At 54.4% G+C, this 55,835-nt stretch carries 58 protein-coding genes and 1 tRNA gene (2 of these 59 running past the window's edge); 38 read left to right on the top strand and 21 right to left on the bottom strand.

Annotated features, from left to right (window positions below):
- Window positions 1-1,108 carry the 5' portion of a 2-oxoglutarate dehydrogenase complex dihydrolipoyllysine-residue succinyltransferase gene (gene odhB, locus ACQY5R_RS00860; RefSeq protein ID WP_428603402.1) on the bottom strand. 89 nt of this gene lie to the left of the window's left edge, so 1,108 of the gene's 1,197 nt are visible here — the first part of the coding sequence; its start codon is at window positions 1,106-1,108; the stop codon falls past the left edge of the window.
- Entirely contained in the window at window positions 1,109-3,970 is a 2,862-nt protein-coding gene (locus tag ACQY5R_RS00855) for a 2-oxoglutarate dehydrogenase E1 component (RefSeq protein WP_428603400.1), read from the bottom strand. It lies immediately after the preceding gene.
- 266 nt (window positions 3,971-4,236) lie between these two features.
- On the opposite strand from ACQY5R_RS00855, the gene ACQY5R_RS00850 reads away from it, so the two are divergent.
- Window positions 4,237-4,590, top strand: a complete 354-nt coding sequence (locus ACQY5R_RS00850; protein ID WP_428603398.1) for a hypothetical protein — start codon at window positions 4,237-4,239, stop codon at window positions 4,588-4,590.
- Window positions 4,591-4,679: 89 nt separating this feature from the next.
- On the opposite strand, the gene ACQY5R_RS00845 is transcribed toward ACQY5R_RS00850, so the two are convergent.
- A tRNA-Arg gene (locus ACQY5R_RS00845) sits at window positions 4,680-4,756 on the bottom strand.
- 217 nt (window positions 4,757-4,973) lie between these two features.
- Between ACQY5R_RS00845 and arsS the strand changes: the two genes are divergently transcribed.
- From arsS to ACQY5R_RS00830, 3 genes are read left to right on the top strand one after another with little or no spacing between them, the layout of a single operon-like run.
- A complete protein-coding gene (gene arsS, locus ACQY5R_RS00840; RefSeq protein ID WP_428603396.1) occupies window positions 4,974-5,939 on the top strand; it encodes an arsenosugar biosynthesis radical SAM (seleno)protein ArsS in 966 nt (321 codons plus the stop codon).
- Between the two features lie 7 nt (window positions 5,940-5,946).
- Window positions 5,947-6,618 (top strand): TIGR04283 family arsenosugar biosynthesis glycosyltransferase, encoded by a 672-nt coding sequence (locus tag ACQY5R_RS00835; RefSeq protein WP_428603394.1) that lies wholly within the window; start codon window positions 5,947-5,949, stop codon window positions 6,616-6,618.
- Entirely contained in the window at window positions 6,618-7,241 is a 624-nt protein-coding gene (locus ACQY5R_RS00830; RefSeq protein WP_428603392.1) for a TIGR04282 family arsenosugar biosynthesis glycosyltransferase, read from the top strand. Before ACQY5R_RS00835 ends, ACQY5R_RS00830 begins: the two co-directional genes overlap by 1 nt.
- A 13-nt stretch (window positions 7,242-7,254) precedes the next feature.
- On the opposite strand, the gene ACQY5R_RS00825 is transcribed toward ACQY5R_RS00830, so the two are convergent.
- The 3 genes from ACQY5R_RS00825 to flgA form a co-directional block, all read right to left on the bottom strand.
- Window positions 7,255-7,737 (bottom strand): flagella synthesis protein FlgN, encoded by a 483-nt coding sequence (locus tag ACQY5R_RS00825; protein WP_428603390.1) that lies wholly within the window; start codon window positions 7,735-7,737, stop codon window positions 7,255-7,257.
- A gap of 3 nt (window positions 7,738-7,740) precedes the next feature.
- Window positions 7,741-8,073: a flagellar biosynthesis anti-sigma factor FlgM gene (gene flgM / locus ACQY5R_RS00820; protein WP_428603388.1), complete on the bottom strand. Its 333-nt coding sequence runs from the start codon at window positions 8,071-8,073 to the stop codon at window positions 7,741-7,743.
- A 134-nt stretch (window positions 8,074-8,207) separates the two neighbouring features.
- The gene (gene flgA, locus ACQY5R_RS00815) at window positions 8,208-8,933 is read right to left on the bottom strand and encodes a flagellar basal body P-ring formation chaperone FlgA (protein ID WP_428603386.1); all 726 of its coding nucleotides are present in this window, start codon (window positions 8,931-8,933) and stop codon (window positions 8,208-8,210) included.
- A 197-nt stretch (window positions 8,934-9,130) separates the two neighbouring features.
- On the opposite strand from flgA, the gene ACQY5R_RS00810 reads away from it, so the two are divergent.
- From ACQY5R_RS00810 to ACQY5R_RS00720, 19 genes are all read left to right on the top strand, one after another.
- Entirely contained in the window at window positions 9,131-10,075 is a 945-nt protein-coding gene (locus tag ACQY5R_RS00810; RefSeq protein ID WP_428603384.1) for a chemotaxis protein CheV, read from the top strand.
- A 72-nt stretch (window positions 10,076-10,147) separates the two neighbouring features.
- Window positions 10,148-10,966 (top strand): CheR family methyltransferase, encoded by an 819-nt coding sequence (locus ACQY5R_RS00805; RefSeq protein WP_428603382.1) that lies wholly within the window; start codon window positions 10,148-10,150, stop codon window positions 10,964-10,966.
- A gap of 206 nt (window positions 10,967-11,172) precedes the next feature.
- On the top strand, window positions 11,173-11,562 hold the full coding sequence (gene flgB / locus ACQY5R_RS00800) for a flagellar basal body rod protein FlgB (protein WP_428603380.1): 390 nt from the start codon (window positions 11,173-11,175) through the stop codon (window positions 11,560-11,562).
- Window positions 11,563-11,564: 2 nt separating this feature from the next.
- Window positions 11,565-11,978, top strand: a complete 414-nt coding sequence (flgC, locus tag ACQY5R_RS00795; protein WP_428603378.1) for a flagellar basal body rod protein FlgC — start codon at window positions 11,565-11,567, stop codon at window positions 11,976-11,978.
- 12 nt (window positions 11,979-11,990) lie between these two features.
- Window positions 11,991-12,671, top strand: coding sequence for a flagellar hook assembly protein FlgD (locus ACQY5R_RS00790; RefSeq protein ID WP_428603376.1), 681 nt, complete (start codon window positions 11,991-11,993; stop codon window positions 12,669-12,671).
- 22 nt (window positions 12,672-12,693) lie between these two features.
- Complete coding sequence (flgE, locus tag ACQY5R_RS00785; protein ID WP_428603374.1) at window positions 12,694-13,980, top strand: flagellar hook protein FlgE; 1,287 nt, start codon at window positions 12,694-12,696, stop codon at window positions 13,978-13,980.
- Window positions 13,981-14,041: 61 nt separating this feature from the next.
- Window positions 14,042-14,782, top strand: a complete 741-nt coding sequence (flgF, locus tag ACQY5R_RS00780) for a flagellar basal-body rod protein FlgF (protein WP_428603372.1) — start codon at window positions 14,042-14,044, stop codon at window positions 14,780-14,782.
- A gap of 67 nt (window positions 14,783-14,849) precedes the next feature.
- Window positions 14,850-15,635, top strand: coding sequence for a flagellar basal-body rod protein FlgG (gene flgG, locus ACQY5R_RS00775; protein ID WP_428603370.1), 786 nt, complete (start codon window positions 14,850-14,852; stop codon window positions 15,633-15,635).
- A 15-nt stretch (window positions 15,636-15,650) separates the two neighbouring features.
- A complete protein-coding gene (gene flgH / locus ACQY5R_RS00770; protein WP_428603369.1) occupies window positions 15,651-16,361 on the top strand; it encodes a flagellar basal body L-ring protein FlgH in 711 nt (236 codons plus the stop codon).
- Window positions 16,362-16,370: 9 nt separating this feature from the next.
- Complete coding sequence (locus ACQY5R_RS00765; RefSeq protein ID WP_428603367.1) at window positions 16,371-17,507, top strand: flagellar basal body P-ring protein FlgI; 1,137 nt, start codon at window positions 16,371-16,373, stop codon at window positions 17,505-17,507.
- Complete coding sequence (flgJ, locus tag ACQY5R_RS00760; protein WP_428603365.1) at window positions 17,507-18,535, top strand: flagellar assembly peptidoglycan hydrolase FlgJ; 1,029 nt, start codon at window positions 17,507-17,509, stop codon at window positions 18,533-18,535. Before ACQY5R_RS00765 ends, flgJ begins: the two co-directional genes overlap by 1 nt.
- Window positions 18,536-18,594: 59 nt before the next feature.
- Window positions 18,595-20,580: a flagellar hook-associated protein FlgK gene (gene flgK / locus ACQY5R_RS00755; protein ID WP_428603363.1), complete on the top strand. Its 1,986-nt coding sequence runs from the start codon at window positions 18,595-18,597 to the stop codon at window positions 20,578-20,580.
- A 2-nt stretch (window positions 20,581-20,582) separates the two neighbouring features.
- Window positions 20,583-21,806, top strand: coding sequence for a flagellar hook-associated protein FlgL (gene flgL / locus ACQY5R_RS00750; protein ID WP_428603361.1), 1,224 nt, complete (start codon window positions 20,583-20,585; stop codon window positions 21,804-21,806).
- Window positions 21,807-21,961: 155 nt separating this feature from the next.
- Complete coding sequence (locus ACQY5R_RS00745; protein WP_428603359.1) at window positions 21,962-23,464, top strand: flagellin; 1,503 nt, start codon at window positions 21,962-21,964, stop codon at window positions 23,462-23,464.
- Between the two features lie 376 nt (window positions 23,465-23,840).
- Window positions 23,841-25,340, top strand: a complete 1,500-nt coding sequence (locus ACQY5R_RS00740; RefSeq protein ID WP_428603357.1) for a flagellin — start codon at window positions 23,841-23,843, stop codon at window positions 25,338-25,340.
- A 61-nt stretch (window positions 25,341-25,401) separates the two neighbouring features.
- A complete protein-coding gene (locus ACQY5R_RS00735; protein ID WP_428603355.1) occupies window positions 25,402-25,833 on the top strand; it encodes a flagellar protein FlaG in 432 nt (143 codons plus the stop codon).
- Between the two features lie 61 nt (window positions 25,834-25,894).
- Window positions 25,895-27,271 carry a flagellar filament capping protein FliD gene (gene fliD / locus ACQY5R_RS00730; RefSeq protein ID WP_428603353.1) on the top strand — a complete coding sequence of 459 codons (1,377 nt, stop codon included), beginning with the start codon at window positions 25,895-25,897 and terminating at the stop codon, window positions 27,269-27,271.
- A gap of 33 nt (window positions 27,272-27,304) precedes the next feature.
- The gene (gene fliS / locus ACQY5R_RS00725; RefSeq protein WP_428603351.1) at window positions 27,305-27,727 is read left to right on the top strand and encodes a flagellar export chaperone FliS; all 423 of its coding nucleotides are present in this window, start codon (window positions 27,305-27,307) and stop codon (window positions 27,725-27,727) included.
- A gap of 5 nt (window positions 27,728-27,732) precedes the next feature.
- Window positions 27,733-28,032 (top strand): flagellar protein FliT, encoded by a 300-nt coding sequence (locus tag ACQY5R_RS00720; RefSeq protein ID WP_428603349.1) that lies wholly within the window; start codon window positions 27,733-27,735, stop codon window positions 28,030-28,032.
- An 18-nt stretch (window positions 28,033-28,050) separates the two neighbouring features.
- Here ACQY5R_RS00720 and ACQY5R_RS00715 read toward each other — a convergent pair whose 3' ends face one another.
- On the bottom strand, window positions 28,051-28,860 hold the full coding sequence (locus tag ACQY5R_RS00715; RefSeq protein WP_428603347.1) for a cytochrome C assembly family protein: 810 nt from the start codon (window positions 28,858-28,860) through the stop codon (window positions 28,051-28,053).
- Between the two features lie 175 nt (window positions 28,861-29,035).
- Here ACQY5R_RS00715 and ffh point away from each other — a divergent pair, with 175 nt between their 5' ends.
- The 6 genes from ffh (at window position 29,036) to sbcB (ending at window position 34,392) form a co-directional block, all read left to right on the top strand.
- The gene (ffh, locus tag ACQY5R_RS00710) at window positions 29,036-30,433 is read left to right on the top strand and encodes a signal recognition particle protein (protein WP_428603345.1); all 1,398 of its coding nucleotides are present in this window, start codon (window positions 29,036-29,038) and stop codon (window positions 30,431-30,433) included.
- A 390-nt stretch (window positions 30,434-30,823) separates the two neighbouring features.
- Complete coding sequence (gene rpsP / locus ACQY5R_RS00705) at window positions 30,824-31,075, top strand: 30S ribosomal protein S16 (RefSeq protein WP_428603343.1); 252 nt, start codon at window positions 30,824-30,826, stop codon at window positions 31,073-31,075.
- Window positions 31,076-31,135: 60 nt separating this feature from the next.
- Complete coding sequence (gene rimM / locus ACQY5R_RS00700) at window positions 31,136-31,657, top strand: ribosome maturation factor RimM (protein ID WP_428603341.1); 522 nt, start codon at window positions 31,136-31,138, stop codon at window positions 31,655-31,657.
- A 7-nt stretch (window positions 31,658-31,664) separates the two neighbouring features.
- Entirely contained in the window at window positions 31,665-32,408 is a 744-nt protein-coding gene (gene trmD / locus ACQY5R_RS00695) for a tRNA (guanosine(37)-N1)-methyltransferase TrmD (protein ID WP_428603339.1), read from the top strand.
- Between the two features lie 19 nt (window positions 32,409-32,427).
- Complete coding sequence (rplS, locus tag ACQY5R_RS00690; protein WP_029135084.1) at window positions 32,428-32,772, top strand: 50S ribosomal protein L19; 345 nt, start codon at window positions 32,428-32,430, stop codon at window positions 32,770-32,772.
- A gap of 183 nt (window positions 32,773-32,955) precedes the next feature.
- Window positions 32,956-34,392 carry an exodeoxyribonuclease I gene (gene sbcB / locus ACQY5R_RS00685; protein ID WP_428603337.1) on the top strand — a complete coding sequence of 479 codons (1,437 nt, stop codon included), beginning with the start codon at window positions 32,956-32,958 and terminating at the stop codon, window positions 34,390-34,392.
- Between the two features lie 56 nt (window positions 34,393-34,448).
- On the opposite strand, the gene ACQY5R_RS00680 is transcribed toward sbcB, so the two are convergent.
- Window positions 34,449-34,733, bottom strand: coding sequence for a hypothetical protein (locus ACQY5R_RS00680; RefSeq protein WP_428603335.1), 285 nt, complete (start codon window positions 34,731-34,733; stop codon window positions 34,449-34,451).
- Window positions 34,734-34,854: 121 nt separating this feature from the next.
- The gene (locus ACQY5R_RS00675; protein ID WP_428603333.1) at window positions 34,855-35,490 is read right to left on the bottom strand and encodes an ankyrin repeat domain-containing protein; all 636 of its coding nucleotides are present in this window, start codon (window positions 35,488-35,490) and stop codon (window positions 34,855-34,857) included.
- Between the two features lie 71 nt (window positions 35,491-35,561).
- Here ACQY5R_RS00675 and ACQY5R_RS00670 point away from each other — a divergent pair, with 71 nt between their 5' ends.
- A complete protein-coding gene (locus tag ACQY5R_RS00670) occupies window positions 35,562-35,954 on the top strand; it encodes a hypothetical protein (RefSeq protein ID WP_428603331.1) in 393 nt (130 codons plus the stop codon).
- A 115-nt stretch (window positions 35,955-36,069) separates the two neighbouring features.
- Here the strand turns inward: ACQY5R_RS00670 and ACQY5R_RS00665 are convergent, their stop codons facing one another.
- Window positions 36,070-36,411 carry a hypothetical protein gene (locus ACQY5R_RS00665; protein WP_428603329.1) on the bottom strand — a complete coding sequence of 114 codons (342 nt, stop codon included), beginning with the start codon at window positions 36,409-36,411 and terminating at the stop codon, window positions 36,070-36,072.
- A gap of 278 nt (window positions 36,412-36,689) precedes the next feature.
- On the opposite strand from ACQY5R_RS00665, the gene ACQY5R_RS00660 reads away from it, so the two are divergent.
- Window positions 36,690-38,270 carry an inorganic phosphate transporter gene (locus tag ACQY5R_RS00660; protein ID WP_428603327.1) on the top strand — a complete coding sequence of 527 codons (1,581 nt, stop codon included), beginning with the start codon at window positions 36,690-36,692 and terminating at the stop codon, window positions 38,268-38,270.
- A 78-nt stretch (window positions 38,271-38,348) separates the two neighbouring features.
- Here the strand turns inward: ACQY5R_RS00660 and ACQY5R_RS00655 are convergent, their stop codons facing one another.
- The 4 genes from ACQY5R_RS00655 to ACQY5R_RS00640 form a co-directional block, all read right to left on the bottom strand.
- The gene (locus ACQY5R_RS00655) at window positions 38,349-38,924 is read right to left on the bottom strand and encodes a hypothetical protein (RefSeq protein ID WP_428603325.1); all 576 of its coding nucleotides are present in this window, start codon (window positions 38,922-38,924) and stop codon (window positions 38,349-38,351) included.
- A gap of 283 nt (window positions 38,925-39,207) precedes the next feature.
- Window positions 39,208-39,546 (bottom strand): hypothetical protein, encoded by a 339-nt coding sequence (locus ACQY5R_RS00650; RefSeq protein ID WP_428603323.1) that lies wholly within the window; start codon window positions 39,544-39,546, stop codon window positions 39,208-39,210.
- Window positions 39,547-39,688: 142 nt separating this feature from the next.
- Window positions 39,689-40,186, bottom strand: coding sequence for a thioredoxin family protein (locus ACQY5R_RS00645; protein ID WP_428603321.1), 498 nt, complete (start codon window positions 40,184-40,186; stop codon window positions 39,689-39,691).
- A complete protein-coding gene (locus ACQY5R_RS00640; RefSeq protein WP_428603319.1) occupies window positions 40,183-40,713 on the bottom strand; it encodes a hypothetical protein in 531 nt (176 codons plus the stop codon). Before ACQY5R_RS00640 ends, ACQY5R_RS00645 begins: the two co-directional genes overlap by 4 nt.
- A gap of 200 nt (window positions 40,714-40,913) precedes the next feature.
- Here ACQY5R_RS00640 and ACQY5R_RS00635 point away from each other — a divergent pair, with 200 nt between their 5' ends.
- The 4 genes from ACQY5R_RS00635 (at window position 40,914) to fliW (ending at window position 45,142) form a co-directional block, all read left to right on the top strand.
- Window positions 40,914-41,168, top strand: coding sequence for a hemerythrin family protein (locus tag ACQY5R_RS00635; protein WP_428603317.1), 255 nt, complete (start codon window positions 40,914-40,916; stop codon window positions 41,166-41,168).
- Between the two features lie 342 nt (window positions 41,169-41,510).
- Complete coding sequence (locus ACQY5R_RS00630) at window positions 41,511-42,275, top strand: DUF2189 domain-containing protein (protein WP_428603315.1); 765 nt, start codon at window positions 41,511-41,513, stop codon at window positions 42,273-42,275.
- A gap of 169 nt (window positions 42,276-42,444) precedes the next feature.
- Window positions 42,445-44,595: a type IV pilus assembly protein FimV gene (locus tag ACQY5R_RS00625; protein WP_428603313.1), complete on the top strand. Its 2,151-nt coding sequence runs from the start codon at window positions 42,445-42,447 to the stop codon at window positions 44,593-44,595.
- Between the two features lie 103 nt (window positions 44,596-44,698).
- Window positions 44,699-45,142 carry a flagellar assembly protein FliW gene (fliW, locus tag ACQY5R_RS00620; RefSeq protein ID WP_428603312.1) on the top strand — a complete coding sequence of 148 codons (444 nt, stop codon included), beginning with the start codon at window positions 44,699-44,701 and terminating at the stop codon, window positions 45,140-45,142.
- A 5-nt stretch (window positions 45,143-45,147) separates the two neighbouring features.
- Here fliW and ACQY5R_RS00615 read toward each other — a convergent pair whose 3' ends face one another.
- The 3 genes from ACQY5R_RS00615 to ACQY5R_RS00605 are packed head-to-tail and all read right to left on the bottom strand — an operon-like array spanning window position 45,148 to window position 46,966.
- Entirely contained in the window at window positions 45,148-45,873 is a 726-nt protein-coding gene (locus tag ACQY5R_RS00615; RefSeq protein WP_428603311.1) for a UDP-2,3-diacylglucosamine diphosphatase, read from the bottom strand.
- Window positions 45,874-45,887: 14 nt separating this feature from the next.
- Window positions 45,888-46,376 carry a peptidylprolyl isomerase gene (locus ACQY5R_RS00610; RefSeq protein ID WP_428603309.1) on the bottom strand — a complete coding sequence of 163 codons (489 nt, stop codon included), beginning with the start codon at window positions 46,374-46,376 and terminating at the stop codon, window positions 45,888-45,890.
- A gap of 17 nt (window positions 46,377-46,393) precedes the next feature.
- Complete coding sequence (locus ACQY5R_RS00605; protein WP_428603307.1) at window positions 46,394-46,966, bottom strand: peptidylprolyl isomerase; 573 nt, start codon at window positions 46,964-46,966, stop codon at window positions 46,394-46,396.
- Window positions 46,967-47,203: 237 nt separating this feature from the next.
- On the opposite strand from ACQY5R_RS00605, the gene cysS reads away from it, so the two are divergent.
- Window positions 47,204-48,586 (top strand): cysteine--tRNA ligase, encoded by a 1,383-nt coding sequence (gene cysS / locus ACQY5R_RS00600; protein WP_428603306.1) that lies wholly within the window; start codon window positions 47,204-47,206, stop codon window positions 48,584-48,586.
- Between the two features lie 90 nt (window positions 48,587-48,676).
- On the opposite strand, the gene ACQY5R_RS00595 is transcribed toward cysS, so the two are convergent.
- Both ACQY5R_RS00595 and ettA read right to left on the bottom strand, forming a co-directional pair.
- Window positions 48,677-49,549: an ATP-binding protein gene (locus ACQY5R_RS00595; protein ID WP_428603304.1), complete on the bottom strand. Its 873-nt coding sequence runs from the start codon at window positions 49,547-49,549 to the stop codon at window positions 48,677-48,679.
- A gap of 179 nt (window positions 49,550-49,728) precedes the next feature.
- Window positions 49,729-51,396, bottom strand: coding sequence for an energy-dependent translational throttle protein EttA (ettA, locus tag ACQY5R_RS00590; RefSeq protein ID WP_428603302.1), 1,668 nt, complete (start codon window positions 51,394-51,396; stop codon window positions 49,729-49,731).
- Between the two features lie 461 nt (window positions 51,397-51,857).
- On the opposite strand from ettA, the gene ACQY5R_RS00585 reads away from it, so the two are divergent.
- The gene (locus tag ACQY5R_RS00585; RefSeq protein WP_428603300.1) at window positions 51,858-52,214 is read left to right on the top strand and encodes a hypothetical protein; all 357 of its coding nucleotides are present in this window, start codon (window positions 51,858-51,860) and stop codon (window positions 52,212-52,214) included.
- Window positions 52,214-52,504 (top strand): hypothetical protein, encoded by a 291-nt coding sequence (locus ACQY5R_RS00580; protein ID WP_428603298.1) that lies wholly within the window; start codon window positions 52,214-52,216, stop codon window positions 52,502-52,504. Before ACQY5R_RS00585 ends, ACQY5R_RS00580 begins: the two co-directional genes overlap by 1 nt.
- Window positions 52,505-52,534: 30 nt before the next feature.
- Here ACQY5R_RS00580 and ACQY5R_RS00575 read toward each other — a convergent pair whose 3' ends face one another.
- Window positions 52,535-53,944 carry a dihydrolipoyl dehydrogenase gene (locus tag ACQY5R_RS00575; RefSeq protein ID WP_428603296.1) on the bottom strand — a complete coding sequence of 470 codons (1,410 nt, stop codon included), beginning with the start codon at window positions 53,942-53,944 and terminating at the stop codon, window positions 52,535-52,537.
- 177 nt (window positions 53,945-54,121) lie between these two features.
- On the bottom strand, window positions 54,122-55,835 hold the 3' portion of the coding sequence (gene ppsA / locus ACQY5R_RS00570) for a phosphoenolpyruvate synthase (RefSeq protein WP_428603294.1). 647 nt of this gene lie beyond the right edge of the window; only the last 1,714 of its 2,361 coding nucleotides appear in the window; the start codon falls outside the window, past its right edge; its stop codon occupies window positions 54,122-54,124.

The raw sequence follows: 55,835 nt of genomic DNA, 5'->3' as shown, positions 1-55,835 counted from the left end.
GATGGTCATAGGAGAGAGCCAGATACATCATGGGACGGATCTTGATTTCGCCATTGATCACCATGGGACGCTGCTGGATGGTGTGCATACCCAGGATGGCACTCTGTGGTGGGTTCAGGATCGGCGTTGAGAGCATGGAACCAAAGACACCGCCATTGGAGATGGTGAAGGTACCTCCTGTGAGCTCCTCGTAGCTGAGCGAGCCGTCGTTCGCTTTCTTGCCGAAATCGCGTACCGCCTTCTCAGTGTCGGCAAAACCGAGTTGATCGGCATCACGGAGGATGGGTACCACCAACCCGCGGGGAGAACCGACGGCAATACCGATATCGTAGTAGCCGTGGTAGATGATGTCTTTGCCATCGATAGAGGCATTGACTGCCGGGAACTGTTTCAGTGCCTCGACGGAGGCCTTGATGAAGAAGGACATGAAGCCGAGTTTAACCTCATGATCTTTTTCAAACTTATCCTTATAGTTCTTGCGCAGGTCATTGATGGCCTGCAGATCGACTTCATTGAACGTGGTCAGGATAGCGGCGTTCTGCTGTGCCTCCAACAGGCGCTCGGCGATACGGGCGCGCAATCTTGTCATAGGGACACGTTGCTCAGGACGGTCACCCTCGATGCCGGTCTGGGTGATTTCACTCTCTTGAGTGGTTTGTGCAGCCGGTTTATTGGCGGCCACTTCCAGGCTTTCGATATAGGCGGTGACATCGGTTTTCAGAATGCGGCCATCTTTGCCGGTGCCGACGATATCTTTGGGGTCGATACCCTTCTCTTTAACCAGCCTGCGTACGGCCGGTGTCAGAACCGGTTCATCGTCAGTCGCTGCCTCGGCTGCTGCCGGTGACGCGGCAGGCGCCTGCGCCGCACTACCTTCCTGGATGATCGTCAGCAGATCGCCTGCTTGCACCGTATCGCCTTCAGATGCGCTGATAGCACCGAGTATTCCTTCGACGGGTGAGGGGACTTCCAGTACAACCTTGTCGGTCTCCAGATCTACGAGGTTCTCGTCACGGGACACGGCATCCCCCGGCTTCTTGTGCCAGGTCAGAATAGTGGCGTCGGCGACAGATTCCGGCAGCGCCGGTACAGTTACGTTAGTACTCATTTATGCAGGCATCCTTCGGTTCATTGAGGGATTGATTTGGCCGGTAAGGGCCTCATCGATCAAGGTCTCTTGTTGTTGAACATGTATCGGGTAGTATCCGACAGCCGGTGCGGCAGCGGCCGGCCGCCCTACGTAGTAGAGGTGTTTCCCTTTATCGAGCAGGGTATGGAAACGGTGTTTGATCTGGTCCCAGGCACCCTGGTTTTGCGGCTCTTCCTGACACCAGATGATCCGCTCAACCTGTGGGTACTGGTCGATCATGGCATCGAATATCTCGCGCGGGAAGGGGTAGAGCTGTTCGAGCCGGAGGATTGCTACATTGCGCAATCCGCGGGCCCGGCGCGCCTCAAGCAGCTCGTAGTAAACCTTGCCCGAGCAGACAACGATGTGCTCGACCTCATTCGGATCGAGATCGTCGATCTCGCCGATAACCGGCTGGAATCCACCCTTGGTAAACTCCTCCAGTGCCGAGGTGGCCAAGCGGTGGCGCAGCAGACTCTTGGGCGACATCACAATCAGGGGCTTTCTCATCGGGCGCAGCATCTGCCTGCGCAGCATGTGGAACACTTGTGCCGGCGTGGTCGGTACGCATACCTGCATGTTGTGTTCCGCGCAGAGCTGCAGGTAGCGCTCCAGTCTGGCAGAAGAGTGTTCCGCTCCCTGGCCTTCATAGCCATGGGGCAGCAGCATCACCAGACCGCAATAGAGGCCCCATTTGGCTCCGCCGGAACTGATGAACTGGTCGATGACAACCTGGGCGCCATTGGCAAAGTCACCGAACTGCGCTTCCCAAATGGTAAGGGCCTTGGGTTCGGTGGTGGCATAACCGTATTCAAAACCCAGTACGGCCTCTTCCGAAAGCAGGGAGTCGATCACCAGGAAATTGGCCTGGTTTTCCGATATGTACTGCAACGGGGTATAACTTTCGCCGGTCAACTGGTTGTGCAGTACCGCATGGCGGTGGGAGAAGGTACCGCGTCCACAATCCTGTCCGGAAAGACGCACCGGAATGTTGTCATCCACCAGAGAGGCGTAAGCGAGGCACTCGCCAAATCCCCAATCCACCAACTGATCGCCGCTGGCCATCTTGCGACGGCCTTCTATCAACTTGTTGACGCGGCCATGCAGCTCAAAATCATCGGGTACGTCGAGCAGGCGGTTGGCCAGATGGGATAACCGCTCCTGGCTGATGCAGGTCTCCGCGGGATGCTCCCAGTCGATATGCTGATAGGGGGCCCAGTTGACGTGATAGGGGTAGTTGAGATCGGTCAAGGTCGGACGTGCGACGGTGGAATTCTGCTCCAGCGAGGAGCGGTAATCTTCCACCATCTCCCGGCTCTGATCCGGTGTGACGATACCTTCCGAGATCAATTGATCGGAATAGTTTGAACGGGTGGTCGGCAGACGACGAATCTTTTGATACATCATCGGCTGGGTCATCGCCGGCTCATCCGCTTCGTTGTGACCGTGTCGGCGATAGCAGATCAGGTCGATGATGACGTCCTTGTGGAAGCGTTGACGGTAGTCCATGGCCAGGCGAGTAACGAAAATGACCGCTTCAGGGTCGTCGCCATTCACATGGAAGATCGGTGCCTGAACCATTTTGGCTACATCGGTACAGTAGAGTGTGGACCGGGTATCCAACGGATTACTGGTAGTGAAACCAACCTGATTGTTGATGACGATATGGATCGACCCGCCGGTGGTGTAACCGCGGGCCTGGGACATCTGGAAGGTCTCCATTACCACGCCCTGTCCGGCGAAAGCGGAGTCACCATGGATCAAGATCGGCAGAACCTCTTTGCCTTCGCGGTCTTCACGGCGCTGCTGTCTGGCCCGTACCGAGCCTTCGATCACCGGACTGATGATCTCCAGGTGTGACGGGTTAAAACCCAGCACCACATGGGTGAAGCCGGTCGGGGTTTCAATATCGGTTGAGAAGCCCATGTGATACTTCACATCACCGGAGCTCTTGTAACGTTCCGGGGTCTTTTTGCCCTCGAACTCTTCGAACAGTTCAGCCGGCGCCTTCCCCAGGATATTGGTCAATACGTTGAGGCGTCCGCGATGGGCCATACCAATCGCCACCTCGCGTATACCGTCCTGGCCGCCGCGTTGAATCAGTTCGTCGAGCAACGGGATCAGCGATTCACCGCCTTCCAGTGAAAAGCGCTTTTGGCCGACATAGCGGGTATGCAGATACTTTTCCAATCCTTCCGCGGCAGTAATCAGGGTCAACAGCCACTTTTTATCATCGGCAGAGAGGTCTGCCTTCGCTCGGGAACCTTCCACCCTTTTCTGAATCCAGCGCTTCTGGCGAGTATCGGTGATGTGCATGTACTCGGCGCCAATATTCTTACCATAGACATCTTTAATAAAGCTGATGATCTCGCGCAGTGGCATGCGGTCCGGAGCAAATAGTGAACCGGTATTGAAAACCGTGTCCATGTCCGCCTCACCGAGACGATGGAAAGCGGGGTCCAGATCCGGAACGTCTTCCACGTCACGCAGGCGTAGCGGATCCAGCGTGGCATATTGATGTCCCCGGACACGCCAGGCATTCACCAGACGCAGTACGGCGGCCTGTTTTTCTGCCGCTCCGGGTGACATGCGCTCGGCAGTCTGTCGGGATGCCGGGCGTTTTTCCCTGGCCAGACGGGCGAAGTTAGACCTGACGGGGCCGTGTGCAATATCCGGGGCCTCGTTGGCGGAGTCCTTGATAATGCTGTCAAAACGCGCTCTCCAAGCAGGATCCACACTGTTCGGGTCCTGTAGATAGCGTTCGTAGAGATCCTCTATAAAGGCGGCATTACCGCCGGAGAGGGCAGATGTGGTGCGTAACAACTCCAGAAGTGCGCTCATTTGGATGATCGGCCTATTATTGATGGTTGGGAGAGCGATTAGGAGGATAGTAGCATATGAGACACTTTTTTAAAGCGTTTTTGTAAGATTAGTATAATCATCCAAAAAAACTGCTATTTTTGTGCGTTTGCACAATTCGGTAAATTCGCTTCGATTGAACTAAATCACACTTATTCATGGAGTTAGGGTTTTATTGGAGTAGGGCGTTATACTCTCCGGGTGCGATAGCAAAAACCAGGATAAATCCGAATTGGCAGCCCCTTTTTATGCAGGAACCGGAAAAAAAACAGAAAAAAAAATGGGTACGCCTCACTGTCAGTTCCCTGGAGGCGGATGTGGCCTATTTTGATGCCCGGTTGGCGCTGTTGAACAATAAAAAGAGCAGTTACTATCAGTTGGCCCAGCTCAGGGCCTATACCGAACTGGGACGGGTGCTCTCCGAAATACTTGCCCGCCTGCAGGCACGTCCCAAACAGCCCCCTGCGACCCCGACAGCGTCCGGCATAGAGGTTATCGAGGCCGATTCACAGCCGCTTAACGGCGTGCTGGCAGAGGAAGGGGCGACGCCGACTGTTAACGATACGTCGCCAAAACCGGCGTCGCCGACGGAATCGGACTGATAATCCGCTGTCTGAGAATATTCTTGTTGCGAATTGAAAGAGACCGGGGCCTGGGCGGGTCTCCTACATAATGCAAGGCGGAAGGGAAGTGGCGCCCCCGACACGATTCGAACGTGTGGCCTCACCCTTAGGAGGGGTGCGCTCTATCCAGCTGAGCTACGGGGGCAATAAATGGCGTCGTACGGGGTTGTATGATGTGACGACAATGGCGGCTGAGCATGGCGGCCTTCCTTAATGCGGCGCATTTTAGCATTTTATAAGGGGCGCTTGGCAACCTCGCCGTCGCCTTCGCTTGGTGGGGCGGTACCATAACTTAGTATCGATTCATGCGCTATACCTGAAAACCGCTGTACTAAATTGATTTTGGCTGAGGCACAACTGCTATGTTGGATACCGCTCATTTACTTTCACCCACAAACTTCCCCCCTATTAATAGAGGGCGGCTGGAGACGCTTCAGGTAAACTTGGGTTATCAATGTAACCAGACGTGCCAGCACTGCCATGTCAACGCGGGTCCGACACGCACGGAAACCATGCAGAGAAAGACGATTGAGGAGGTGTTGCGCTTTATCGATCGGCAACAGATACGTTGTATAGATTTAACCGGTGGCGCCCCGGAATTGAATGACCATTTTTCTTATCTGGTCACGGCGGCATCCGAGCGGGGGGTTAAGGTAATCGATCGCTGTAATCTGTCGATCCTTGAAGAGCCGGGGCAGGAGAAGTTAGGCGAATTCTTGGCTCGTCACCAGGTTGAGGTGGTGGCTTCACTGCCCTGCTATCTGAAACAGAATGTCGATCAGCAGCGCGGTGTCGGTACCTACGATGCCAGTATTCGTGGGCTCAAACGGTTGAATGATCTTGGTTATGCCCGGGAGGGGCGTGGCCTGATACTGAATCTTGTCTATAACCCGCAGGGCCCTGCGCTACCACCCGCACAAAAGGCACTGGAGACGGATTATAAAAAGCGCTTGTTCGATGATCATGGCATTTGTTTCGATCAACTCTTTACCATTACCAATATGCCGATCAGTCGCTTTGGCAGTATGTTGCTATCGAAGGGGCAGTTCCATGACTATCTGGATTTGCTCAAAAATGCCTACAGCACGGAAAACCTGGAAACCGTCATGTGCCGACATCTCCTGAGTGTCGATTGGCAAGGTTATCTATACGATTGCGATTTTAACCAGATGCTGCGTATGCCGATTTCTCACAAGGGTAAAGAGAAGATCCATTTGCGCGATGTGATGGATGAAAAACCGGCCGGATGGGCGATTAGGACTGCCGAGCACTGCTACGGCTGTACAGCCGGCCAGGGCAGCAGCTGCGGTGGTGCGCTAAGCGATTAAGCAAGCCATGCTAAGTATCATCATTCCTTGCCTAAATGAGTCGGATAGTATCCAGACATTGTTGGAATCCCTCCAGGGTGCTAGGGCGGCGGGTGTTGAGCTGGTGCTGGCGGATGGCGGCAGCGGCGATAATACCGTGGCACTGTCGACGCCTTGGGTGAGTAAGGTAGTCGTGACGGCAGCAGGTCGGGCTCGGCAGATGAACGCGGGCGCCGCTGTCGCCAGCGGTGAGATACTGTGGTTTCTTCATGCGGATAGCGTAATTGGTGAGGACTTTCCCCGGCTGATCGAGTCGGTGATGGCGCGATCTGCTCGTCCCTGGGGACGGTTCACAGTTTGCTTATCAGGACGTCATCCTCTGTTGCGTATTGTCGAATTCATGATGAATTGGCGTTCCCGGATAACCGGTATCGTGACCGGGGACCAGGGGCTATTCATCCACCGAGAACTGTTTGTTCGCATGGGTGGATTTCCCGAAATCCCTTTGATGGAAGATATCGCGATCAGTAAACGCCTGCGGCGGGTTTCACCGCCGCTGGTGTTGCCACAACGATTGGTGACCTCTAGCCGCCGCTGGGAGACGCATGGAATTGCCTTCACCATCTTATTGATGTGGCGCCTGCGCTGGGCCTATTTTCGCGGTGCGAACCCGGCTGATTTGGCTCAAAGATACCGCTGATGCGCTTTCCCAAGTCCCGTATCCTGTTGTTTGCCAAGGCGCCGCGAGCCGGACAGGTTAAGACGCGGCTGGTTCCGTCGATTGGTGAAGAGGGGGCCGCATCAATTTATCGAACACTTCTGGAGCGCGTAATAGAACAAGCGGCAGGGCAATTGGCACCGCTGGAGATCTGGTGTGCGCCGGATACCCAACATGCTGTTTTTCGGCAGGCCGCTACACGGCCCAATGTGACGCTGCACAGGCAGGTGGACGGAGATCTGGGTCAGCGCATGGCATTTGCAACCCGACAGGCCTTGGCTCACTCAGAAGCGATATTGCTGATTGGCGGTGATTGCCCGGTTTTGGATGCGGGTCATCTTTTTACTGCGCTAACCTGGCTAGATGGGGGAGCGGATGCGGTGATTGGTCCGGCCGAGGATGGTGGTTACGTGCTACTGGGTTTGAGGCGTCTGCACAGCACACTGTTTAGTGATATCCCTTGGGGCACATCAGATGTGCTGGCGATTACCCGGCAGCGGCTCGACCAACTGGGCTGGAGTTGGCGTGAGCTTGAAGTACTCTGGGATTTGGACAGGGAGACCGATCTGGAACGCTATCGCTGCTTGGAACGGAGCTCCCGATAATAACTAAGCGTTGTCAGGCCTTGGCCAGAGAGTGTCCGGGCGCTTCTTTATTGTACTGTCCCTTGGCTCCGTAGGTATTTCGGTTGTGGGTGCGCCCACAGAGAATATCCAGCGCCTGATTGTTGTGGCGTTGACTTAACGCGAGGATGCCACCATTAACTTCATTTTGTTCACGCAACTCGGTAGCAATCTCCGCCAGATCTTTCCACAGGGTGGAACAGACTGAATCGGTATCATGCTGTAACAGCCGTTTGATGCCTGCCGTACCACCAGGAATCTTGAATGACGCCAGCAAGTGATCTCGTTGCCGGGCCAGCCCTTGCATCTCTTCGACCGCCTGTTGTTTTTCTCTGCTGATTGACAAAACCTGATCGGGGTCACGCGATTTGAGGGCCTTATGTTCGCGCTGAAGGATCTCCATTAACGATCGGGCGCAGTCCAACTCGGAGGAAAGGATTTGGCTGAGTGGGTTCTGCAGTTCGGCAGAGAGGGTCATGGATTACTCCTTTTTGTCTATCTGGGAAAAATCACGTTCCTGGGCTAAAAGATTCTCTGCGGCATCTTCCGGTTCAAATGCAAAGGTACCGGTAGCCAGAGAGCGTTGTACATCGGATACGTGTTGCGCATCAGCGATCGGCAAGTTGGCAATTTGCGCTTCAAGCTCCTGCAGGCGAGTGGCAGATATGGTCAAGCTGACGGTATCGCCACTGCCGGCAGATGCTTTGCCGGTTGATGCGGCGTCCGTTGTCGCTGTTTGTGACTTCTCAGTCGCCTTGCTCTGGCTGGTATCGCCGGTACTAATAGGATGTCCGGACAAACCTTTGATTTTCATGCTGTTAACCACCTCGAAAAAAGTTCCCATAAGCATATCGGCAATAGGGGTATAAGCTTTAGTCGGTTTCCAGTCAGTTTGATGATCAAAATCCAGCTCAGTTCACATTCCACGCCTGCCAGGGTTGGCGAGTACTAGGTCGTGGCTTTCACGACGCCGGCGGAGATAACCGTGGCCTCGATACGTCTGTTGGAACTGTTGTTTTCAACCTTTATCCGTTCGCCGATTGCGCCGTTTGAAAGCGCCTTACCATTCATACGGACCTGTAACGGGCCAATTTGGGCGACGATCACCACTTGCATGCCTTTCTTGACGGCATGCTGGATCACGATCTGTCCCGGTGTCAGGATGGCATCGGCGTGAATGCGCCGCTTCAGTTTTTTTCCGATGGCTTGATTCGGCTGTTCGAGATAACCACGGTGCAAACGGGCAACGTCGCGCTTCTCGATCTTGATATCTGCCTCAGTGATGATGGTGCCTCGGGGCAGTTCTCGATCAGCGACGACAATCCCCTTTACTAAAGAGAGTGTTACCGGGACAAAAAGGCTCCAGCCATCGGTATCGTTACAGCGAACGCCGACCGTAATACGGGACGCGCTTTTACGCCCATAGGGGGAGAATGTATCCAAAGGCTGGCTGCAGGCCGACAGGCGTAGTCGACTGTCCAGTCGCCCTGCGGTGACGCTGATCTCTTGCTCTGCCTGGTCCAAGTCATCCAAGACGTGCTGTTCAGCTGCTGCCTGGATGCTTTCGTGGGATTGTACTGGGGCGTCAGTATCCGGTCTCGCCGAGAGGGGCCAGGCGAGAAGCAGGATCGGCCAGCAATACCGTATGCATGAGAAGAGGATTATTCTGTACATCATTTCACCTATGGGTTCATGTGCTACCATCAGTTGCCGCCCTTGATAAATATGCAAATCCCATGCCTGATATATATTGATAGCAGGAGCGTTAGGGTCGATTGGTAGGTCCTGGTCGTCCACCAGCGGCTTGTTCTAAAGCAATGGGTATCCGGGTCGCTAACATCTGACAGAGAGCGTACAACGGAGAGTGAGACATGGCCGGTATCCTTGACGGTGTTGATCAACGAACCAAACTGGCGGGTAGAAATCGACTGGAACTGTTGCTGTTCCGGCTGGCTGGCCGGCAACGGTTCGGTATTAACGTGTTTAAGGTACAAGAGGTGATTCAGTGTCCGCCACTGACCCAACTCCCGGGCTCCCACCCGGTTGTCAGGGGAATCGCCAATATGCGCGGCAAAACCATCACGGTGATGGATCTCTCCCAGGCGATTGGCGGGCCTCCTCTGGCAAATATCGAAGGCCGGTTTGTCATCATCACCGAATATAACCGTCGGGTGCAGGGATTTCTGGTCGGCTCCGTGGATCGGATCGTTAATATGAATTGGGGCGATATTCTGCCTCCACCGAAGGGTGCGGCAAAGGGCAGTTATATGACGGCCGTAACCCGCGTCGACGATGAACTGGTGGAAATTATCGATGTAGAGAAGGTACTTAGCGAGATTGTTACAGTGCCGGAGGATGTCTCGGAAGGCGTCATCGAAGAGGAGGCCATCGATGAGACGCAACATGTCTTGATCGCTGATGACTCTTCCGTGGCAAGAAATCAGGTCAAACGGGTATTGGATAAACTGGGTGTGATGACCACGGTCTGTAACGACGGACAGCAAGCACTGGACCAATTGAAGTCCTGGGTCAATGAAGGACGCAAGGTTTCCAATTTTTTGTCATTGGTGATTTCCGATGTGGAGATGCCGGTGATGGATGGTTACACCCTTACTACTGAAATAAGGAAGGATCCTGAACTCGCCAATTTACATGTTATCCTCCATACTTCGTTAAGCGGGGTGTTCAATCAGAGCATGATCGAAAAGGTGGGGGCTAATGCATTTTTAGCTAAATTTGAGCCGGACGAGCTGGCCCGGGTGGTACAAACTCGTCTTAAACAGCACAAGCTGGAAGTTCAGGCGCTCTCCTCCTGATAACTTAAATTAAGGTTGAATAACAATTAACGAGAATGGACAACCATTCTTCAGTGCCGAGCGGGCCGGAATATGCTGTCACACGGTGATTACGAGGCGTTTCAAAAGTTTCTTGAAGATGCCTGCGGGATAGTTTTGGGTGCCGGGAAGGAGTACCTGGTATCAAGCCGTCTCGGCGGGCTGATGCGTGAGTATGGCATCGCTACGGTTGGGGATTTGCTGGGGCAACTCAACAGCGGCAGAAATCAGCGACTCAGAACCAGCATCATCGACGCCATGACCACCAACGAGACCTTCTGGTTTCGTGATATGTCCCACTTTCGCTTGCTTCAGGATCTGATCTGTCCGGAGATAAAGGCCCGTTCGGGTCGGTCGATGCGGATCTGGTCCGCCGCCTGTTCTTATGGCCAGGAACCCTACAATCTAAGTATGGTGGTACAGGACTACCAACGGGCGAACCCCGGGGCGCTCTCTGGTGGTGTTGAGGTAATTGCCACCGATATCTCTTCAACTGTTTTGGCAGAAGCAAAAAAGGGGATCTATTGTGGGCTCTCATCGTCCCGCGGTTTAAGCCTGGAGCAACAAAATCGCTATTTTAAGGCCAATGGTGATTGTCTGGAAGTCAGGCCAGAGATCAGGCAACGCGTCAGTTTTCGAGAGCTGAACCTGACCAAAGGCTATGAATTGATGGGGCGGTTTGACGTGATTTTCTGCCGCAACGTGTTGATCTATTTCTCCAGCGATCAGAAGCGCGACATTATCAACCGAATGGCCCGCTCCCTGAATCCCGGAGGCTATCTGTTTTTGGGTTCGACCGAGTCTCTCTCCGCCCATACCGACCGTTTTGAAATGGTCAGTAAAATGGGTGGCATCGCCTACCGCTTGAAATAATCCTCCCCTCCCTGGGCGCCGCGTGAGGTGCCAATCGTGTCCCGACTTTGTGATTCCGGTTAGCGTTTGCCGCTAGGGCGGCCTGGGCTTGCCGCTTCTTTTTTTTTTCGTAGTTCATGTCGGTTAAATCCAAATAAAATCAAATAGATAGAGTTTTGGCATGTTGTCTGCTTGTTGCCTTGCATAAAGAACCAGGAAGCAGACCGATGAGCTTTGATAAAATACTTGGAATTCACGCCCAGTCCTTGCAGCTACATGCCAAGCGTGCCGAGGTACTGGCCAGTAATATCGCCAATGCGGATACGCCGGGGTATAAGGCGAGGGATTTTGACTTTCGCGAAATACTGCGCCAGGAGATGCCGCAATCTGTCACGCTGCGGACGACCCACCAAAACCATATTCCACTGGACAATGGTGTCATCTCTCCCAGTGAGATGGCCTACCGCATACCCAGCCAACCAAGCCTGGATGGCAATACCGTCGATAGCCAGCTGGAACATACCGCGTATGCGGAAAATGCCATTCAGTACCAGACCAGTCTGCGTTTCCTCAGCGGCTCTATTCAAACCCTTAAGAAAGCCATAGTGGGGCAATAATCATGTCAATGTTCAAGATATTCGATACCGCCGCCTCTGGCATGAGTGCGCAATCGCTACGTCTGAATACTGTGGCCAGCAATATGGCGAATGCAGATAGCGTGAGCAGCAGTATCGAAGAGACCTATAAAGCCCGACAGCCGGTATTCAGTGCGCTGCTGAACCAACTTAACCCGGATGCACCGGCTGTGGGTGTTCAGGTCAAGGGGGTAGTCGAGAGTCAGGCTCCTCTGAGTATGGAGTATGCCCCGAATCACCCCAAAGCCAACGAAGAGGGTTATATCTTTCGCCCCAACGTCAATGTCATGGAGGAGATGGCCAATATGATATCTGCCTCCCGTTCGTATCAAAGTAACGTCGAAGTGGTTAACACCGCCAAGCAGTTAATGATTGCCACCTTGCGTTTAGGTGATTAAAGGAGCCGCCGAATGAGTACCGTCAATGCAACCAGCAATAATCAGATTTACCAAGCGTTGGGTCTTTCACGTGAACTTGAAACACAGAAGTCCGACCAGCTTCAGTTGGAGGATTTTCTCGAGTTGATGGTGACCGAATTAACCCACCAAGATCCTTTCAAACCGATGGAAAACAGTGAACTGGCAACACAGATTTCACAATTTGCCACGGTTTCTGGAATTGATGAATTGAATGGCTCTTTCTCGAGCTTTTCGGATTCGATGATTTCGGGCCAAGCACTGCAGGCATCCAATCTTGTCGGCCGCACCGTGCTGGTACCGGTCACGACGGGCAATTTGGAAACAGGTGGCTCGATCAAGGGTGTAGTGGGTGTTACTGAATCTGCCAGCGACGTGACCGTTAGGATATCCGATGCCTCGGGTGCCTTGGTCAAGGAGATCAAACTGGGAACCCAGTCAAAGGGTGAGGTGAGTTTCACTTGGAATGGCCTGGATGAGAACGGAGAAGCGGTCGCGCCCGGACAGTACACGGTCGAAGCACTCGCCGAAGTGGACGGTGAAACCGTATCACCCTACACCTTGCTGGAAGCCAAGATTGACAGCGTCAGCATTGGCGGTGTGGGGCAGGGACTCTCGGTAAATCTTGCCGGCCTGGGCCCGGTTTCGTTCAGTTCTATAGCAGAAATCCGCTGATTAATTAATGAGGAGATAGAGTATGCCTTTTCGCATTGCATTGAGCGGACTTGATGCCGCATCTACCGACCTGCAGGTCACCGGTCACAATATCGCCAACTCTGCTACCAACGGGTTCAAGCAATCCCGTGCCGAGTTTGCCGACATCTATGCCAATTCGCTGCAGGATGTGAGTACCACCTCCTCTGGACGTGGCGTGCGTGTCAGCCGCGTGGCGCAGCAGTTCAGCCAGGGAAATATCAACTTTACCGCCAGCAACCTGGATCTGGCATTAAATGGCGAAGGATTTTTTACCCTTCAGGACGCGGCGGGAAATATCTCCTATACCCGGGCTGGCGCCTATACGGTGGACCGGGACGGCTATGTGGTCAACCACACCAATGACCGGTTGCAAGTGTTTGCTCCGATCGGGACCAGCGGGACCAGTTTCAATACCGGCTCCACCACCGATTTGCAGCTCCCGACGCTCTCCGGCACGCCCTCTGCTACCACCAGTGCGACGGTAGCGGTGAATCTGGATGCCAGTAATACAGCCACGGCGGCGGCAACCTTGTTTGATCCCACGGTATCGACCACCTACGACAACTCAACCTCCACGACGGTCTACGATTCACTGGGCACGGCACACACCATGACCATGTACTTTAGGGAGTCGGATACGGTTGCCAACCAGTGGCATGTCTATACCACTATAGATGGCAGTATTGTTACGCCCACGACCAATTCGACAGCGGCACCCTCTTCGGCAACCTACCCCAGCGCTACGGTAAATTTTGATACCTCGGGCGCCTTGGTGACCAGCTCGGGGAGTGTCTCCGCAACCGGTCTGATCGGCTATAACGCCTTCCCCATTGCCGGTGCAGCCGCGCTTAATCTGAGTTTCGATATGAACGACAGTACCCAATTCGGGTCGGCCTTTGCGGTCAATAACCTGACCCAGGACGGTTATGCTCCGGGTCGGCTCAGCGGTGTCGATATCGATAGCACCGGCGTGGTATTTGCGCGCTTTACCAACGGGCAGTCCACCGCATTGGGTAAAGTGGCATTGGCCAAGTTTAATAATCCGCAGGGCCTGCGTCAGTTGGGTGACACCAGTTGGGCGGAAACCTTTACCTCGGGCAATGTGCAGATGGGTGAAGCAGGGACGTCCAGCTTCGGTCTGATTCAGTCCGGCGGCTTGGAAAATTCGAATGTGGATATCGCTGAACAGTTGGTCAATTTGATTACCGCACAGCGTAATTTCCAGGCCAATGCGCAGGTGATCACCACCGCGGACACGATTACCCAGACGATCATCAACATCCGTTAAGAGAGGTAGGGTGGGCGCGTTTTTTGTGCCCACGCAATTGAAATCGTATTAGGAGAAGACAATGGATCGCATGTTATTTGTTGCGATGAGTGGGGCCAAAGAGACGTTGCTGGCGCAGACCAATAACAGCAACAATTTGGCGAATGCCAGCACCCCCGGTTTTTTGGCCGATCTGCAGCAGTTTCGCAGTATGCCGGTGTTTGGCGATGGTTATCCCACACGCGTCTATGGCATGAGCGAACGGCCAGGCGTCGATTTCAAGCACGGTGCCATTGTGCATACCGGACGGGATCTCGATGTGGCGATCAATGGTGATGGTTGGTTTGCCGTTCAGTCACGCGATGGCAGTGAGGCCTACACCCGTCGTGGTGATCTGAAAGTCGATGCCAACGGCCTGTTGACGACCGGCAACGGTTTGCCGGTCATCGGCAATGGCGGGCCGATCGCCATCCCGCCGGCAGAGAAAATCGAAATAGCATCTGACGGTACCATCTCCATCCGCCCGCTGGGACAGGGAGCGGGTGAGTTGGCAGAAATTGACCAAATCAAGATGGTTGCACCCTCTCTGGATGGAATGGAAAAGGGCGCTGATGGCTTGATGCGCCAGCAGGACGGGCAGTTACTGGAGCCCGATGCGGCGGTACAGCTGGCAACCGGTTCGCTGGAGAGCAGCAATGTCAACATTGTCGATTCGATGGTGGATATGATCGATTTCGCGCGTCGTTTCGAGATGCAAGTCAAGATGATGAAAATGGCTGAGCAGACTGACGAGTCATCCGCCAGCATCATGCGAATGGGTTAAAAGTTGGCAAGCAGTTTGCAATACGACTCAGTAGTGAATGAACAGTAACGATAGAGGATGACGCCCCATGTATCCCGCACTTTGGATAGCAAAAACAGGATTGGATGCACAGCAGACCCGCATGTCGGTCATATCCAATAATCTTTCCAATGTCAGCACCACCGGTTTCAAACGAGATCGTGCGTCATTCGAAGATCTGATTTATCAAAATATCCGGCAGGTAGGTGCGCAATCGTCGCAGGATACGCAGTTGCCATCGGGTCTGGCGCTGGGTACCGGTGTGCGCACCGTAGCCACCCAGAAATTGCATACTCAGGGCAATATCATGCAGACCGGTAATTCGCTGGATATGGCTATCGAGGGCCGGGGTTTTTTCCAGATACTGCATCCGGATGGCTCGATTGTTTACACCCGTGACGGTTCGTTTGGCATGAGTGCCGATGGACAGATCGTAGACAACAACGGTTACGCCCTGGAACCGGCGATTACCGTTCCGGCCAATACCCTGAGTATTACGGTCGGCACAGACGGCGTGGTCTCCGCGCTGGTTTCCGGCAGCAGCACACCGACACAGATCGGTACCATTGAGTTGGCTGATTTTGTCAATCCGACCGGATTGACAGCGGTCGGTCAGAACCTGTTCCGCGAGACCGCCGCCAGCGGTACCGCCACCACGGCGTCTCCCGGCGTTGATGGGCTGGGTAGCGTGGTGCAAGGCTCGCTGGAAAGCTCCAATGTGAATGTGGTGGAAGAGATGGTCAACATGATCGAGACCCAGCGTGCCTATGAGATGAACTCCAAGGCGATCGCCACGACCGATGACATGCTGGCCTATGTGAGCAATCAGCTCTAACGGTAGGTGGATAAAATGATAAGTCGGCTTTTCACTCTCACCTTGTTGGCACTGGCCGCCGCCGGTCTGGCCGGTTGCAATACCGCCCCGGTGCGTGACCCCGCTTATGCGCCCGTGCGTCCGGTGGTCTCGGCACCGGCTCCCATCGGTAACGGTGCCATCTATCAAGCCGGCTACGAGCAGTCTTGGTTTGAAGATATGCGGGCGCGTCGCGTGGGCGACATGCTGACTATCGAACTGGATGAGAAGACCGATGCGAAGAAGGCGGCCACAACGGCGGCGAAAAAATCCAACAGTAACAGCGTCACCAATCCGACCTTGCTCGGTTCAACACCTCAGTTCAATACGCCGGGACTGCTGCCGCTGGCGAGCAACTCCGACAACAACCTCGGGTTCTCGTTGGAGTCAGAACATGATTTCTCCGGCGAGGGGGATAGCGCCCAGAATAATGAGTTGACCGGCAACATCACCGTGACCGTGGTCGAAGTACTGCCCAACGGTTACCTGATGGTGCGCGGTGAAAAGCGCATCGGCATCAACCAGGGTAACGAGTACGTCAGGGTGTCGGGTATTGTGCGCCCGGCGGATATCGATGCGACCAATACGGTACTTTCCACACGTCTGGCTGATCCGACCATCGTTTATGTCGGTGACGGACCGGTTGCAGATTCCAATGTAATGGGCTGGTTGGCGAAATTCTTCGTCAGCGCTCTGTTCCCGTTTTAGGTGGCGGCTATGAAATCAGCAACATGCTATTCTGCTAAAGCTCGCTCCGGTATGTTCGTCAGCCTGTTGTCGTTAATGCTGCTCTTCTCCGGCTTGGCCCAGGCCGAGCGGATCAAGGATCTGGCGGCCATCGCCGGTGTGCGTACCAACCAACTTCTGGGGTATGGCCTGGTGGTGGGGCTGAATGGTACCGGTGATAAAAGCAGTGCCGCGCCGTTTACCGAACAGAGTCTGAAAAGCATGCTCACCCAGTTGGGTATCGTGGTCCCTCCCGGTACCCAGATCAAACCGAAGAACGTCGCGGCGGTGACTATCAATGCCGATTTGCCGGCGTTTGCCAAACCGGGGCAAAAGATCGATGTCACGGTATCCTCAATCGGTGATGCCAAGAGTCTGCGTGGAGGCACCTTGTTGATGTCGCCGTTAAAGGGTGCCGATGGCCGTGTCTATGCCATTGCCCAGGGTAATTTGCTGGTGGGCGGATTGAGTGCCTCCGGTGCCGACGGTTCCAGTATTACCATCAATATTCCCAGCGTGGGACGTATTCCCAATGGTGCGACAGTAGAGCGCACCGTCACCTCCGGTTTCAATCAGGGGACTTTCCTGACGCTCAATCTGCATGAAGGTGATTTTACGACGGCAAACCGGGTAGTTGAGTCGATCAATAAGGCGATCGGCCCGGGTGCCGCACGCGCCTTGGATGCGACCTCGATCAGGGTGAATATGCCGATCGATCCCGGCCAGCGGGTCAGCTTTGTCTCGCTGATTGAAAACCTGCCGGTTGATCCGGGCGAGATGGCGGCCCGGGTGGTGGTCAACTCCCGTACCGGCACGGTGGTGATCAGTAACCAGGTCCACGTTTCACCCGCGGCGGTCTCTCACGGCAGCCTGACCGTGACCATTAGTGAAAATACACAGGTTTCCCAGCCTGAAGCGCTTTCAGGTGGCACCACCGCGGTCGTGCCTCGCTCGGATGTCAATATTGCCGAAGGGGGCAGTCGCATGTTCCTGTTCAATCCGGGGGTCACGCTTAACGAAGTGGTCAGGGCGGTGAACCAGGTTGGCGCTGCACCTTCCGATCTGGTGGCGATTCTCGAAGCCCTAAAACAGGCCGGTGCTCTCAAGGCCGAGCTGGTGGTGATCTGATGGATCTGGCCGGCGCCTCAATCTACACCAATATGGATGGGCTGATGGCGCTCAAGGTCAAGGCGTCTGAGGATTCCAAAGGGGCGCTGGATGAAGTGGCGCGCCAGTTTGAATCAATGTTTGTGCAGCAGATGCTGAAGACGATGCGCCAGGCCAGTCTGGGTGAAGGATTGATGGACAGTGAACAGAGCCTGTTCTATCGCGATATGTACGATAAACAACTGTCGATCCAGCTTTCCGAGAGTGGCGGCATAGGTCTGGCGGATGTGATCAAACGGCAATTGGGTGGTGCCGAGCCCGATGCAGAGGGTGGCGCGACCCTGCCGGTGAAAACGATCGAAGAGTATCGACGGCTGGCCATGGCGGTAAAGATGTACCGCACATCGCCAGCAGCCAACACCTCAGTCAATAGGGGTGACAGTGTTGCGGCGGCTGATGGGGTTAGCAAAACCGGTCGTACAGAGAACGAAAAAAATAACCCGCTAGCAGCGGTGACCACGCTGCAAGGGCAGACGGATCCACGGCAATGGAGTCCGCAAGAGTTTATCGAGCAACTCTGGCCGCTGGCTACGGAAGCGGCGGGGCTGATAGGCATTAAGCCGCAGGCGCTGTTGGCGCAGGCGGCACTGGAGACAGGCTGGGGTAAACAACTGATGGGTACCGCCGAAGGTGCGCCGGCCAATAACCTGTTTGGCATCAAGGCGGATCGTCGCTGGGGCGGCGACCGGGTGAGCGTGAATACCCTGGAATACGAAGCCGGTACCGCAGTGAAAAAACGCGATGTCTTCAGATCCTATGAATCGCTGCGGGACAGTTTTCATGACTATGTGGATTTTCTGCAATCGAATCCGCGCTATAGCGAGGCGCTAGAAGTGACTGATGACAGCGCGGCTTTCTTTAACGAATTGCAGCGGGCCGGTTATGCAACCGATCCGGATTATGCGAATAAAATCAATGCGGTACTGAATGGCTCGGAAATGACCAAGGCACTGGATAAGCTCAAGGCCGGGGAGATCGAGTCGCTATGAAATTTATCAATCTAACGCAATGGCTGGCCAACGGTCGCTAGGGCGACCAGGACTATCAGATGGCAGACTTACTCAACATTGGTACTTCCGGGTTATTGGCGTTTCAGCGTTCGCTGACGACGACCGGGCACAATATTGCCAATTCGGACACCGAGGGATACAGCCGTCAACGGGTTAACGTCGCCACCAGAATTCCCCAACTCAGCGGTGTCGGGTATCTCGGTTCCGGTGTTCAAGTCACCCAGGTGCAGCGGCTGTACGATGAATTTTTGGCGACCCAGATGCGTACGGCGCAAACCACCGCCTCGGAAATGGAGTCCTATTTCGATCACGCCAGCCGCATCGATAATCTCCTGGCCGATCCCAACATCGGCCTGGACCCGGCTATCCAGGATTTTTTTGATGCCATGCAGGTCGTGGCAGACGATCCGGCCTCGATCTCAACCCGACAGGTGCTGATTTCGGAAGCGGGCTCGATGGTGAATCGTTACCACGACCTGAGTCGGCAGTTTGTCGATATGAACACGGAGTTGAATCAGGAACTGGATGATGTGGCGACGGAGATATCCGGGCTCGCAGACTCCATCGCCAAGGTCAATCAGTCCATTATCGAGGCTATCGGTGCCTCAGGTGGCGGCACGCCTAATGATCTGTTAGACCAGCGCGAAGTGCTGCTCAATGACCTCTCCAAGTTGGTGGGCATTGCGACTGTTGAGCAAGACAATGGCGCACTGAATGTGTTCATCGGCAAGGGACAGGCGTTGGTGATCGACGGAAGCCATGCGACGCTGTCTGCCGTCAACAGCAGCGCCGACCCCAGTCAGCGTGATATCGCGTTTACCAACGTATCGGGTACCCAGGTCATTACCGAGCAATTATCCGGTGGTGAGATAGCGGGGTTACTCAATTTCCGCGACCAGATCCTGCAGCCGGCTGTCAATCAGTTGGGATTGGTGGCGATCGGTATGACCGACCGTGTCAACACCCAGCATCAGCAAGGGTTGGATCTGAACGGTAATTTTGGCGGACAGTTTTTTGCCCCCCACAGTGTTGGCGTGTTGGCCAACGCCAACAATACCGGCGGTGCCACGGTCACCTCAGCCTATGTCGACACGGGAAATTTGACGGCCAGCGATTACGAACTGAGAGCGACGACGGTGGCCAATCAGTTCACCATGACGCGACTGTCGGATGGACAGGTGACCACCATCAACACCGGCGGTGTGTACCCTTACACCACTGCCGAGATTGACGGTATCACGGTCACTATCTCGGCAGCGGCGACAGCCGGCGATACATTCCTGATCCAGCCGACCCGGAATGCGGCCAATGACTTGACCATGCTGATCACCGATCCGCGTACTGTCGCGGCGGCGGGACCGATACGGGCCAATGTCTCAACCAATTCGGGAGGCGGTCCCAACCTGGGTAGTGGTGCGATCACCCAACCCGACTACACCAATACCACGAATCTTCCGTTGGCCGCACCGGCCACCATCACCCTGGAGTGGAGTCCCACCGCAAATCTTGGTGGTCCCGGTTTTACCGTAACCGGCGGACCGGGCGGCACCCTGGCTTACGATCCCACCACCCAGAGCAATGGCGCCAGTTTCACCTTTGCGGCATACGGCGGCATGAGTTTTACCATCAGCGGCACGCCTACATCCGGTGACCGTTTCGTGATTGAAAACAACACCGGTGGTGTCGGGGATAACCGAAATGCCCTGAAGATGTCCGACCTGCAGACCAGCAATACATTGCTGGGCCAAACCGGCGGTGCTCAGGAGATCGCAACGTTTCAGGAAACCTATGCCCAGTTGGTCTCGGACGTTGGTTCAAAAACCCACCAGGCCGAGGTCAACTTCAATGCCACCGACGGTTTGCGGGAGCGCCACAAAAATGCGCTCTTGTCGGTCAGCGGGGTGAACCTGGATGAAGAGGCGGCGGATTTGATCAAGTTCCAACAGGCTTACCAGGCGGCGGCACAGGTGATTACGGTCTCGAATACCCTGTTTGACACATTGATCGGGGCGGTTCGGAGGTAATTATGATTCGCATCTCAACCCAGATGGCCAATGAACGCAACCTCAGTGCCATGCTCAGACAGCAGAGCGAGGTGAGCGACACGCAATTGCAACTCTCGACCGGTCGACGTGTCTTGACCCCGGCCGATGATCCGGCCAGTGCCGCCCGGGTGCTGGGTCTCAATGGCGCGGTGGAAACCCTGGGTCAATATCAGAGCAATATCGACCTGCTCACTTCACGGCTGGAGACGGAGGAGGGTGCCTTGACCGGCGCTACCAACCTGTTGCAGCGCATTCGTGAGCTGACTGTGCAGGGCAACAACGATGTGCTGACCGTTACGGATAAGGCCGCCATTGCTTCCGAGATCAGGCAACTGCGTGATGAGCTGTTTTCCATTGCCAATACCAAGGACAGCAACGGCGAGTATGTATTCGCCGGCTATCAATCCAGCAATCGACCCTTCTCCTACAGTGCCGGTGTGTATACCTACAGCGGCGATAGTGGTCAGCGGGAATTACAGATTGCCCCAGGGCGCACCGTGGCGGATGGTGACAACGGTTTTGACACCTTTATGAGTGTCGCAACCGGCCCGATCACCACGGTAACTACCATCGCTGCCACCACAGCGGTGCCCCCGGCCATTTTGGATGGGGAAATCACCATCGATGGCGGCAACGGCTACGGTGCAATCAGCATTGGCGCCTTGCCGGCAGCGGTGAACCCCACCGATCGGGCCACCCAGTTACGTGATGCCATTAACGCCATCAGTGATCAAACCGGGGTGACAGCCGAGAATGCCACCGCCACCACCCTGACGCTTACCGCAGTGGGTGGTACCGGCATCACCGTCGCGCTTTCCGGTTCTGCGACCACCGCCAATACCGGTTTGACGGCCGGTACCACAGCACCGGTGACCTCCAACCGGAGCATCTTCGAGACCCTTGATCTCTTGGCCACGGAGCTGGAGTCGGGGAATTCAGTCACGCGTTATATCACCGATGTGCAGTTGGCGATGGATAACCTGATCGAAGTGAGGACCTCTGTGGGCGGTAGGCTCAACGCGATCGAGGAGCAGACATCGGTGAATGAAGATCTGCTTTTGGCACTGGAAAAGCACCGCTCCGAGGAGCGGGACCTTGACTATGCCGAGGCCATCACCCGCTTTGAAAGCCAAATGGTCGCCCTGCAGGCGTCTCAACAGGCGTATGTGAAGGTGAAAGGTCTCTCCCTGTTCAACTACCTCTAAACGGGGGCGGCGAACAGCGGCATTGGCAAATGGAGACTATAGGCGAGACACCGGTAGTGGGAATGCAGCAACGTTCAGACCGGTTTGAATTTTAATCATCAACCTGAGCAGGTGGGCACCGAAGTGGCCGCTAAAGGGGAATAAGGAGCAAGACAATGGCACAAGTCATTAATACCAATATCATGTCGCTGAATTCCCAGCGGAATCTGAACAAATCCCAGGAATCCCTGGCGACCTCGATTCAGCGTCTCTCAAGCGGTCTGCGTATCAACAGCGCGAAAGACGACGCCGCCGGTCTGGCCATTTCCGAGCGGATGACCGCTCAGATCCGGGGTCTGAATCAGGCTATCCGAAATGCCAATGACGGTGTGTCACTGGCCCAGACCGCAGAAGGTGCCTTGGCCGAAACCTCAAACAGTCTGCAGCGTATCCGTGAGCTGGCCCTGCAGTCCGCCAACTCCACGAACTCCGCCTCCGACCGTGCCGCTCTGCAGGCTGAGGTCAACCAGCTGAAACAGGAGATTGACCGGGTCGCCAGCACCACGGAATTCAACGGTCTGAAACTGCTGGACGGTACCTTTACCGCTCAGAGCTTCCAGGTAGGCGCCAATGCCAATCAGACCATCAATGTCACCATGGCGGGTGCTTCCGGTTCCGATCTGGCCAACAATACTGTGGCGGCAACCAATTCAACGGTCGACTTCGGTACCACCGCAACCGGTACTTCAGCCGCCACCCTGGCCGGTGTTACGTCACCGTTGGCAACCGCCCAGACCATTACCGTATCCGGTACCCTGGGTTCCGCCACCCACACCACCACCGCGGGTGACAGTGCCTTCGCCATTGCAGCCGGAATCAATGCGATTAGCAGCAGCACGGGTGTGACGGCGGATGCCTCCAATACTGCGACCCTGGGCAGTCTGTCGGCTAACGGTACAGTTTCTCTGACGCTGGGCAGTGGCGGCACGACCTCTACCATTTCCGCAGCCATTACCACGACCGACTGGGATGCGTTGGCCACCGAGATCAACAAGGTGAGCGGTACTACCGGTATCACCGCTGTCTCCAACGGCGGCACCATGACCTTGAGTCAGGCGGATGGTAAAAATATCAATATCGAAAACTTCGATCACTCCACCGCCAGTGCCACAATTGTGGTGGGTACCACGGCTATCGGATCGGATCCGGAGACCCTGACCCAGGGCGCGGCTGATAGCACGATCGTAACGGGTAGGGTCGACTTCAACTCCAACAGCACCTTCTCGGTCTCCTCCAGTATTGCAAATACGGCGGGCAGTATCTTGAATGTGGCTGCCAATACGGCTGTGGGTTCGACCGCCCAGCTGTTGAGTACGGTGGATGTGGGTACGGCCGCCGGGGCCAATACCGCGATCAATATCATCGATGCGGCGCTGGCGACGGTTTCCGGTATTCGGGCGGATCTGGGTGCAATACAGAACCGTTTTACTACCACCATCTCCAATTTGAGCGCCACGGCCGAGAACCTCTCGGCGGCCCGTTCACGTATTCGTGATGCGGATTTTGCGGCGGAGACGGCAGAGCTGACCCGTTCACAGATCTTGCAACAAGCCGGTGTGGCCATGGTTGCGCAGGCGAATTCGTTGCCGCAAAGCGTGCTGTCGCTGCTCCAGCAATAATAGGCAAAACAGAGGGTTATTGAATATTTGATCCTGCTGAATGGTGATTCTTCCAGCACCCAGGTGATCCGATGACGGGGTGTTTGAAGGGTGGTAACAGGGTCCCTCCTCCGGATGGCGTGAGGTCATCCGGAGGAGGGATTTAGCTGACAAATGGCAGTTAACTATTTGTAACCAATGGGAAAAAATGGAATGGACTGTATTGTGACTGTCTTCTCACGATTTTTTGCTATTTCACTTAAAGAATCCACGAGTATGGCCGTTACAGACATCGGAGGCGGTGAATACCAGATCAAGACTCCGGTATATCCGCTAAATATTAACCTGACCCCGAGGGCACCCAGGCGGTAGCTAAAGGGGAATAAGGAGCAAGACAATGGCACAAGTCATTAATACCAATATCATGTCGCTGAATTCCCAGCGGAATCTGAATAAATCCCAGGAATCCCTGGCGACCTCTATCCAGCGTCTCTCAAGCGGTCTGCGTATTAACAGCGCGAAAGACGACGCCGCCGGTCTGGCCATTTCCGAGCGGATGACCGCCCAGATCCGGGGTCTGAATCAGGCTATCCGAAACGCCAATGACGGTGTGTCACTGGCCCAGACCGCAGAAGGTGCCTTGGCCGAAACCTCAAACAGTCTGCAGCGTATCCGTGAGCTGGCCCTGCAGTCCGCCAACTCCACGAACTCCGCCTCCGACCGTGCCGCCCTGCAGGCTGAGGTCAATCAGCTGAAACAGGAGATTGACCGGGTAGCCAGTACCACGGAATTCAACGGCCTGAAGCTGCTGGACGGTACCTTTACCGCTCAGAGCTTCCAGGTGGGTGCAAACGCCAACCAGACCATCAACGTGACGATCTCCGGTGCTTCCGGCTCCGATCTGGCCAACAATACCGTGGCGGCAACCAATGCCACCGCTGATTTCGGTACCACGGCGACCGGTACTTCGGCTACCACCCTGGCGGGTGTTACGTCTCCGCTGGCAACCGCCCAGACGATCACCGTGTCCGGTACCTTGGGTTCCGCTACCCACACCACCACTGCGGGTGACAGTGCCTTTGCTATCGCTGCCGGTATCAACACTATCAGCAGTAGCACCGGCGTAACGGCAGATGCCTCCACTACTGCGACCCTTGGAACCCTCTCCGCAAACGGTACTGTAACCCTTACCCTTGGTAGCGGTGGTACGACTTCAACCGTTTCTGCAGCCATTACTACGACTGACTGGGATGCGCTGGCCACCGAGATCAACAAGGTGAGCGGTACTACCGGTATCACCGCGGTCTCCAATGGCGCCACCATGACCCTGAGTCAGGCGGACGGTAAAAACATCAATATCGAAAACTTCGATCACTCCACCGCGAGTGCTACGGCAGTGGTGGGCACCACCGCTATCGGTTCGGATCCGGAGACCCTGACCCAGGGCGCGGCCGACAGCACCATCGTAACCGGCCGTGTCGACTTCAACTCCAACAGCACCTTCTCGGTTTCGTCCAGTATTGCCGTGGGTGCGGGTAGTATTTTGAATGTGGCCGCCAATACAGCCGTGGGCTCAACCGCCCAGCTGTTGAGTTCGGTGGATGTAGGTACCGCTTCGGGTGCCAATACGGCGATCAATATTATTGATGCGGCGCTGGCAACGGTCTCGAGCCTGCGGGCGGATTTAGGTGCGGTGCAGAACCGCTTTAGCACCACTATCTCCAACCTGGGCGCTACGGCAGAGAACCTCTCGGCGGCCCGTTCACGTATTCGTGATGCGGATTTTGCCGCGGAGACGGCAGAGCTGACACGTTCGCAGATTCTGCAGCAGGCGGGCGTGGCCATGGTGTCACAGGCTAACGCGCTGCCGCAGAGCGTGTTGTCACTCCTCCAGTAACATGGAACTGGCATGGGGCTTAGTTTGACTGAGCCCCATGCCAAGTTAATAGGTGATAGCCATGGTAAATGAAATCTCTCAGAGTATGTTGGGCGGTGTAGTTGCCCAAGCAAAAGGAGCTGCAAGTAGTGCCGGAAGGGTGCGGGAGAGTTCGGATATCGAAAGAGTGGTACCGGTTGCTCATATCTCGCCCAGTAAGGAGGCGAAAGCAGCTAAACGCCAATCTACGGCTGCGGATGGGCAAAAACTCGACAAGGCCGTTGAGCAGTTGAATGAGTTCGCGCAATCTGTACAGCGTAAACTGGAGTTTTCGGTAGATGAAGAGAGTGGGAAGACCGTTATTAAAGTCATAGACAAGGAGTCTGGGCAGATGGTCAGAAGTATCCCCTCTGAAGAAGTGCTGGATATGCAGAAACGGCTCAAGGAGACGAGCGAAGCTATATTTAATAGTGGTAATGCAGGAATCTCTCTGCTATTTCAGGGTAAGGCATGACGTGATACGGACAGGGATGTCCGTATTATCAATTGATTTGAAGCATTAACAGGAGGCCGGCATGGCCATATCGTCAGCAGGTATCGGCTCGGGATTGGATGTCAATTCGATCATCACCCAGTTGATGGCTATTGAACAGGAGCCGCTGCTGAAGCTGGATCAGAAGGAAGCAACGGTTCAGGCGGAAATCTCCTCCTTCGGTTCGATCAAAAGTATCCTCTCATCACTGCAGACCAGCCTGGATAAACTGAAGGATACCGCTACCTTTCAGGCGAAAAATGCCAGCTCGTCTGATACGGACATATTTACCACTTCGGCCGATACGACGGCCGTTGCCTCTTCTTATGACGTCACAGTAAATCGGCTGGCCCAGCGCCATAAAATGGCGTCAGATGAGTTTTCCAGTGCGACGACCTTTGGCGGTGGAGCCGGTGATGAATTAACCCTCACAGTTGACGGCACCAGCTTTACGCTCGACCTTTCCACTGCGATGACGTTGAGCGAGATTCAGGCCGCCATTAATGTCGATGAAAATACCACCAATATTACAGCTGGTATTATTACCGGTGATAGCGGCAATCAGACGCTGGTTCTCACCGCCAAAGATATGGGTTACGACAAGCGTATCCAGCTCTCCTATGGCGGCGCAATTACCGCCGGGACTTTTAATCTTGCTACGATTAACACCGATGCCAACAATGTATTGATCGCTTCTGACGCAGAGCTTGACGCCTCGTTGACGGTGGATGGCGTCGCGGTTACGCGCAGTTCGAATACCATAAGTGATGTGGTTTCTGGACTGACCATGACGCTGAAAAGTACCGGCAGCGCGACGGCAACGATTGATAACAATACGTCGTCAGTAAATGGTGCGGTGACGGCCTTTGTCAAAGCCTTCAATGAAGCGCAGACCACGCTTGCCGATCTGGCAAGTAGTTCCCTGCAGGGGAACAGCATCGTCAATAATATTCAGACTCAAATGCGCAACGTGTTTAACAGCAAAGCGGGTGTTTCGGGTAGCATCAATTATGCAGCCGAATTGGGTATCGCCAGTGTTTACGAGATCGGCGGCACCAATAAGGGCACCATTGCCTCGGATAGTGATACGTTGACGACAGCGTTAGAAGATCAACTGGATGATGTCATCAGTTTCTTTACTGATGAAACCAATGGATTTGCCGCACGTATGGACACCATGCTGGACGGCTTCTTGAAGTCTGGCGGTGTGCTTGACGGCATGGTGGACAACGCCAACAATCGGATAGACAGCATTGAGCAGAGCCGGGACTCCCTAAGCAGGCGACTGGTCTCAACCGAGGCGAGATTGCGTAGTCAATATACTGCCCTGGATGCGCTGATGTCGCAATTGACGACAACCAGTTCATATTTAACTAACCAATTGGCAAATTTGCCGAATCTGTTTAGCAAGAAATCATAGATAAAACAAAACATTCCGGATTAGGAGTAAATAATGGCAAAATCGCGGGTGAACAGTGCACTCTCCCACTACAAGAGTGTCAGTGTCTCTTCAGGTGTTGAAGATGCCACGCCTCACCGTCTTGTCCAGATGCTGATGGAAGGTGCTCTGGATAAGATTGCCGCCGCAAAGGGGCATATGTTGCGTAATGAACCGGCCGATAAAGGGCGCTATATCAGTTGGGCTATCTCCATTATCAGTGGGTTGCAGAGTAGCCTGGATATGGAGGCGGGTGGAGAATTGTCGCAGAATTTAGACGACTTGTACGATTATATGGTACGCAGACTCGGCGAGTCCGGGGCAAAGAACGATCCCGCGATACTAGATGAAGTTGCATCCCTGCTACTGGAAGTCAAGTCCGCGTGGGATGTGATTCCAGGTCAGCTTGAGGCCGAGAGCCGTAAGACGGCTGTATAACTTTAATGCTCGATCAAATTGTTCTGCTGAGTCAGAAGATGCTCTCCCTCGCACAGCAGGGCGAGTGGGATCAGTTGACAGCATTGCAGCAGCTCCGGGATGACCAGATAGAGAACTGTTTCCCGTTGGACCCGCATGGCCTGGATGAGCGGCAGGTGAGCGAGCAGATCCGGACGATTCTTGCGTTGGATAAGCAGATTCTCCAGTTGGCAGGAGATCAGCAGATGGAGATAAGAGAAACGCTGGGGAAATTGAGCCAGGGACGAGTCGCTACCAAGGCTTATTGGGACACGTCGCGCCGCTAGATAGACCGCTTGCTTGCATCAGACCTTAATCACGATCTCCAACACAAACTTGCTACCGAAATAGGCCAACATCAGCACGGCAAATCCTGCCAACGTCCATATGAGCGCTTTCTGGCCACGCCAGCCGGATCGATGGCGTCCCCAAAGCAGGGTGCCAAACACCAACCAGGCGGCAATCGACAGTATGGTTTTGTGCGCCAAGTGTTGCGCAAACAGATCATCCAAAAATACGAAACCGCTTAACAGCGCCACGGTAAGCAGGATAAACCCCAAGCCGATCATCTCAAAAAGCAGCGCCTCCATGGTCTGTAGGGGGGGCAGTGCGCGAATAAAACCGCCCGGGTGGCGATGTCTCAGATGATAGTCCTGAATGGCCAACAGGATGGCTTGTACACTTGCCATGGCCAGCAGGCTGTAGGCCAGGAGGGAGATCAGCACATGAATGCGCAACGCCCAGGGCGAGTCAGCCGCCAGAATATGGTTTGCCGGGAAGTGCATATCGAGCGCGATGGTCAAGGCAGCCAGCGGCAGTAGCGTGATGCCCAGGTTTTCGACCGGCTTGGTCAGTGCCGATAGCATCAGTAGCAGTATGATGGTCCAGGCGATTAGGGAGGAGGCGCCAAAGAAGTTGAAATTCAGACCGCCTTCCGTGTTCATGCTCTGATACAGCAGGAATGCGTGCAGCACGACACCTAGCATGCCTATCACAATGCCGAAATAGCGGGGGAGGGTCTTTCCCGTCCGATCTGAAAAGAGTCGGACAGCGATGGTGGTGCCGCTGATGAGGTAGCAGGCAATAGCAAGAAAAGCGACAATAGTATGGTTCATATTGGGCGAGATAATCGCATATCTACCCTTGCCCTGACTAGCCCGAATGGGCAGAGTTCGCCCGTAATCGGACATTTTGCAGAAAGCTATGCCCGGGTGATCCGGATCAGTGGCACGGGGGGCGTAGTTTCCATATATAATACGGCAAATTCAAGGCGAGAGGCTGGGTTAAAGCATGTTTGACAATCTCACAGATCGGCTGGGCGGTGTACTCAATAAGCTGCGCGGTCAGGGTCGGCTAACCGAAGACAACATCAAGGAGACCATGCGGGAGATCCGTATGGCGCTGCTGGAAGCGGACGTGGCCCTGCCGGTTGTTCGTGAATTTGTTGAGCAGGTTAAAGAGAAGGCTCTGGGTGAAGAGGTGATGAAGAGCCTCACTCCCGGCCAGGTGCTGATCAAAATTGTCAACGATGAACTGATCAGGATTATGGGCGAAGCCAATGAGCGCCTGAATTTGGCCGCCCAGCCGCCGGCAGTGATCCTGATGGCGGGCCTTCAGGGTTCGGGTAAAACCACCAGCGTGGCAAAACTGGCCCGTTGGTTGAAACAGAGCCAGAAAAAGTCGGTCATGGTGGTGAGTTGCGATATCTATCGACCGGCAGCTATCGACCAGCTAAAGACCCTGGCTGCGGAAGTAGAGGCAGAGTTCTTTCCCAGCACCACACTGCAGCAGCCTTTGGCCATTGCCAAGGCTGCCTTGGACCAGGCGCGCAGGCAGTTTATCGATGTGCTGATTGTTGATACGGCTGGCCGCCTCCATATCGATGCGGCGCTGATGGATGAGATTAAACAGCTGCACGCCGGTATTTCACCTGTTGAGACGCTGTTCGTCGTGGATAGCATGACGGGCCAGGATGCGGCCAACACGGCCAAGGCTTTTGATGATGCCTTACCGTTAACCGGTGTGATCCTGACCAAAACCGATGGTGATGCCCGGGGTGGCGCGGCACTGTCCATCCGGCAAATCACCGGTAAACCGATCAAATTCCTCGGTGTCGGAGAGAAAACGACAGCTCTTGAACCGTTTTATCCAGAACGCATGGCGTCGCGGATCCTCGGCATGGGAGATGTGCTCTCCCTGGTGGAAGAGGTCCAGGGTAAGGTGGACCAGGCCAAGGCTGAGAAATTGGCCAAGAAGCTGCACAAAGGGCAAGGCTTTGATTTAGAGGATTTTCGCGACCAGATGGAGCAGATGTCCAATATGGGCGGGTTGAACTCGCTCATGGATAAACTTCCCGGAATGGGAAATATTCCGGATCACGTGAAAAAACAGGTGAACGACAAAGAGATTGTCCGTTCCATAGCGATCATCAATTCCATGACACCGCAGGAAAGACGCTTCCCCAATCTCATCAAGGGCTCCAGAAAGCGGCGAATCGCATTGGGTTCGGGAACCCAGGTTCAGGAAGTGAACAAAATGCTCAAGCAGTATGCTCAGATGCAGAAGATGATGAAGAAGATGAAAGGCGGAGGTATGGCCAAAATGATGCGCGGGCTCAAGTCCAAGTTGGGACCAGGCGGTGGCATGCCCCCCGGCGGAATGCCTCCGGGTGGCGGATTCCCGTTCTGAGGTTCCCGCCCAAGTACCGGGTACTCCATAGCGTGGGCACGCTTTTTGTGCCCACGCGGTTGCCGGGTGTCCCTACCGGAGAAGGGCAGCCACAGGGGGCTGCCCCTACGCTCGGTGCCGTTCATCTCAACCTGTGTGTTGTTTATGGTCGAGTCGGGGGGATTCTTTCGGGTTCCAATCTATAACCGACTGTCCGGAAGAGGCTCTCCTTTAGCTCGGAAGGGTGGGTATGCTTTTGTGCCCACGCGTATACTCCCAGACCGAATAGCAATTTTTACAGACAAAAACACTTCACATTTCCCCGGAAACGGGTAGAATGCCCCGTTTCACTCCGGCCGGATTGGTTGGCCGGTGGTGCGTGGCAGATTTTTTTAATTTCAAGGGTTGGAAATGGTAACAATTCGTCTTTCAAGGACCGGCGCGAAAAAGCGGCCGTTCTATCACATCGTTGTGGCTGACAGTAGAAATCCCCGCGATGGTAAGTACATTGAGCGACTGGGTTTCTTCAATCCTATTGCGACGGGTGGTGAGGAGCGTTTGCGTCTGGATCAGGCACGCGTCAGCCACTGGATTTCCCAGGGCGCGCAGCCGACCGATCGCGTTGCACAACTGGTGAAGGAAGCTGCAAAGGCTGCAGCCTGATTGACTGGGAGCCCTACGGGTGTTGCCAGTAGCTGATCTGATCTGCCAGTGGATGTCTCGATGAGCGCCCAGGTGGAAAAAGACCCAGCTGATTGGGCTGTTCTGGGGCGTGTTTCCGGGCTGTTTGGTGTGCGTGGGTGGATAAAAGTCTTTTCCCACACGTCACCGAAAGAGAACATACTTGACCATCCCGCCTGGTTTTTATTGAGAGACGGGCAGTGGCAAGAATATAAACTGAGACAGGGCAAGGTCCACGGAAAGGGTATTGTCGCTTCGTTGGAAGCTGTGGAAGATCGGGATCAGGCGGCCGCTCTTAATGGTGCCGAAATCGCAATTCCCCGTGATCAGTTGCCGGTAATCCCGGCAGATGAGTACTACTGGTGTGACCTGGAAGGGAAGAGAGTTGTCAACCTGGAAGGGACCGAGCTTGGACGGGTGGATTACCTGTTTGAGACCGGGGCAAATGACGTCATGGTAGTCAAAGGTGATTGCCAGCGCCTTCTGCCTTTTGTTGCACAGGTTATAAAAGAGGTCGATCTGGACGGTGATCTGATCACTGTCGATTGGGATCCGGATTTTTGAGGTACCCATGCGTTTTGACGTGGTGACCCTATTCCCTGACATGTTCAGGGCCATGATCGGTGAAGGTGTAACCGGTCGTGCGGTGGACCGCGGTCAGGTTGAGCTGGGACTGTGGAATCCGCGGGATTTTACCCACGATGTGCATCGTACCGTGGATGACAGGCCTTACGGCGGTGGTCCCGGTATGGTGATGAAAGTCGAACCGTTGCGTGACGCCATCAACCAGGCGAAACAGGTTGCTCCGGAGTCGGTGGTTGCTTATCTCTCGCCTCAGGGGCGGCGTTTTGATCAGAAAGCGGCAGACCGAATTGCTAAGCGCCGTGGCATGATACTGATCGCCGGGCGCTACGAAGGGATCGATGAGCGGTTGATCAGCCGCTATGTGGATGAAGAGTGGTCCATTGGTGATTATGTCCTCAGTGGCGGCGAGCTACCGGCACTGGTGCTGATGGATGCGGTAATCCGCTTGATTCCGGGTGTACTGGGGGATAAGGATTCGGCCGAACAGGACTCATTCATGGATGGGTTACTGGACTGTCCGCATTACACGCGCCCGGAGATTTTTGAAGGTGATCCGGTGCCACCGATTTTAATCGGTGGAAACCATGAATTGATTCGTCGTTGGCGGCTTCAACAGTCGTTGGGGCGTACCTGGCTACGACGGCCAGACCTCCTGGAGGGGCGTGTCCTCAGTCAGGAAGAAGAGATTTTACTAAACGAATTTATCCAGGCGCATACGAGCGCTGATTGAAATACAGGAGCATACGACCGTGAGCAATATCATTCAGGAACTTGAAGCCGAGCAGATGAACCGCGAGGTTCCCGATTTTGGCGCCGGTGACACCGTAGTTGTTCAGGTGAAGGTTGTCGAAGGTACCCGCGAGCGCTTGCAGGCTTTTGAGGGCGTGGTTATCGCCAAGAAAAACCGCGGTTTGAACTCCTCTTTCACCGTGCGCAAACTCTCGCATGGCGAAGGCGTAGAGCGCGTATTCCAGACTTACAGTCCATCTGTCGCCGAGATCGAAGTGAAGCGTCGCGGTGATGTGCGTCGCGCGAAACTCTATTATCTGCGTGGTCGTACCGGTAAAGCAGCACGTATCAGAGAGAAGATCTAATCACTACTGGATCTTGCCCTGTACAAGAGAACACCCCGCTTCGGCGGGGTGTTTTTTTTGTCCTGAAAAATCTCTAATGAGTGTGATTGCACCCGCCTATGTTTTCCGGTGGTTGCCTCCGTGTGGAAAAACTTTCAAGATAGCATTAACACATATCACGATAGGTAATCGGTAGCGCTGGCGATGGCATTGACATTTTATTGGCATGATTATGAGACGTGGGGTGCTGATCCTCGTAAGGACAGGGTGGCCCAGTTTGCAGGTATCCGCACGGATGAAGCGCTTAACATTGTCGATAAACCTCTGGTTTGCTACTGCAAGCCTGCTGATGATTTTTTGCCTCAGCCCGAAGCTTGCCTGATCACCGGTTTGACCCCGCAAAAAGCGCTGCGTGAAGGGGTGGTGGAGGCGGACTTTTTTCGCTTTATTCATGCCGAGATGTCTAAGCCCGGCACTTGCGGTGTGGGTTTCAACAGTGTTCGTTTTGACGATGAATTTACCCGTTTCGGTCTGTTTCGAAATTTTTTCGATCCCTATGCCCGCGAGTGGCAGAACGGTAATTCCCGCTGGGATATTATCGATATGGTACGGCTTACCCATGCGCTGCGCCCGGAAGGTATCGTGTGGCCTAAACGGGAGGATGGTGCAACCAGCTTTCGGTTGGAGGAGCTGTCGGCGGCCAACGGTATTGCACATGAGATGGCGCATGATGCTTTGTCCGATGTATATGCCACTATCGAGATGGCGCGGCTGATACGGCAACATCAGCCGCGTCTATTTGAGTATCTGCTGGCACTGCGTAACAAGCGCAAAGTGGCTGAATTGCTCAATCTGCGGGAATGGCAGCCGGTGCTGCACGTCTCCTCGATGTACCCGGCAGAAAACGGATGCATTGCTATGGTGGTACCAATTGCCAGACATCCCACCAACCCCAATGGCGTAATCGTCTATGATCTGAGGGCTGATCCGGAGCCGCTGATCGAGCTGCCAGAAACGGAGATCCAGTCACGCCTGTTTACCCCACGAGCACAGTTGGCGGAGGGTGTGACGCGCATCCCGCTGAAAACCGTTCATCTCAACAAATGTCCGGTTGTGGTGCCGATGAACACCCTGACAGAGCAGGCAGTTGAGCGGTGGGGGATCAATACGGAGCTGGGTTGGCGCCATATTGAAGCCCTAAAAAAGGCGACGGGTTTAGTGGAGAAAGTTGAGGCGGTCCATCAAAGTCGTGAATTTGATCCAATAACGGATCCCGATCAGAGTCTTTATTCTGGCGACTTTTTCAGTAAGGACGATCGAAAACGTATGGACCAGGTATTGACCGCAACACCGGAATCGTTGGCCGGGATGTCGATGGCATTTGATGATGCCCGTTTGCCCGAGATGCTGTTTCGATATCGTGCGCGCAACTGGCCGGAATTTTTGAGCGCAGATGAACGCGCGCGCTGGCAAGAGTATCGTTTTGATCGGTTGACCAACCCGGAGGGGGGCGCCAGTATCACCCTGACGGCGTATCGTCAGCAACTGGCCAAGCTCATGGTGGACGCGTCCATCAATCCTGTCGGTAAGCAGGTATTGTCTGAGCTGGCGGATTGGCCCGGGGAGATTGGGCTGGATTGACGCCTGGCCGACCGCTTCCTTTAGAGAGGATGCGATCGGCAGCGGATATTTTGGATTTATTCTTTGGTCCAGTTGCTTAACGCTTCGATGATGGCTTCTGCCTGAGCCTTACTGGAAATGTTGAACTTGGATTTGGGGATGTATTCGCCATTGCGTTTCTGGTAGCGACGGATGCTGTACTTATCCGGGCTGTATTCATTTTTAGCGCGGTTCCATTCCTGATAGCGGAACATCACGGTTGACCATGCCCCTTTTGAGAGGATGACCTTGTCCAGCTCTTTGACGACGTCGATACCGTCCTCTGAGTAATTGATAGTGAGTTCGTCAACGGTCGATGCCATTTTGGATAATCCTATTTTCGGGGCCTAGTATGCCCATGAGTCATAACTGAAGTGATTGAGGCGGAAACTTATCAGAAGATGGGGGCGGCGTCACGACCGATCTGGCTTTTCTGGGTAGCTGTCACTGTGCGCCATTGCGTTCCAGCATACGAATAATATCTTCATCTTGCCGTTCTCTTGCGATTGCCAGTGGGCTTAGCCCGGCATGATCCGCCAAATTGACGTCTGCGCCATTCTGGATCAGATGCTTAACCAGGACCCGGTTGCCCGCGGTTACGGCCAGTATCAGCGGCGTTTGGCCCAACTCATTTTGGTGGTTGATCTTGGCGCCCCATTTGATCAGAAGGGGAATGACATCCCGGTCTTTTTCTCCTGCCTTGACCATCAGGTCGAGTAAGCGATCCGGGTCCTGTTTGGCACCCTGCTTGATCAGGTAATCAGCGATCTGGGTGCGCCCTGCTAGTATTGCATGCCCCAGTGCGCTAATGCCCTGCTTGTCGAGCAGATTAATGTCAGCTCCTTTTTCCGTCAGCAGTTTGACCACGATATAGCTACCTTGGCGGGTAGCGACGTGAATCGGGGCTTCGCCGTTGATATTGAGCTTGTTGATATCGCTGCCCCAGAGGATGTGACGTTCGATCTGATTGATGTCTCCGCGTTCGACCGCCAGATTGAGTGGGATGCTGGGCTTGTCCGGTTCACTGCAACCGGCCAAAAAAAGCAAAACTGTCAATACCAAGAGGTTCAGTCTGTTCATATCGTTCTGGTTAACTGCTTCCTTTACACAATAATAGCGCCATTACCAAGCCCATGATAAGGTACGCGCCCATGTTCTTGAAACTTCTTTTGACCCTGTTGGTGATTGCGGGCGCGCTATTGACGTTACGGATGCGCAATCAGCGGCATTTACGTCAATATCCCCAGCCCGGACGCCTCATCAATGAGCCCGCTCCCGTTGCCAAGCGAGCGCCACGGCGCAGTATCCAGCTCTTGGCAAGTGGTGCGGTAGTGCTGATGTTGGCTGGGGCGGGGCTCTATCTCTACCATCAATGGAGTAGTGCCTATCAGGTTGTTACGGTTCGAGTGATAGATACCCGAAGCAAACAGTCAACCTCATATCAAGCCTATCGAGGTGACATCGACGGACGCACTTTCCAGACCACTGACGGTCGCACCGTGACCCTGGCTGAAGTGGAACGGTTGGAGATCGGTCCGGAATAGTTGGCCAATTCGGTTACGGGTAGTGTCTGCAGCGCGTGACTTAGTGGATCAAGCCAAACCTCGACGCATCGAACCCAGTCAGGCACGCGACCGGGTTGGGCTTATTTGGTCGTGGTCAGGCCGCAGAAGACTCCAGTAGGGCGGTGAGCTGCCCTTTCTCTATTTGCCGATGGCTGCCGATGGCCTGAGTGCCCGCAGACTCGATCTGTTGGCGAATTTTACTCACAAGCGCTCGGGCATCGTCCTCACTGTTAATGGCACCGCTGGGGCGGGTTGTGCTCACCTCCTGGCTCGCCAATCTTCCTGCGCTGCTCAGTTCAAGCGCGTCTTCCGACGGTCGCGCCGTGCCGGTTGATTTGGCGCTGTTCTGTTCACCTGAAGAGCGCCTGCTGGCCGTCGCGCTATTTTTGTCATTACTCTGTGGCAATAATTTGTCGTTCGAGATAGGGGCTACCACGGTCACTCTCCAAGTTAAGTCAAATATTTGACGTTAAATGCTATTTCAGTGCGTCTGTAGCCTAGTAACGCAATTTACGGACCAGTTTCTTTATTCCACCTCTCCCTACCTTATTGTCGTAGGTCAAGGATCGTTCTATGTGCCGATTAATTTTGCGTCTGTAATAAGGCATTTGTATGTCAAAAATGTTACAGTTCGCTCTCGATTTTTGGGGGTATGGAGTTCATTCAATTGATGATCTTTATGCCATGATCTAAGCCAATCCTCACTGAGTTTTTATGGAACTTCAGAATATCACAGAGCTTGAAAAAGCGACCAGTAAAGGCAGGCAGGAACTATTTCGAATCGGCATAGCTCTGCTGTTTATTGTGGGTATCATGCTATTTACTGGTATGCGCGGTGGGATGGATACCCCGGGACACGTTATGCTGATGGTGGCGGCGGTCATCGGCGGCTACATGGCAATGAATATCGGCGCCAATGATGTGGCCAACAATGTCGGGCCGGCAGTTGGCTCCCAGGCGCTCACGCTAGGCGGGGCTATCGTCATCGCGGCTGTTTTCGAGGCATCGGGTGCCCTGATCGCCGGTGGTGATGTGGTCAGCACCATCAAAAAGGGAATTATCGATCCGTCGGCGATCAACGGAACCGATACCTTTATCTGGCTGATGATGGCGGCGCTGTTGGCCGGTGCGCTCTGGTTGAACCTGGCGACGGCGCTGGGTGCGCCTGTGTCCACGACCCACTCTATTGTCGGTGGAGTGCTTGGGGCGGGTATCGCCGCTGGCGGAGTGGGTATCGCCAATTGGGACAAGATGGGGGCTATCGCGGCCAGTTGGGTTATCTCGCCTGTCATGGGCGGTATTATCGCCGCAGGCTTTTTATTGCTGATAAAACGCACGATTACTTATCAGAGCGACATGATCGCGGCGGCAAAGCGAATGGTGCCGCTATTAGTCGGCGTGATGACCTGGGCTTTTACTACCTATATCGTTCTGAAAGGATTCAAGAAGATTTGGAAGGTCGAGTTCGGTTCAGCCATATTTATCGGATTCCTTGTCAGTGTCGTGGTCCTGTTGCTGGTGCGTCCACTGATCGCCCGGACCGCTGACAGATTGACAAATGAGAAACAGAGCATCAACAGACTATTTACTCTGCCGCTTATCTTTGCTGCTGCCTTGCTCAGTTTTGCGCATGGCGCCAACGATGTGGCGAATGCAGTTGGTCCTTTGGCGGCGATTAATGATGCGATTACCCACGGTGGCATCGCCAAGAAGGCGGCCATCCCTCTTTGGGTGATGATGGTGGGGGCGTTGGGTATTGCAGTAGGTCTTGCCCTGTATGGTCCGAAGCTGATCAAGACGGTGGGGAGTGAGATCACTGAACTGGATAAGATGCGCGCCTTCTGTATCGCCATGGCGGCAGCTGTCACGGTGATTATTGCTACTCAACTGGGATTACCGGTCAGTTCTACCCACATTGCCGTAGGCGGCATCTTTGGTGTTGGCTTTCTTCGCGAGTTCATCAAAACCAGTTACGCCAAGATGGTGGAGGAGATCAAAATGCATCATCAGGATGATGATCCTGATGCGATTGAGGCTTATCTCATGGAGTTTAAGAAAGCCTCTCTGACAAAAAAAGGTGAGATGCTGGCTGAGTTGAAGCAGCAGGCAAAAACCGAAGAGCACGCGCCATTAACAAAAAAGGAGCGGAAAGGCCTGCGCAAGGTCTACCGCCATGAACTGGTGAAACGCTCTGCTTTGCTGAAAATCGCTGCGGCCTGGGTCATTACGGTGCCCGTGTCGGGACTGATGGCGGCACTGCTTTTCTATATGATAAGGGGAATGATGTTACCTTAGACGGGCTTATTATCCGGTACCGTCGAGAAGGCCGCTACGTATTGTGTAGCGGCTTTCTCGTTATTTGGAGGAGGGAAATCATTCTTTATCCTCGGCGATGGCCAATTGACTGATGTCGGGCAATTTAACCGGTTGGCGTTTTATCTGGCAATCCTCCAGTGTCCCGGTTTTAGCCGGTGACAGCTCAAGATTGCTGATGTCTATCTGTAACGGAGGAGGAGGTGTGGATTCGTCCAATGGCTTTTCTGGGCTGGCCAGGGATAAATCACTGATATCGGGCAATGGGGCCGGTTGAACGATTGGCGCACAGTCAATCAGACTTCCTGTTCTGGCGGGTAACAACGTCATCCCTGCATCGTCTGTTGGTTGTTGTCTGTTTTGTTGCGTCTCGTTGGTCGTCGGGGATGGCTTGGAAATCGGGTCCGCTGACTGGATCTCTACCAGTGCGCCGGCATTTCGGAAGGCGACCCGGTATTTAATGGCTGTCTCCTGGTCAACGCCGTTTTTCACCTTCACGGATTTTCCCGAGAAGAGGTATTCCAACTGTTCGCTGCCGGTATTAAATATCTTCGCTAGGTTCTGTTTTACCTTTACGAGATCGGCGCCTTCCACGGTTTTACCTGAGAAAAAGATATTGTAGAGCTGCTGAGGCATATCGCGGTCTTCCTATCTATTGTCAGTTTGAATAGGCATGTCTTAGTAAAAGTATAACCGCAAGTTACGTAAAAACAGCGTTGCGGTTATCTCTAAAGGGTAGGAGCTTGATAGCAACGCCGATCGGCTTGGCTTACTTAGTTTGGCTCTGCGGCGGATGTGACAGGTTGTCAAGGTATAGATCTCATCGGCCTTGAAGAGTCTATTCAAACGGTTTTGCCGGGTTGTCGGCTGTACCCTTCGGTCGACTTGGTTAGATAGGGTTGCCGCCTGTAAGGATAACTCAGTATTGAAGATTTTCGATTACTTCATAGCCCATGCCGGACTTCCAGCCCCAGGAGTAGGTGCGTAGATTGGTCAGTGCATTCTCCTCTGCTACGGTTGATGACTGGCTGCTGAATCCGCATCCATAGCTGGTCCGCTCCCTACCGGTGTAAGTGCGGTAGTGTGTCTTGATGATAATCATCCAGCCATGTGGATCACTGCTGCTGGATTGGGGGAAAACGTACTCATAGCCTTTCCGGTACAAGGCTTGCTTAGCTTTCTCGATCGCCGAGGCAATAGAGGGTTCTCCGATCGCCCATTCGATAGCCAGGGAATCGCCGAGTTTTTTTGCGATCACGCAGGCGGCTCCACCCACTGCGGGGCGAGTTCCCTGAGTTGCGCTCTGTCCATGGGTTGTGACTGTGGAAAAGAGCAGTATCAGGAATAGCGTGTGCTGAATGGCTGATCGTGAAATGAGTGGTGGTCCCATAGTGTCAATATCACTGTCCCGTCTTCATGCCGAGTCGCTTAAGGGATTCCTGAATAGATTGATCGACATAGTAATAGTACATGTCAGGTGTCTGGAAGCCGACCATTTTTTCTGCCAACTCTTTTCCTCGTCCATCCAGAAACAGCAGGGTGGGTGTGACGGACACCTTATAGTTGTAGGTAAAGTGGTAACTATCACGCTCTACGCCGTCAAAATCGATGACTGTCGAGGTTCCATCAAGATGTAGTTCGCGAATCAGCAAGTTGTTTTTGTAATTACCGCTCATAATCATTGGGACAATTACATCCCTTTTAATTGCTACACAGTAACTACAGTGCTCTTGTGAAACCAGTAGGAGTATCGCCTTGTTATCACGTTGAGCCGCCTCCCCATCCGCTTGCAGATTTGTGGCGGTTATTGTGGATGTCGATGGAGAGTATTCCGCTTGGCTTTCAGAAAATATCACCAGGGCGGATAGTGATAGGAAGAGCGCTGTCAGTTGCTTCATAATGGCGTCAGCCTTCTTTTTAGCTCGGTGATGGCCCGATACTCTTCAAGGGAGATGTTTGCTGCCTTGAAGTTGAGTGCATCCGGGTATCCGCCTGCCAGGCGAGCCTGCTTTTCCGCATGATCAGACCAGTCATTCGCCCACTGTTTCAATGCATTTTGTTGTTCCGGTGTAAATCGTGTGATTACTTGCTCCAATAGCTGGTCAAAGCCATTACGTGAAACCGATCGGTGGATTCTCGCCAATTCGCGTGGCTCCTTATTCAATAGGGCGGGCTCGAGCTGATCCGCATACTCATTCAATAGCTCAAGTCGTGTCTGCTCCGCGTATTGCTGAATGGCGGTGATGATGCGGCTATAGGTGTCGGTATATTTGTCCGTCGTGGCATGCCGGGTAATGAAGCCTTCAAGCGCAATCAGGGCAGCGTGTTTGCGGCTGGTGTTGGCGCTTCCCTGGCAGAGTTCGCTACAGAATTGTTCGATCTGATGCACCGAGACATGGAGTGAAATAGGTTCGTCAACGGACATGGATTAACAATTCCGTCTGATGGCTGGCAGATGAAAGAAACATTAGTTCAAAATAAACTAACTTTCTTAAGGTTGACAAGCGAAATTGCTGGGCCGTTTGCCTGTTTTATTTTCAAGCGCGCATGGATAACGATTGGCCTGCCCACGGTGATTGGAGTACCCTGCAACCCATTGATGGCTTATGCAATTGAGGTAGCTAGGTGAAACAACTACGTAAAGCGCAAAAAGCGTCGTTTTTTGTCGCAATAATCTCTTATCTTGCTGGTATCGGTTGTGTTCTTGCTACTATCTATTACTCTAATGAATTGGGTGGAAATCACCCGGTGGTGGCAAGTTTTGGTGCTGCTGTAGTTTTTTTTGTCGGCGCCGGCATCGTTTTACACGTAATAGGCCGGGTAGATCTTCCCGACCTGAAAATTCGTTCTGAACCGAATGGTGGAAATCGTAAGGATTGAAAATCGTTCGTCCCGCTCTGTCTGTTACCTCCGATAGTTTGTCTTGTGGATGGTGGCGTTTATCCCTATTTTGGATGGATTGCGCTACCCGGCGCCAGGTATTTATTCCTTGAATTGGTGGTTAGTGCAGAATTGCGCTGCGATAACTGACCGAAGCGTCTAGTATTAGGTTAAATACTGCAGAGTAAAATATTCTTGAAGGAGGTGACGAAGCTGTACCACTACGTATTAGTGAATGGCTTCCACAATACCTGAGAGCAGGCATGGGACCTGCCTTTGATGTGGTGGTTTCCCGACTTTCCGAAGGGATGTATCGATAATAAAGCAGTCAGGTACGGTTGTATGAACGTTAATATCGTCCGTGAAAAAGTGATGTTTACTGTTGCCGGGGAGTGGCTGGCTCAGGGATGGCGAGATTTCAGGCAAGCGGCGATTCTGAACATGGCTTATGCGGCGTTCTTCCTGGTGATTGGTTTCGTTATCAGTTCCCTGTTGTGGCATCACGGTTTTAGTATTGTTTATTTCATCGCGGCTGGCGGGTTTCTCATTGTTGTGCCTGGACTGGTTGCCGTTTATTACCACTTAGCGGAAAAAATCCACCAAGGTAGTAGTCCCGGTTTTGCTGATATCGCCGAGGGAGTCAGACAGTGCCCGACCTCTATCATCGTTATCGGTTTAGTCTCCTTAATTATTTACCTGATCTGGATTACCGACGCCCTCATTATCTATAGTGTCTATTTTGATTTTGTTCCGGCATCGCTGGCCGATTATCAAGCCGATCCTGTTTTACGGGCGAATGCGTTGGCGTTTCTGCTTTTTGTCAGCCTTTTGGGTTTTGTACTCAGTTTTATTAGCTTCTGCGTCACGGTCTTCTCCGTTCCCTATGCGCTTCAGAAGCAGTGTGGGTTAGTGGATGCGGTCTCATTCAGTGTCAAAACAGTATCGCGACATTCAAAGATGATGCTGTTTTGGGCCATCGTATTGGGTGTGCTGACTTTTTCCACTGTACTGTTTGCGTTGCCGTTGTTGCTGGTGGTGCTGCCGGTCCTGGCCTATGCCAATTTTGCCACCTATAGGGATATGCGGCGGTTGATGGAAGGCGAGTAACAGATGGATGAGGGACATCCCGGCATTTTGATTTCTCTTTGGAATTAAGTGACGTAGTTAACGTATTGTTTTATATTGCAACAAAGATATCATTACCCGGCTTCTTTTCGAGCTGAGGGTATTGTTGGATCAACAGAGTCATGGATTTGGATAGAGTCCAATTAAAATAATGATCAAAAAGTCGCTCTTATTTCTCCTGTTGCTGATCTCCTCATCCACCGTCTACGCACTAGGGCTTGGCGGTATTAGCGTCAATTCCGCACTGAATCAACCGCTGGATGCCAAGATACGGCTGATATCCGTCGAACAGATGGCCATTGATGACATCCGGGTTTCTCTGGCCAGTCCGGATGAATTTAGGCGTGCGGGGATTGAGCGCCCTTTTCAGCTAGCCAAGCTTCGCTTTAAGGTGTTTTTTCCCGAAAAGCGCGAACCTTATATACAAGTCAGTACGCGTGAGACGGTGCGGGAACCGTACCTGAATTTTCTTCTTAAAGTAAATTGGCCGAAAGGCAGCCTGATTCGTGAATTCACCGTTTTACTTGACCCGCCAACCTACCATCCACCCAGGGCGGCGGCATCCGCTAGGAAAACGGCACCCAAGCCGACTTTATCCGAGGCAACCCAGGCAGTTGCAACCCCCGCTTCTTATGGGCCCATTCAGAGAACAGAAACACTTTGGGTGATTGCCGGCAAGGTGCAGTCGGACCCGGCAATCTCGCGAAATCGGACCATGGTTGCCCTGTTGAATAAAAATCCCGATGCTTTTCATAAGGGTAATATCAATCTGCTGAAGAAGGGTGCACTGCTGGCTATTCCGACACCGCAAGAGTTTGCGGCGGTTTCTGAACGGCAGGCGCGTGCTACCGTCAAACAGCAGATGGATGAGTGGCGCAAAGGGCGTCAGCACGCTGCCTCTTCGTCGCTTCCCACGCCAGCAGAAGTGGTTGCCGAAACCACGACAACGGAGGAACCGCAAGCGGTTGAGCCGGTTGATACAGCACCCGTTACGCAGGAGGCAGAACAGGCGGATACCCAAGCGCCAGTAAAACCCCAGCCACCGAATGAGACGAATCTGACCCCTGAAGAACGTCAAAGATTGCGGGTGGTTGAAACCGATCGTAGTTGGCAGATTGCCGAAAAGAGCGGGACCGATTATCCGGTGCAGGAGAGTGATAAGCTGCGGGAAGCGATTAAGGATTCAGAGCAAGAGCTGGTAGCTGTCCAGGAAATCAACAAGGATATCGTTGAGCTGAGGGCGGCGCTGGAATCGAAAGTCGAAGCGTTGAAAAAGGCGCTGGATGAGAAAGATGCCCAGCTGGAAAATCTGCGTAAACAGATCGCTCAGGTTGGCGCCGCGGAGGGTGGACCCAGCAAACCGCTACCGGGCGCGGAGACAGGTGCTGCGGCTACTGTTCCGGCTGTTGTCGCACCCCAGGGCAATGTGCCGGTAACGACGCCTGTTACCAAAATCAACTCCATTGATGCCGGCTGGAAAGACGAGTATTGGATGATCCTGATGGGGGCGATAATTGTCGTCCTCTCAACGTTACTTCTGCTGAACCTTCGGGGCCGGCAGCGCCAAACGGCGTTTGAGACACCTGAATTGTTTGAGATGTCCGGTGAAGAAGCTCATCCTGAACCGGTTACGACTCCGCAGCCGGTCGCATCCCATTCGATAGAGGCTTCTCAGGACACGCCCGTTGAGTCCATGACACCGGAGGAGGCGACACCGGATGCCGATCTTCTCCCCGAGAAACGGACCGATATCGCATCGGTATTGATGGAAGCGGATATCTATCTGGCTTATCGGCGCTACAGTCAGGCCGAGACCCTGGTCGAAGAGGCCATGGAACAAAATCCCGAGAGTCCGGAGCTGAAGGCCAAGTTACTTGAGATTTACGCCTTTAGACGCGATAAAAAGTCTTTCACTCACTACCTTGATCAGGTTTATCAGTCATTGATGACGCAGTCGCCCGAGCTTTGGGACAAAGTGGTGGAGATGGGGCAGCACCTGGTACCCGAGCATCCCGCCTGGCTATCGGATGAGTCCGCTGGCGTGGTGCTGCCGGTGCCGCCCGAAGTCGATCCGGAAGTGCTCCCCGAACCGGATCCGCAGGAGGATATTTTGCCCAATGAGCCCTTTGAACTGGGTGTCGATCTGGATGATCTGGAGATTATGGGGGGAGACAGTGAGCCGACAACTTTTGGCGAACTGATTCAGAACGGCGATAAATCTGAGGACGAAGATGTCCCCTCCTTGGATATCGATTTTGACTTCGATTTTGAAGAACCGGAAGATCCACAAAAGGACAAGTAGGTGGATGATGGCCGGTCTGTCTGAAATGATCAGACGGGCAGGCGTCGACTAATAGAGTTGGCCGGTAATACAGGATGGTCCGGGTCAGCTATTTGGAGCTGCTGTGAAAATAGAAAGTACCGCTTTTGGGGCGCAATTCAGTGACCCAGAAACCCGTATCCTGTTTCCTCTGGGCATTCCCGGTTTTGAAGAGAACCGCACTTTTCAACTGTTTCACCAGGACGCCGGAGATGTGGTGGGCTATCTGCAATCGCTGGATGATCCCGATCTCGCTTTTTCCGTATTTGCGCCGGAAAGCCTCAATATTTTCTACGAATTTCCTCTGACCGACGATGAGTTGGCGCTCTTGAAGCTGGAGCGGGCTGAGGATGTGGTGCTGCTATTGATCGCCTACAGGGGGCTCGCAGGAGAGGATTCTCCAGAGCAGCAGGCTGCCAAAGTGAATGTGAATTTCATGGCACCGTTGGTGATCAACTCCCAAACACGCTTGGGCCTGCAGAAAGTGCTGTATCGGACTGAGCGTCAAATTACTATCAAAGCCAGTTAAACCGGTCAGGAAAAGGTCTGCTGCTGGATGTGTCCATCCTGAATGCTCAGATATGATCCGCTCTGCTCGTGCCAGTCTTCCAGCACATACCGTTGTGCCGGTGACTCGTCCAGTTTGAACTCATGTAGCGCAGGTCGGTGGGTGTGGCCGTGGATCAGTCTGTTAACCTTATGCTTCCGCATATAGTTTTCGACGGTTTGCTGATTTACATCCATGATATCGGCGGATTTGAGAGAAACCACTTCACCGCTACGCCGGCGGTATTCCGCGGCGAGCTGGACCCGCTCCTCAAGCGTTCGTGAGACAAAGTCCTGGATAAATGCCGGACTGCGCAGCAACTGGCGGGCCTGTTGATACTCGGTATCATCGCTGCACAACAGATCGCCATGCATCAGCAGCGTGGGCTGGCCCCCGAGATCGGTCACGTAGGGATCAGGTAAAAGGATACCCCCCGTTGCCTGGGCAAACTGTTCGCCCAGCAGAAAGTCCCGATTGCCGTGCATCACAAAGAGCTTGCAACCTCTATCGGTCAGCTGGCGTAAAGCCTGTATGGTCTCCGGTGCGGGGGGGCGCGTGTTGTCGTCACCTATCCAGGCATCAAACAGATCACCGAGGATATACAGCTCGTTGGCCTGGCAGGCCTGTTCCTGCAAAAAACGCAGGAACAGGGCCACGGTGGCGGGTCGCTGATGGGATAAGTGGAGATCAGAGATAAGCAGGGTTGCCGGCATGCTGTGTCGTCCGCTTATTCGCTGATGGTGGCCTCTTCAATGATCAGGTCTTCGACCGGTACGTCCTGGTGCCCGCTGCGCATGGTGGTATCAACGGTTTTCATCTGGTTAACCACGTCCATACCCTCGACCACTTTGCCGAAGACGCAGTAACCCCAGCCGTCCTGACCCGGATAGTCGAGAAACTTGTTGTCCGCCACATTGATAAAGAATTGGGCTGAGGCGGAGTGGGGGTCCATGGTACGGGCCATGGCGATGGAGCCCACAACGTTGCTCAGCCCATTCTTGGCTTCGTTTTCAATGGGTGCGCGCGTGCTTTTTTCGGCCATGCCGACCTCAAAACCACCGCCCTGAATCATGAAATTGTTGATGACGCGGTGAAAAATGGTGCCGTTATAAAAGCCATCTTTTACATACTGAGCAAAGTTGGCGCTGGTAATCGGTGCCTTCTCTTCATCCAGTTCTATTACAATGTCGCCGAGATTGGTTTTAAGCGTGATCATGTGCTGGCTTCCTCTGTTTAGTTGCTAATACGGGTGACGCTTTCGATCTTGACCGGGGTGACCGGCACATTTTGCATGCCCATCTTGGTGGTGGTTGATACGTCCGCAATGCGATCGACAGTATCCATCCCTTTTGTCACCCGGCCGAATACCGCATATCCCCAGCCGTCAAAGCTGGGATAGTCAAGATTGTCATTGTCCTGGTGGTTGATGAAAAACTGTGAAGTAGCGGAGTGCGGGGCATTGGTTCTGGCCATGGCGATGGTGCCACGGGCGTTGGACAGACGGCTTTTTGCCTCATTTTGGATGGGGGCATGGCCGCGCTTTTGATCCAGGTCCGGCGTGAAACCGCCACCCTGGATCATAAAACCGTTGATGACCCGGTGGAAGATAGTGCCGTTGTAGAAGCCCTCATCCACATAACGAAGAAAATTCTCCACGGTGATCGGCGCCTTGTCGCCATCCAACTCCAGTTCAATCTCTCCCAGGCTGGTTTTCATCAGCACGCGCACGCTATCTGCGTTGGCCTGTGAGGTGATGCCCAATAACATGACCAGCGGTAACAAGAGTGAAAAAAGGCGTCTGTTCATTGTCGGTGCTCGCTTAGTTAGAGTGATTAGGGAGCTATCGGGTGATAGTGCGTAAACGCTTAATGATATAGGTTACCGGCTTCGGGAAAAACCCCGGAAATGCCTCGCTTCTCTATCCGCCCCCTTTGTTGCCCGGACGCTTTCGTTTACTATGCGCGGGTGTTGCACCTTAGGGAACGGTATTTTGGCTTAATCCATCACCGTATCGCCTAACCAAGATGAGCTGTCGGAGTCGTTATGCTGAAGATCTACAACGATCTTACCAATCAGAAGCAGGCATTTGTGCCGTTGGAACCGGGAAAAGTCCGGATGTATGTTTGTGGCATGACGGTTTACGATCTCTGCCACCTGGGACATGCCCGGGTAATGGTCGTGTTTGATGTCGTTTACCGCTACCTGAAGGCGCAGGGGTTCGATGTCACCTATATCCGCAATATCACCGATATCGATGACAAAATCATCAACCGTGCCAACGAGAATGGTGAGCCCTTTGGTGATTTGACTGCGCGTTTCATCCAGGCAATGCATGACGATGCCGCCGCGCTGGGTATCTTGCCACCCGATAGTGAACCGCGTGCGACGAGCCACATTGCCGAGATCATCGCCATGATTGAGCGGTTGGTGGCCAATGGTCACGCTTATGTGGCGGATAATCAGGATGTCTATTATTCGGTCGGCAGCTTTGCGGAGTATGGCAAGTTGTCGGGCAAGACGCTGGAGGATCTGCAAGCGGGTGCGCGGGTTGAAGTGGCTGACCAGAAACGTGATCCCCTCGATTTCGTCCTTTGGAAATCCGCTAAACCGGGAGAGCCAGCCTGGGAGTCACCCTGGGGGGGCGGGCGTCCTGGCTGGCATATTGAGTGTTCGGCGATGTCCACTTGCTGCCTGGGTGACACCTTCGATATCCATGGTGGTGGTGCCGATCTCACTTTCCCGCATCACGAGAACGAGATCGCTCAGTCCGAGGGGGCGACCGGCAAGCCATTCGTCAACTACTGGATGCATAACGGCTTTGTCCGCATCAATGATGAAAAGATGTCCAAGTCTTTGGGCAATTTCTTTACCGTCAGGGAGATTCTCGCCCGCTATCAGGCAGAAGAGGTGCGCTATTTTATCCTCACCAGCCAGTACCGTAGCCCGCTCAATTATGATGATGAACATCTCGACAATGCGCGTGGTGCATTGACCCGTTTCTACACTGCCATGCGCGGGTTACCGGTTGCCGAGGCGGCGGGCGGGGAAGCCTACACGGAGCGTTTCCATGCGGCCATGGATGATGACTTCAATACGCCAGAGGCGTTGGCTGTGCTGTTTGACCTGGTGCGGGAGATCAACCGGGTGCGCGCGGAGGATAGCGGCCGAGCCGCCGCCCTGGCGGCTGAACTGCGCCGGCTGGGCGGGATATTAGGCATTCTGCAGGATGATCCGGAACGCTACCTGCGTGGCGGCGATACCGATAGCGGGTTGAGCGATGAACAGATTGAAACGTTGATCCAGCAGCGCCAGACAGCCAAGACAGAGAAAAACTGGGCCGATGCGGACCGTATCAGGGATGAGTTGAAGGCCCAGGGTGTGGTACTGGAAGACAGTCCGCAGGGGACGACCTGGCGGCGTGGCTAGCCCTGGTAGGGTGGGCACGTTGTTTGTGTCCACGCGGATGCCCCATACCAGATGACAGCGTGGGCACAGAAGACGTGCCCAGGCTTCGTGCTAATCTGCGGCGGTAGGCCGTTCGGCCGGCAGGCGGCCGGCCCAATCGCGGGCGAACTGCAGCGCCACCCGACCGCTTCTTGATCCCCGCTTCAGGGCAAAGCGTAGTGCTTCCAGTCGGGTCTGTTCGTCAGTGGTGGTCTCGGCTCCCAAGTGGCTTAGCCAGTGGTCCACGATGGACAGGTATTGGTCCTGACTAAACGGATAGAAGGAGAGCCAGAGGCCGAAGCGTTCGGAGAGGGAGATCTTCTCTTCAACACTTTCGTTTTGGTGTATCTCACCCTCTACGATATGCACGTCCTGATTCTCCTGTTTGAATTCAGGCAGTAGGTGGCGTCGGTTGGACGTGGCATAGATCAGAACATTTTCCGGTGGCGCCGAGATCGATCCGTCGAGGATCGCCTTGAGGGATTTGTAGCTGGCGTCATCCGCTTCAAAGGAGAGATCGTCACAATAGAGCAGGAACCGCTCAGGCCGGTCCTGGATCTGCTCCACAATGGCCGGGAGGTCGATCAAGTCCTGTTTCTCCACTTCGATCAGACGCAATCCCCGGTCGGCAAACTCGTTCAGTAGTGCCTTAATCAATGAGGACTTTCCGGTTCCGCGAGAACCCCAGAGCAGGGTGTTGTTGGCGCTACGCCCCTCAACAAATTGGCGGGTATTGCGGGTGATCTCGGCCTTGGCCAGGTCGACGCAGAGGATGTCGTCCAGTTGTACTTTGTGTGGCCGGGCAATCGCCTGTAGTCCCTTGCCCTGTTGCCAACGATAGGCGATACAACTCCAATTCGGTTCCTGGGCGGCCGGAGAGAAGACCTTTTCCAACCGCTCGATCAGTTGTTGTGCCCGTTGCAGAAGTTGCTCAGTCTGGTCCATGGGGTGATCCGTGTGAAATAGTACGCATACAAACAGGCTTTCGCCGTAGGATGCCGGTGAGCTTGCGAACCGCATCGTAGTCTAAGTGGAAACGACGCATGCCGCGATGCGGTTCGTTTACTCACCGCATCCTACAGATTTTTCATATTGTATCGATACGACACCGTTGTTATCGCAGTTCATCGGTTCAGCGGCTTGTACTTGATGCGGTGTGGTTGGTCCGCTTCGGCTCCGAGACGCCGTTTCCGGTCCGCTTCGTAATCGGCATAGTTGCCTTCGAACCAGGTGACGCATGAGTCGCCTTCAAAGGCCAGGATATGGGTTGCAATACGGTCCAGGAACCAGCGGTCATGTGAGATCACCACCACGCAGCCGGGGAAGGTGAGCAGCGCCTCTTCCAGAGCCCGCAGGGTCTCCACGTCCAGGTCATTGGTCGGTTCGTCGAGCAGTAGTACGTTGCCGCCCTGCTGCAGGGTCTTGGCCAGGTGCACACGGTTGCGTTCGCCGCCGGAGAGGTCGCCGATGCGCTTCTGCTGGTCGGTGCCCTTGAAGTTAAAGCGGCTGGCATAGGCGCGGGAATTGAGCTCGTAGCGACCGATAGTAATGATGTCGGCACCACCGGAGAGTTCCTCCCAGACGGTATGGTTATCATCCAGGGCTTCGCGTGACTGCTCCACCGAGGAGATCTTCACCGTTTCGCCGATGCGCAACTCGCCGCCGTCGGGTTGCTCCTGACCGGTCAGCAGGCGGAACAGGGTGGTCTTGCCGGCGCCGTTGGGGCCGATGATGCCGACGATGCCGCCCTTGGGCAGGTTGAAGGAGAGGTCGCTGTAGAGCAGCTTATCGCCGAACGCCTTGCTCAGCCCCTTGGCCTCAATCACCAGATCACCCAGCCGTTCGCCGGGTGGGATATAGATCTCGTTGGTTTCATTGCGCTTCTGGAACTCCTGGCTCTGCAGTTCATCGAAGCGCTGCAGGCGTGCCTTGCTCTTGGCGTGGCGCCCTTTGGGGTTGGAACGGACCCACTCCAGCTCGTGCTTCATGCTCTTGATGCGGGCGGCCTCCTGTTTCTGTTCCATCTCCAAACGCTGCTCCTTCTGCTCCAACCAGGAGCTGTAGTTGCCCTCCCAGGGGATGCCATGACCGCGATCCAGCTCCAGGATCCAGCCGGCCACGTTGTCCAGGAAGTAGCGATCGTGGGTGACCGCCACCACCGTACCGGGGTAGTCATGCAGGAAGCGCTCCAGCCAGGCCACCGACTCGGCGTCCAAGTGGTTGGTGGGCTCATCCAGCAGCAACATGTCGGGTTTGGAGAGCAGCAGCTTGCACAGCGCCACGCGGCGCCGCTCGCCACCGGAGAGTTTGGTGACGTCGGCGTCCCAGGGCGGCAGGCGCAGGGCGTCGGCCGCGATCTCCAGGGTACGCTCCAAATTGTGGCCATCTTTGGCGTTGATCAGGTCTTCCAGTTTTGCCTGCTTGGTGGCTAGGGCATCGAAGTCCGCGTCGGGCTCCGCATAGGCGGCGTAAACCTTGTCCAGCTCAGCCAACGCTTCCACCACGTCACCCAGTGCCTCTTCGACATTGCCGCGTACATCCTTGGCCGGATCGAGCTGCGGTTCCTGTGGCAGATAACCGACGTGGATACCGGGTTGTGGGCGCGCTTCGCCTTCAATGTCGGTATCGATACCGGCCATGATGCGCAGCAGCGTGGATTTACCCGCGCCGTTCAGTCCCAATACGCCGATCTTGGCACCGGGAAAAAATGACAGGGAGATGTCGCGAAGGATTACCCGTTTCGGCGGAACCACTTTACCGACACGGTTCATAGTATAAATGTACTGGGCCATAACCTTTCTTTAATTTGAGAGTGAGTACAGGGAAGCGGGCGGGTGGAGAAATAAATCTCGCGCACCGGCTAGCCGATTCACTGGGAGATGAAAACGATGGCTATTGTGGCACATTTGCCCGTTTCCCTCATCTGCCTTTCTGTTGGGCATGGAACAGGTGGTTGACGAGTTTGAAAAGTCGATTGCCGGGGTAGGGATAGAGGCTGAACAGAGCCGGGATGAGAAAAAACGATCCATCGAATCGGCGCAGAGCGCGTGGAGTGGCCAAGAATCAGCGTTCATATCACGCTGATAATTCCCAATACGGTGATGGCAAAGGCATAGACGGCGATAAATGCCGCTATTCTGCCCAAACTGATCCGCTCTGTTTTATACTGCCCAGCTGGAAACACGACTTTGCCTCCCCTGAGTAAGCGATGACAGCGGGAGCCAATCCACAGGTAGCGGTGAAAGACGAATAGATGATGAAGCGACAGATTACAAGGGCAGGGTTAATACTCTTGCTGGGAAGCGGCTTAGCGGGCTGTTCAGCCCATCCTGGGGCCGGTGATTGGGCCGCGGTGGATGCCGGACAAACGCCATTTTCCAAGGTGCTGGTCCATTTCGAAGGACGCGCAGAGCTGTTTGATTCGAAAAGCGGTGCAGAAAGTCATCACTGTTTTTGGGGGGGCAAGAGCGCCACGGAGATACAACTCGATTGCACCACTCCCCAGGATACCGAGACACGCATCCACTTTTCTCTGAATGTCGATAAAGAGGGGAGTGCCAAGCTGATAAAGGATGGCGCGGTGATTGGTCTGTACAAGAGGATGCCGTGATGTGGTTACGTCTGTGTCTTTTGGGGCTCTGTCTACTGATTTCGGGCCAATCCATGGCCGATTCGGAGATGGCGATACGGGCTCCCCGTCTGCATGATCTTTATTGCAAATCCTGCCATACCGCTACGCGCTATCTGCTGGACGACCGAAAGATTCACACCCAAGCGATGCTGCGCCGCCATGTGGCCGGTTATCGGGGCAAGGTGGCTCCGGTATCGGAGGCCGAGATTATCGGTATTGCCGATTATCTTTGGGAGTCATACTACAAAGATGCACCGGGCGCCGAGTAGGCGGGGACCTTCCTGTCCCCCACCAAGCGGTTACGGTAGCGGCTTTAGTTCCACAATCGGTCCACTGTTTTTGGTCTCGACCTTGGCGTAGAGGTCATAGAGTGCCGCTTGCAGTGCCTCTTCAATGACCGGGTGATAGAACGGCATGCGTAGCAGGTCACCGACTGTCAGCTCCTGTTCGATGCACCAAGCCAGCAGATGGGCCAGGTTCTCGCCCTTGGTGCAGATCATTTCGCTGCCCAGCAGCTTGCCGCTGGTCTTGTCGGCATAAACCCGGATGATCCCTTTGTTCTTGCCCATGATCAGGGCCCGTCCCACCGGGGCCAGGTTGACTTCACCGATAGCGGTTTGCTCAAGATCTAACTCCGACCAGCGCTTGCCTATATTGCAGATATTCGGATCGACGAAGTTGATGGCCAACGGGGTTTTGCGTTGAAACGCCTGAATTTGGTCGCTACAGGCATTGTGTCCGGCAATCCGACCCTCGTCGCCGGCCTCGTGCAGCAGTGGGCGTTCGGCGTTCACATCGCCGGCCAGGAAGACATGGCTGTCCCCAATCTGCATGGTTTGCGTGTTATAGGTAGGGATGGTGTGGACACCCAGGTCAATGCCGGCGTTTTCAATCTGCAGATTGTCCAGGTTGGGGCGACGTCCCAGACTGGCCAGCACCTTATCGACCAGGACACTCTGTTCGCCCGCTGTGACACGCAGTTTGTCTCCCTCTTCGGTCACCTCGGCGGTCTGTCCGAGGTGGAGCGGGAAATCTCGCCCGATTATCTCTATGGCCGTTTTGGCCACCGCCGGGTCATCCAGGCCGCCGATGGTTTCAAGCTGGTCAAAACCGGTCACCTCGACGCCTAACCTGGCCATTGATTGACCGATCTCCAGCCCAATCACGCCCAGGCCGACCACGGCCAACGATTCCGGCAGCTCTTCCAGCTCGAATAGGGTGTCGGTGGTCAGGATACGTTCGCTGAACGCCATCCACGGCTTCGGTACGATGGGGCGCGATCCGGTGGCGATGATGATATTGGCCGCGCGAATACGGGTTTCATTGACTTCCAGCAGATTGGGTTCCAGAAAGCGGGCATAGCCTTCGATGAATACATCATCACCCATGTGGGCCGTACTGTTGCTGATGACCCGGTCGACAAAGGTATCGCGCAGGTCCTGGACGTGGCCCATGGCCTCTTCGCCATCCAGGGTGAGCGATTTGTGGCCTTCCACTCCGTAGCGGCCGAGTATGCCGCAGCGATGGAAGTCTTCGGCCAGCTGAATCAGGGCCTTGGAGGGCATACAGCCGACCCGGGCACAGGTGGTTCCCTGTGCGCCGCCATTGATCAGGACAAAACTTTTTCCGGCGGCCTTGACTCGACCCAGGGCATAGAGTCCGGCACTGCCGGAGCCGATAATGGCGACATCAACATTTTTCTCTTCCACTGCATACACTCCCGTTTGTCGGCTATCGGGTCTCTGCCCGTTGAAAAATTCGCCCCATTGTAAACACTGCGGCGGAGATTCAAAGCCATAAAAATTTTATGGATTGCCAAATGAAAGGCAAAAAAAAACCGGGCGATTATGGCGCCCGGTTTTTTCCAAACTGTTTAGGTGATCCGGTTAAGTTTGTTGCCCGGCCATGAACAGCCAAGTGTCTATGACGGTGTCCGGGTTCAGGGAAACGCTGCTGATACCCTGTTCCAGTAGCCATTTGGCGAGGTCCGGGTGATCGGAGGGGCCCTGACCACAGATGCCGACATATTTGCCCTGGGCGCGACAGGTGGAGATGGCCATACTGAGCATCTTCATTACCGCCGGGTCCCGCTCGTCAAAACTGTGGGCGATCAGGCTGGAGTCCCTGTCCAAGCCCAGGGTGAGCTGGGTCATGTCGTTGGAGCCGATGGAGAAGCCGTCAAAATATTCCAGGAATTCCTCGGCCAAAACTGCATTGGAGGGGAGTTCGCACATCATGATCAGGCGTAGACCATTTTCACCCCGCTTCAAACCGTTTGCCTCCAGGGCCTCTACCACTCCCCTGGCTTCATCCAGGGTGCGGACGAAGGGAATCATGATCTCGACGTTCTTGAAGCCCATCTCCTCGCGCACGTATTTCAGGGCCTTACACTCCATCTCCCAACAGGGGGCGAAGCTCTTGGAGATGTAACGGGAGGCACCACGGAAGCCGATCATCGGGTTTTCCTCTTCCGGCTCATAGCGTGGGCCACCGATCAGATTGGCGTATTCATTGGACTTGAAGTCAGACATACGCACGATCACCGGGCCGGGAAAGGCGGCGGCCAGGGTGGAAACACCCTCGACGATCTTGCTGACGTAGAAATCGGTCGGGCTCTTGTAGGCGGCGATACGCGGTGTGATCTCCGCTTTCAGCTCTTCCGGCAGTTCGTCAAACTCAAGCAGCGCCTGGGGGTGAATGCCAATCATGTTGTTGATGACAAACTCCAATCGTGCCAGACCGATACCGGCGTTGGGAATGCCAGCGAAATCAAAGGCGCGATCCGGGTTACCCACATTCATCATGATCTTGGTGGGGATCTCCGGCATGGCATCCAGTTCGATGGTCTTGTACTCGAAATCGAGTTTGCCGTCATAGATAAAGCCGGTATCGCCTTCGGCACAAGAGACGGTAACCTCTTGTCCGTTCTCGATATGTTGCGTGGCGTCATTACAACCGACCACTGCCGGCACGCCCAATTCGCGCGCGATAATAGCGGCGTGGCAGGTGCGTCCGCCTCGGTTGGTGACGATGGCGGCGGCGCGCTTCATGATCGGTTCCCAGTCCGGGTCGGTCATGTCGGTGACCAGTACGTCTCCCGGTTGCACATGGTCCATGTCATCCAGACTCATGACCACCTTGGCGGTACCGGCGCCGATACGGGAACCGATGGAACGTCCTTCCGCCAGCACGGGGCCTTTGGCTTTCAGTTCATAGCGTTCCATGATGTTGCCGCTACGGCTCTGTACGGTCTCGGGCCGCGCCTGCACGATATAGAGTCGTCCATCGATACCGTCCCGTGCCCACTCGATGTCCATGGGACGCTGATAGTGCTTTTCGATGGTAACGGCTTGGCGTGCCAACTCTTCCGCTTCCGCATCGGTGATGGAAAACAGATGGCGGTCGGCCTCATCCACGTCAATGATCTTAACGGGGCTGCTGCCACCGGGGTTGTAGACCATCTTGATCGCCTTCCCGCCCACGTTGCGGCGGATAACGGCGGGGCGGCCAGCTTCCAGGGTGGGTTTGTGCACATAAAATTCGTCGGGATTGACCGCGCCCTGTACCACCATTTCGCCCAAACCGTAGCTGGACGTGATG

Origin of the sequence: Sedimenticola sp. (genome assembly GCF_050289425.1) — a bacterium.
Classification (GTDB): domain Bacteria; phylum Pseudomonadota; class Gammaproteobacteria; order Chromatiales; family Chromatiaceae; genus Sedimenticola.
This window is presented reverse-complemented; position numbering and strand designations above follow the sequence as displayed.

Excerpts from the sequence above, each read along its gene's own strand:
- ACQY5R_RS00855 (WP_428603400.1), bottom strand. The coding sequence starts at position 3,970 with ATGAGCGCACTTCTGGAGTTGTTACGCACCACATCTGCCCTCTCCGGC.
- ACQY5R_RS00850 (WP_428603398.1), top strand. The coding sequence starts at position 4,237 with ATGCAGGAACCGGAAAAAAAACAGAAAAAAAAATGGGTACGCCTCACT.
- arsS (WP_428603396.1), top strand. The coding sequence starts at position 4,974 with ATGTTGGATACCGCTCATTTACTTTCACCCACAAACTTCCCCCCTATT.
- ACQY5R_RS00835 (WP_428603394.1), top strand. The coding sequence starts at position 5,947 with ATGCTAAGTATCATCATTCCTTGCCTAAATGAGTCGGATAGTATCCAG.
- ACQY5R_RS00830 (WP_428603392.1), top strand. The coding sequence starts at position 6,618 with ATGCGCTTTCCCAAGTCCCGTATCCTGTTGTTTGCCAAGGCGCCGCGA.
- ACQY5R_RS00825 (WP_428603390.1), bottom strand. The coding sequence starts at position 7,737 with ATGACCCTCTCTGCCGAACTGCAGAACCCACTCAGCCAAATCCTTTCC.
- flgM (WP_428603388.1), bottom strand. The coding sequence starts at position 8,073 with ATGAAAATCAAAGGTTTGTCCGGACATCCTATTAGTACCGGCGATACC.
- flgA (WP_428603386.1), bottom strand. The coding sequence starts at position 8,933 with ATGTACAGAATAATCCTCTTCTCATGCATACGGTATTGCTGGCCGATC.
- ACQY5R_RS00810 (WP_428603384.1), top strand. The coding sequence starts at position 9,131 with ATGGCCGGTATCCTTGACGGTGTTGATCAACGAACCAAACTGGCGGGT.
- ACQY5R_RS00805 (WP_428603382.1), top strand. The coding sequence starts at position 10,148 with ATGCTGTCACACGGTGATTACGAGGCGTTTCAAAAGTTTCTTGAAGAT.
- flgB (WP_428603380.1), top strand. The coding sequence starts at position 11,173 with ATGAGCTTTGATAAAATACTTGGAATTCACGCCCAGTCCTTGCAGCTA.
- flgC (WP_428603378.1), top strand. The coding sequence starts at position 11,565 with ATGTCAATGTTCAAGATATTCGATACCGCCGCCTCTGGCATGAGTGCG.
- ACQY5R_RS00790 (WP_428603376.1), top strand. The coding sequence starts at position 11,991 with ATGAGTACCGTCAATGCAACCAGCAATAATCAGATTTACCAAGCGTTG.
- flgE (WP_428603374.1), top strand. The coding sequence starts at position 12,694 with ATGCCTTTTCGCATTGCATTGAGCGGACTTGATGCCGCATCTACCGAC.
- flgF (WP_428603372.1), top strand. The coding sequence starts at position 14,042 with ATGGATCGCATGTTATTTGTTGCGATGAGTGGGGCCAAAGAGACGTTG.
- flgG (WP_428603370.1), top strand. The coding sequence starts at position 14,850 with ATGTATCCCGCACTTTGGATAGCAAAAACAGGATTGGATGCACAGCAG.
- flgH (WP_428603369.1), top strand. The coding sequence starts at position 15,651 with ATGATAAGTCGGCTTTTCACTCTCACCTTGTTGGCACTGGCCGCCGCC.
- ACQY5R_RS00765 (WP_428603367.1), top strand. The coding sequence starts at position 16,371 with ATGAAATCAGCAACATGCTATTCTGCTAAAGCTCGCTCCGGTATGTTC.
- flgJ (WP_428603365.1), top strand. The coding sequence starts at position 17,507 with ATGGATCTGGCCGGCGCCTCAATCTACACCAATATGGATGGGCTGATG.
- flgK (WP_428603363.1), top strand. The coding sequence starts at position 18,595 with ATGGCAGACTTACTCAACATTGGTACTTCCGGGTTATTGGCGTTTCAG.
- flgL (WP_428603361.1), top strand. The coding sequence starts at position 20,583 with ATGATTCGCATCTCAACCCAGATGGCCAATGAACGCAACCTCAGTGCC.
- ACQY5R_RS00745 (WP_428603359.1), top strand. The coding sequence starts at position 21,962 with ATGGCACAAGTCATTAATACCAATATCATGTCGCTGAATTCCCAGCGG.
- ACQY5R_RS00740 (WP_428603357.1), top strand. The coding sequence starts at position 23,841 with ATGGCACAAGTCATTAATACCAATATCATGTCGCTGAATTCCCAGCGG.
- ACQY5R_RS00735 (WP_428603355.1), top strand. The coding sequence starts at position 25,402 with ATGGTAAATGAAATCTCTCAGAGTATGTTGGGCGGTGTAGTTGCCCAA.
- fliD (WP_428603353.1), top strand. The coding sequence starts at position 25,895 with ATGGCCATATCGTCAGCAGGTATCGGCTCGGGATTGGATGTCAATTCG.
- fliS (WP_428603351.1), top strand. The coding sequence starts at position 27,305 with ATGGCAAAATCGCGGGTGAACAGTGCACTCTCCCACTACAAGAGTGTC.
- ACQY5R_RS00720 (WP_428603349.1), top strand. The coding sequence starts at position 27,733 with ATGCTCGATCAAATTGTTCTGCTGAGTCAGAAGATGCTCTCCCTCGCA.
- ACQY5R_RS00715 (WP_428603347.1), bottom strand. The coding sequence starts at position 28,860 with ATGAACCATACTATTGTCGCTTTTCTTGCTATTGCCTGCTACCTCATC.
- ffh (WP_428603345.1), top strand. The coding sequence starts at position 29,036 with ATGTTTGACAATCTCACAGATCGGCTGGGCGGTGTACTCAATAAGCTG.
- rpsP (WP_428603343.1), top strand. The coding sequence starts at position 30,824 with ATGGTAACAATTCGTCTTTCAAGGACCGGCGCGAAAAAGCGGCCGTTC.
- rimM (WP_428603341.1), top strand. The coding sequence starts at position 31,136 with ATGAGCGCCCAGGTGGAAAAAGACCCAGCTGATTGGGCTGTTCTGGGG.
- trmD (WP_428603339.1), top strand. The coding sequence starts at position 31,665 with ATGCGTTTTGACGTGGTGACCCTATTCCCTGACATGTTCAGGGCCATG.
- sbcB (WP_428603337.1), top strand. The coding sequence starts at position 32,956 with ATGGCATTGACATTTTATTGGCATGATTATGAGACGTGGGGTGCTGAT.
- ACQY5R_RS00680 (WP_428603335.1), bottom strand. The coding sequence starts at position 34,733 with ATGGCATCGACCGTTGACGAACTCACTATCAATTACTCAGAGGACGGT.
- ACQY5R_RS00675 (WP_428603333.1), bottom strand. The coding sequence starts at position 35,490 with ATGAACAGACTGAACCTCTTGGTATTGACAGTTTTGCTTTTTTTGGCC.
- ACQY5R_RS00670 (WP_428603331.1), top strand. The coding sequence starts at position 35,562 with ATGTTCTTGAAACTTCTTTTGACCCTGTTGGTGATTGCGGGCGCGCTA.
- ACQY5R_RS00660 (WP_428603327.1), top strand. The coding sequence starts at position 36,690 with ATGGAACTTCAGAATATCACAGAGCTTGAAAAAGCGACCAGTAAAGGC.
- ACQY5R_RS00655 (WP_428603325.1), bottom strand. The coding sequence starts at position 38,924 with ATGCCTCAGCAGCTCTACAATATCTTTTTCTCAGGTAAAACCGTGGAA.
- ACQY5R_RS00645 (WP_428603321.1), bottom strand. The coding sequence starts at position 40,186 with ATGAAGCAACTGACAGCGCTCTTCCTATCACTATCCGCCCTGGTGATA.
- ACQY5R_RS00640 (WP_428603319.1), bottom strand. The coding sequence starts at position 40,713 with ATGTCCGTTGACGAACCTATTTCACTCCATGTCTCGGTGCATCAGATC.
- ACQY5R_RS00630 (WP_428603315.1), top strand. The coding sequence starts at position 41,511 with ATGAACGTTAATATCGTCCGTGAAAAAGTGATGTTTACTGTTGCCGGG.
- ACQY5R_RS00625 (WP_428603313.1), top strand. The coding sequence starts at position 42,445 with ATGATCAAAAAGTCGCTCTTATTTCTCCTGTTGCTGATCTCCTCATCC.
- ACQY5R_RS00615 (WP_428603311.1), bottom strand. The coding sequence starts at position 45,873 with ATGCCGGCAACCCTGCTTATCTCTGATCTCCACTTATCCCATCAGCGA.
- ACQY5R_RS00610 (WP_428603309.1), bottom strand. The coding sequence starts at position 46,376 with ATGATCACGCTTAAAACCAATCTCGGCGACATTGTAATAGAACTGGAT.
- ACQY5R_RS00605 (WP_428603307.1), bottom strand. The coding sequence starts at position 46,966 with ATGAACAGACGCCTTTTTTCACTCTTGTTACCGCTGGTCATGTTATTG.
- cysS (WP_428603306.1), top strand. The coding sequence starts at position 47,204 with ATGCTGAAGATCTACAACGATCTTACCAATCAGAAGCAGGCATTTGTG.
- ACQY5R_RS00595 (WP_428603304.1), bottom strand. The coding sequence starts at position 49,549 with ATGGACCAGACTGAGCAACTTCTGCAACGGGCACAACAACTGATCGAG.
- ettA (WP_428603302.1), bottom strand. The coding sequence starts at position 51,396 with ATGGCCCAGTACATTTATACTATGAACCGTGTCGGTAAAGTGGTTCCG.
- ACQY5R_RS00585 (WP_428603300.1), top strand. The coding sequence starts at position 51,858 with ATGATGAAGCGACAGATTACAAGGGCAGGGTTAATACTCTTGCTGGGA.
- ACQY5R_RS00580 (WP_428603298.1), top strand. The coding sequence starts at position 52,214 with ATGTGGTTACGTCTGTGTCTTTTGGGGCTCTGTCTACTGATTTCGGGC.